Genomic DNA, 56,331 nt, shown 5'->3' with positions numbered 1-56,331 from the left:
GATGCCGGTGACCTCCTCGGTGACCGGGTGCTCGACCTGGAGACGGGTGTTGACCTCCAGGAAGGAGACCGTGCCGTCCGGACCGACCAGGAACTCCACCGTCCCCGCACCGACGTACCCGGCCTCCTTCAGGATCGCCTTCGAGGCCGCGTACAGCTCCGCGTTCTGCTCCGGGGTCAGGAAGGGGGCGGGGGCCTCCTCCACCAGCTTCTGGTGGCGGCGCTGCAGCGAGCAGTCACGGGTGGACACCACGACCACATTGCCGTGGCTGTCCGCCAGACACTGGGTCTCGACGTGGCGGGGCTCGTCCAGGTAGCGCTCCACGAAGCACTCCCCCCGACCGAACGCGGCCACCGCCTCGCGGACCGCGGATTCGTACACCTCGGGGACCTCCTCCAGGGTGCGGGCGACCTTCAGGCCACGCCCACCGCCACCGAACGCGGCCTTGATCGCGATCGGCAGACCGTGCTCCCGGGCGAACGCGACGACCTCGTCCACGCCCGCCACCGGGTCGGGGGTGCCGGCGACCAGCGCGGCACCGGCACGCTGCGCGATATGCCGGGCCGCGACCTTGTCACCCAGGTCCCGGATCGCCTGCGGCGGCGGGCCGATCCACGTAAGGCCCGCGTCGATCACCGCCTGCGCGAAGTCCGGGTTCTCGGAAAGGAACCCGTACCCCGGGTGGACCGCGTCCGCGCCCGTGTCCTCGGCCGCCCGCAGCACCTTGCCCACGTCCAGATAGCTGGCCGCCGGGGTGTCACCGCCCAGCGCGAACGCCTCGTCGGCCGCGCGGACATGCAGAGCGTCCCGGTCCGGATCCGCGTAGACGGCAACGCTCGCGATCCCCGCATCCCGGCACGCCCGAGCGACACGGACAGCGATTTCGCCACGGTTGGCTATGAGCACCTTACGCACGACGGAGCCCTTCTGCCCGGCCGGGCGACTGGGGTCAACGGTCCTTGTGACCGATGATCAGGACATCGTCCTGGGAGTTGGCGAGGCCTACGGTCTCGGGGCGGAAGCCGGCCTCCTTCAGCCAGCCGTGGCAGTCCTCGACCGAGTACTCGTGGCCGCCGGCCGACCAGACGAGCATGCTGAGGCTCGCCATCACGGCGAACAGCGGCGGGGTGTCGTCGCTCACCATGGGGTCGTAGATGATCACGGCCCCGCCGGGGCGCACCGCGTCGTAGGCGCTCCGCAGCAGCTTGAGGCGGTCTTCCGTTCCCCAGTTGTGCAGGATGTGACCGAAGATCAGCGCGTCGGCTCCGGGCAGCGGGTCGCTGAAGAAGTCGCCGCCGTGGAAGGTGATCGGTTCGACGGGCGCGAGGGCCGCCATGTGCTTGTCGAAGGCGCGGGCGAGTTGGGGCAGATCGAAGACGCCCGCCTTCAAGTGCGGGTGTGCGCAGGCGAGGTGGTGCGCCAGGTTGCCCCGGGCGCCGCCGACGTCGACGAAGGACTCGTACCGGCTCCAGTCGAGGGCCGCGACGCGGGCCGCGATCGGGGTGTTGAACATGTCCATGCTGGCGAGGAAGGAGTCGGTGGCCTCCTCGTCGGCGTAGAGCGAGTGGTAGGGATTGCTGCCTGCGACGGCCGCAGCGTTGTGCGGCTTTCCGGTACGCAGCGACTGGCCGAGGCCGTCCCACGCCGGATTCAGTTCGCGGTCGCAGAACTGGAGGTAGCCACCGATGAATTCGGGGCGGCCGCGCACCAGGAACCGTTCCGCGGCCGGGGAGTTGCGGTACCGTCCGTCCTGCGATTCGAGTAGACCCAGGCCGGCCAGGGCGAGGAAGAAGTCGCCGGCGCCGGGCATCACGTAGCCGAGGCGCTCGCTGAGCTCGGCCGCCGTGGCCGAAGTGCCCGAGAGCTGGGTGAACAGGTCGGATTCGGTCGCGGTGATGAGCATCCTGGTCTGCCAGTAGCCGGACAGAATTCCCATGACCTGGCCCGGGTCGGGCTGCTGAGAATCCTGGGGGTTCGTTGCGTTCATGGGCCCGGCTCCTCCTGGGAACAGAAATTCGGGAAGTCTTTGCCCTCTCATTCTCGACGGCTTCCGTCGGGTGACCAATAGCCCTTGCTCCAGGGCTTCTTGAAAGAACATCAGAGGTTTCCCCGGAAATGCCCGGTGAAAGTCAGGGCAATGTCAGGATTGCGTCAGAAGGCGTGGTGGGAGGGGCGGCGGGACGGACCGCACGACGTCAGCCCCGTACCGGCATCGAAACCGGTACGGGGCGGAAAACGCGTCGACCCCGCGCCAGGTACGGGGGATGAAGACCTGGCGCGGGGGCTGGGGGGAGACGAGGTCCGGCTCGCGAGTCCGGAGTCCGCCTCAGCGGGACGCGGAGGCGTCGACGGACGGTTGGCCGGGGGCGCTCTGCGGCTCGTCGTCGGGCGGCCCGACAGCAGTCGGCGTGGCCTCGATGCGCCCGGGCAGGAAGAGCGTGGCGACGAGCAGCACGGCGAGGGTGCCGATCGCGAACCAGTACACGCCGTGGATGCCCTTCATCACGTCGGTGTCGCCGATGGTCTTGAGGATGACGGTGACCAGGGCGATACCGATCGCCGCGCCCAGCTGGTTGAGCATGTAGAGCACGGAGCTGCCCTGCGGGACGAGGTGGCCGGGCAGGGTGCGGTAGAGCGCACCCATGGTCGGGGCGCCGACGAAACCAAGCCCGAGACCGACGACCAGCGCGGCGATCGAGGTCAACCACACGCTGGTGTCGGCACTGACCTGGGTGAGGCAGAACGCCCCGAGGACGGTGACGACGGCACCGCCCTGTGCCAGACCCCGGCTGCCCATCTTGTCACTGAGGCTGCCGGCCAGCGGCATGGCGAGGGCCGCGCCCAGACCGATCGGGGTGACCAGGAGTCCGGAGGCGAACGTGCCGAGGCCGTGTGCCTGCTGGTAGTAGAGGGGCAGGGCGAAGAGGCTCGCGAAGGTGGCGAGACCACTCAGCGTCATCACGGTCACGCTCGCGGTGAAGCTGGTGTTCTTGAACAGCCGCAGGTCGATCAGCGGCGGGGTGGAGCGGCGCTCCCGCAGCGCGTGGATGCCGTAGGCGAGCAGCATCACAACGCCGAGGATCAGCGGGGTCAGCACCTGCCAGGTGGCGAACGCGACGCGTTCGGCGGACTGCGTCATGGCGAGGACGAGCACCGCGAAGGCCGGGCCGAGCAGCGCGAGACCGATGACGTCGAGCCTGCTGAACGGCTCGTCGGAGCCGCGCGGCGGGTCGGCCGGCACGACCTTCACCGCGAGGAGCAGCGCGATCAGGCCCACAGGCAGGCTGAGCAGGAACATCCAGCGCCAGGACAGCCCCTCGAGGATGGCGCCGCCTGCGATCGGTCCGAGCACCGGCCCGAGGGAGAGGACGACACCCATCAGGCCCATGACGCGACCGGCCCGGGAGGGGCCCGCCGCACGGGCGAGGAGGACGAGCACGAGCGGGTCGAGGATGCCCGCGCCGACGCCCTGCACCGCCCGGAAGGCGATGAGGCTGCCGACGTCCCAGGCCAGGGCACAGGCGAGCGAGCCGCCGAGGAAGAGCAGCAGGCCGGTGATCCACATGCGCTTGCTGCCGAACCGGTCAACCGCCCACGAGGTGAACGGAATCATGGCGGTGACGGCCAGCAGGAAGCCGGTGGAGGCCCAGCCGATGGTGTTGAGAGACGTGTCGAACTCTTTGCTCAGGGGGTCGATCGCTACGGCCACCATCGTGCTGTTGAGGATGCCCAGCATCCCGCCCAGCAGGACAACGGCGATCAGCCGCACCAGCGCGGGTTCCAGACGGTCATCCCGTACTTGCGTCATCGCTTCTCCGGTTGAGTTCTCAGATCCATATTGAACCAGCGGGTTCAATCTAGTGATCCTCCTAGTCCGACGCAACCGCACTGTCCATAAATTTGAACCGGCCGGTTCAGCCAGACACACCCAGCGGTACGATGGCGGGGTGACCGGAGCGAGTACGACCACGGCGTCGAGGCCCAGGACCTCCCGAGGACGCATCGACAAGCGGCAGGCGATCCTGGACGCCGCGTTCACCGTGTTCGCCCGCGAGGGGTACTCGAACGCCTGCGTGAAGGAGATCGCGGCCGAGGCGAACGTCGCCAAGCCGACCGTCTACAACCACCTCAGCGACAAGGCGAACCTCTTCCGCAACGCGATCGAGGTGGCCGCGGAGACCGCGCAGGCCGAGAATCTCGCGGTCGTCGAGCAGCTCACCGAACCGGGCGACGACCTGCGGGCCTCGCTTCAGAACGTGGGACTGCGGCTGCTCCAGTGCTACTCGAGCGACCGCTCGTGGGCCCTCCGCCGCCTGCTCTACGCGGAGGTCGCCCGCTTCCCCGACCTGCTGGAGACCGTGCGCGGCGGCGGGACCAACCGTGTGACCGGGGCGCTTGCCGACCGGCTCGCGCGCCTCACACTCGACGGCCGGCTGCGGACGACCGACCCGACCCAGGCGGCGGAGCAGTTCATCGCGCTGCTGACCGGCCCGGTGGAGGCACGGTCGAAGTTCGGTACGGAGCAGCTCCCCGAGGAGGACCTGCGCGAGCTGGCGGAGGGCGCGGTCCGCACCTTCCTCAAGGCGTTCGGTGCCGAACCCGCGAGGGCCGTCGAAATGCAGTGATTGTCAAAGGTTTGCGAAGTCGACAAGGCGGCGTCAACTTCGTTGGCATCGGCCCGACACTCCCGGATAGCGTCACCATCCGTTCCCACCCCGCGCAACCCTGACCTGGTGCGCCGCGCCCGGCACGCGTCGTCGCGACGCGCCGGGCGCGCGGTGGGCGAACGTCCGTGAACGCCGGCAGAGTGCCGCTACATCCGGAGGTCCGCGCCGATGACTGCCACCGAGTCCGAAGCCCCCGCATTTCCCCTCGCCGCCACCGGGTGCCCGATGGACCCGCCACCGCTCCTCGGCGAGCTGCGCCGGGACAAACCCGTCACCCGCGTCACCCTCTGGGACGGCAGCCGGCCGTGGCTGGTGACCCGGCACGCCGACATCCGCGCGGCGCTGCGCGACCCCCGGCTGAGTTCCGACGTCCGCCGCCACGGCTTCCCGTTCCTCTCCGCCGCACAGGCCGAGGCGATCGGCGAGGCCCTCATCACCTTCGTACGGATGGATCCGCCCGAGCACACGGCACAACGCCGCATGCTTACCCAGGAGTTCATCGTCAAGCGCATGGAGGCCATGCGCGCCGAGATCGACGCCACTGTGGACGCTCTGCTCGACAGAATGACGGCGACCGCATCGCAGGCCGATCTGATGGAGGCCTTCGCGCTGCCGCTGCCCTCGATGGTCATCTGCCGGATGCTCGGCGTGCCGTACGAGGACCACGCCTACTTCCAAAAGCGCAGCCAGATGGTGCAGGACACCACGGCAGCGCCGCAGGACGTGAACACCGCGCTCGGCGAACTCGCCGAGTACCTCGTCCGGTTGGCCGGCGAGAAGGCGGAGAAGCCTGGCGACGACGTGATCAGCCGGCTCGTCGCCGAGCAGGAGACACCCGGTCGTCTCAGCCGCCACGAGGTCGCCGGGATGGCCCTGAACCTGCTCATCGCGGGCCACGAGACGACGGCCAACCAGATAGGCCTGGGCGTCCTCGCCCTGCAACAGCAGCCCGGGCAGTGGGAGAAGCTCGTCGCCGACCCCGAGCTGGTACCGGCCGCCGTGGAGGAGATCCTGCGACACCAGAGCATCGTCCCCACCGGACTCCAGCGGGTCGCCCGCGAGGACATGGAGATCGGCGGCACCGTCATCCGGGCCGGTGAGGGCGTACTGCTCCAGATCGGCGCCGCCAACCGGGATCCGGACGCCTTCGACGATCCCGACACTCTGGACATCGAGCGCAACGCGCACCGCCACATGGCTTTCGGCTTCGGTGTCCACCAGTGCCTGGGCCAGCCCTTGGCCCGTATCGAACTCCAGTCCGCGCTGGCCGGCCTGCTGCGTCGGCTGCCCGGCCTGAGGGTCGCCAAGCCGCTGGAGGAACTGGATTTCCGGCACGGCGGCAACATCTACGGGCTCTTCACGCTCCCGGTGGAGTGGTGAGCGGCATGGGCCTGTTGCTGAGCACCGACACCGACAAGTGCTGCAGCTCCGGACAGTGCGCCTCGGCGCTGCCGGAGATCTTCGACCAGGACGACACTGACGGCCGCGTGCTGCTGCTCGTCGAGCGTCCGTCCGCCGAGCTGACCCGCGAGGTGTACGCGGCCGTCGACTGCTGCCCGGCGGGGGCCATCACGGTACGGGAAGAGGCCTGACCCGTGACGAACCCCTCCGTCCCAGCCGTGAACGGGCGACCGGCCACCCGGCTCCCCACGCTCACCGGAATGCGCGGCATTTCGGCGCTGCTCGTCTTCTTCTTCCACATCTCGACCTCCGGCCTGTTCCACAGCACCGAGCTGAACCAGGACGTGCAGTTCGTGTTCAGCGCGGCGGGCGGGGTAGGCGTTTCCTTCTTCTTCGTCCTCAGCGGCTTCGTCCTCGCCTGGTCGGCACGGTCCGATGACACCAAGGGCCGGTTCTGGCGCAGGCGTTTCGCCAAGATCCTCCCCAACCACTTCGCGACCTGGGCCCTGGTGGTCCTGCTGATGGTCACCACCGGTATCGCGGCCTCCCCGTTCGAGACCGTGCCGCACCTCGACGACCTGGACGGCTGGCTGCCGAGCGTCGCAAGCCTCTTCCTCCTCCAGGCCTGGCTGCCGGAGGTCTCGTACTCGGTGGCGGGGAACCCAGTGAGCTGGACCCTCGCCTGCGAGATGCTCTTCTATCTGAGCTTCCCGTGGCTGATGCGCGCCCTGTCGAGGATCCGGCCGGAGCGCCTGTGGGGCTGGGCACTGGCCACCGTCGCGCTGATCGTCACGCTGCCTGCCGTGGTCCGGGCACTGCTGCCGGGGAAACCCTTGCTGCCCTGGGACCCAGCCGTCTCGTCCTGGCACCACTTCGCGATCTCGTTCTTCCCGCCGGTGCGGCTCCTCGAGTTCGCGCTCGGCATCCTGATGGCGCTGATCGTGCTCGGCGGGAAGTGGATTCGGCTCGGTGTCGCGCCCGCCTCCCTGCTGCTGCTCGCCGGCTATGTCACGGCGCTGTACGTGCCGTTGGAGTACGGCCTGGTGGCGGCGGCCGCCCTGCCGCTGGCGCTGCTGATCCCGGCGGCCGCCACGGCGGACGCCGAGGGCCGGACGGGCTTCCTCGGCGGCCGGATCATGGTGTGGACGGGCGAGGTCTCCTTCGCCTTCTACATGGTCCACATCGCGGTGATCGCGTACGGCCATCAGCTGATCGGCGGACGGGAGCGCACCTGGCCGGTGGCCGCGGGCTTCGCCCTGATGGCCGCGTTCTGTCTGTCGGCTCTGGTGCTCGCGTGGGTGCTGTACCGGACGGTGGAGGTACCTGCCATGCGCCGCTTCGGCCGGAGCCGGGTGCCCTCGCCCTCCCGGGCCGGGGCCGTGCCCGGCGCGGCGTCCGCCGCCGTCGTGCCCGCGCAGCGAGACGGGCACGGGTCCGCTCCGCCGAGGGACGAGCAGGGTACGCCTTCCTCGCCCGTGCTGCCCGGGTGACGGCCGTGCGCGACCGTCGCTTCTTCGTCCTGCTCGGACCGGACGGCGCGGGCAAGTCGAGTGCCATGACCGAGATAGCCGAACGATGGCCGCGGTGGCGGCTGCTGTCCACGGACAGCCGGTTCGTGGACGCCGAGCACGCGCTCATACCGGAACTCCGGCGCGGTGTCGTGCGGGACGTCCTGCCCGGTCTCGGCCGAACGTACTCCATGGACTTCCTGACCAGCCTGCTGCAGACGGCCGTGGTCCATCTCCGGGACCGGGTCGAGGCGCAGGACGCGCACACTCCGGTCCTGGTGGACTCCTACTACTACAAGATCCTCGCCAAGTGCCGGATCTTCGGGGCTCCTCACAACCCCATGTACACGTGGTGGCGTTCCTTCCCCCAGCCGGCCGGGGTGGTGTTCCTGGACGTCTCGCCGGAGACGGCGTGGCGGCGCAGCCGCGCCGGTGAGCTGCTCAATCCGCTGGAGTACCTGGGGGAGACCCCCGAGTGGTTCTCGTTCGAGAGCTATCAGAAGAGCCTGCGGAAACTACTCCTCGAAGAGGTGCGGCACCTGCCGGTGACCGTGATCGATCAACAGCCCGACCCCGCGCGGGCCGCGGAGGCCGTCATGGAGGTGATCTCCGCATGAGCGCGACGAGTGTGTGGACGCGTCCCGGGCACGGCGACCGCTACCGGGACCGGGTGTTCGCCGAACGCGACCGGCTCATCGGCGCCCTCGCCGACCTGCGCGGGCATCAGGACCGGGTGCTCGCGGATCTCCTCGCCTTCAACGCGGGAACGGAATTCGGACGGCGCCACGGTTTCGGCCGTATCCGTACGGTGGACGACTTCCGCGAGGCCGTTCCGGTGCAGGACTACGCGGCCCACGCGCCCCTGATCGAGCGCATGGCGGCCGGTGAGCCGAACCTGCTCTCCAGCGACACGCCGGTCGTCTTCTTCACCAGCAGTGGCAGCACCGGGGCGCACAAGAAGATCCCGGTCACCGCTCGCTTCATGCACACCACGTTCCTACCGTTCTACTACGCGGCCTGGGCTCCACTGATCGAGCAGGTTCCCGAGATACTGCGGCGGCCGGACGCGGTGCTCAACCTCAAGCACGACCCGCTCGGGGCGCCGCCGACGACTGCGAGTGGCCGGCCCCATGTCGGCGCCAGTCAGGTGGACTTCGGGTCGAGGTTCGGTGAACCGCTCGCCGCCGAGGTGGGCACCGGGGCGCCGTGGGCCACGCTGCCGGTGGAGGTCGCACCGGACGACCACCTGGAGAAGATGTATCTGCGGCTGCGGATGGCCGTGCAGAGCGATCTGCGCTCTCTCGTCGGCATCAACCCGGCGATGGTCGCAGCCGTCCCCCACCAGCTGAACCTGTGGTGGCCACGGATCGTCAAGGAACTCCGCGACGGCACCGTGGGAGGCGCCCCGCGTCTTCCGCCCGCCCCCGAGCGGGCCGCCGAGCTGGAGCGGCTCGCCGAATACTACGGAACGGTGCGGCCCGCGCAGGTGTGGCCGCGGATCGAGGCCCTGTTCGCCTGGACGACGGGGATGGCCTCGCTGTATCTGCCGGGCCTGCGGGAGGAGTTCGGAGTCGGTGTGCGAGCACTGCCCGCTCCGGTGGCCGCCTCGGAGGGTCCGGTGGGAGTGGCCCTGGACCGGCACGCCTCGGCGGGCAGCCTCGTGCCGACGGCGTCGCTGTACGAGTTCGTACCGGCCGACGAGGACCTGACGCCGGACGTGCGGACCCTGCTGCCCGAGGAGTTGGAGGCCGGACGCGACTACCACGTCGTCTTCAGCCATGTCGGCGGTTTCTACCGCTACGCGGTCGGTGACGTCGTCCGGGTGGTGGACGTCGCGGGCGGGGTGCCGCGCGTGGAGTACGCGGGCCGAGGCACCCGCTCCGACGCGGCCGGGGAACGGCTGCGCGACGCGCAGGTGATCCGGGCGCTGCGGAGCGCGCTGCGCGGCACCGGACTCGGGCTGCGCAACGCGGCCTGCCGGGTGGAGCCGGGACCCGGGGAGGTCCCACGCTACCGGTTCGCGGTCTCCCCCCGTACCCCTTGGTTCCCCGCGGAGACCGAACGCTTCGGCGAGCTGCTCGACGCCGCTCTCGGCAGGGAGTCCGCAGGATACGCGGCGGCGCGCCGGGAGGGCCGACTGGGCCCGGCCGTCCCGCAGTTGCTCGACGCATCCGCGTTCGACCGCGACTGGCACGCGTCCGTCGCCGCCGGGGTCCGGCCGACTCAGGTCAAGGACCGGCTGTTCCGGCAGGACGAAGCCCTGTGGCAGCGGCTGACCCGCACGAATGCCGTCCGAGGAGAGAGCGAAGATGACTGACCCGCTGAACCCCGTCGAGCGGACGGCGCTGCTGACGGCCGCGCTGCGTTCCGCCGAGACTCTGCGCGGGGACCGGCTGTACGAAGACCCCTACGCGGCACGACTGGTGGGTGACGTCGGTCCACGGCTGCTGGCCGAGCTACGGGCGGCGACGTTCCCCGCCGACCGGCCGCGCACGCTGCCGAGCACTCCCGACTACAACGCGATCCGCACACGGTTCTTCGACGAGTACCTCCAGCGGGCGGTGGCGGAGCGGGAGATGACGCAGATCGTGCTCGCCCCGGCGGGGATGGACTCGCGCGCCTACCGGCTGCCCTGGCCGGCGCACATCCGCTACTTCGAGGTCGACCGCCCCTCCGTCCTCACCTTCAAGGCCGACCGGCTGGGCGGCGTGGAGCCCCGGGCCGACCACCGCACGGTCGCGGTGGATCTGACTGCGGACGACTGGGAGAAGGAACTGATAGACGCCGGTTACAACCCGTCGCTGCCGTCGACCTGGCTGCTCGAAGGACTGCTCTACTACATTCCCGAGCCCGACGTGCACCGGATGCTGGAGCGGGTTGCGGCCATCTCCGCACCGGGCAGCCGGATCAGCGCCGACATCGTCAACAGGGCGGCTCTGACTTTGCCTCACATGCGAGCCCTGCTCGACATGTTCGCCAGGTGGGGCTGCCCGTGGGTGTTCGGCGAGGACGAGCCGGAGCAGCTGTTCGCGCGGCACGGCTTCGAAGTCCGGGCGGTGCAGCCGGGTGAGCCGGGAGCCGACTTCGGGCGGTGGCCCGACCCGGTGCCGCCCCGGGAGATCAGGGAGGTGCGCCGGGTCTTCTTCGTCGAGGGGCGGCGCACGGGAGGTCTCGGCCGGGCATGACGAGAACCGTCATCGTGGGAGGAAGCCTGACCGGCCTGGCCACGGCCCTGGCCCTCGGCGAGCGCGGTCACCGGGTGACCGTACTCGAACGGTCCGCGCCGCCGCCCGAGGGGCCGCCCGGCAAGGCCGCCGACGGCTGGGAGCGCCCGCTCGTCCCGCAGAGCCAGCAGTCGCACACTCTCACCTCGCTGGGGGTGAAGGTGCTGGCGGAGCGGGCGCCCGCGATCCTCGCCGACGCTCTGGCCGAGGGCGCGCGCATGCACGCGGTCGGGGACGCGGCACCGCCCTCGCTGTCGCGTTCCCCCGAGGCCGCGAACGATCCCGAGCTGCGCGCGCTGGCGGTCCGCCGGGCCACCCTCGAACTCTTGCTCCACGCGGCCGTACGGACCATGCCCGGGGTATCGCTGCGCCACGGCACCACGGTCCGGGGCCTGGTCGTTGCCCCGGCCGGACGCGCGGTCGCCGGGGTCCTCACGGACCGGGGTGAGCGGATTCCCGCCGAGACCGTCGTGGACGCGACCGGGCGGCGGGCCGAGCACCGACGCTGGCTGGAGGCCGCCGGGCTGCCCTCGGCGACCGACCTGACCGGGCCCACCGCGCTGCGCGTCTTCAGCCGCTTCTACCGGCTGCGCGACGCCACCGCGCCCGCGCCCGGCCCGCTGAACCGAGGCAATGCCGCGGGCGGGATCTGGGACCACTACGCGGCGGTGCTGCACCCCGCCGAAGACGGTGTCTTCGCCCTTTCCTTCGGCGTGCTCCCCGGCGACCCGGCCACCACGGCCCTGCGCGATGCCGGAGCCTTCACGGCCGCCGCTCGCCTCTCACCGTATGTGGCGCCCTGGCTGGAGCCGGGCGCCTCCGAGCCCCTCGCCCCGGTGCGGGTCATGACCGTGCCGCCGAATCTGCTGCGCGGGACGGTCACCGCCCGGCAGCGTCCGGTGCACGGGCTCTTCCCCGTGGGCGATGCCGCCTGCGTCACCGATCCGATCTTCGGGCGCGGAATGTCGCTGGCCTTCGCCCATGCCTTCCGGCTCGCGGACCTGCTCGACGCGGAGCCGCGGCCGGGCGATGCGCAGAGCGCCGGGGCGGTCGGCCTCGTCGACGAGCTGCTGCGTCCCTGGTTCGTCCACGACTCGGGCGAAGGAGTGGTGCGCCGCGTGCGCTGGCGTGCGGCCACGCGCGGCGCGGAGGCTCCCGCGCCCACTCCCGTTCCCCTTGCGGCGCCGGCCGGACGGGGCCGCCCGGCGCTGTCCGAGGTGGCGGCCGCGGCGACAACCGACGGCCTGGTGTGGCGGGGGCTGCACCGGGTCCTGATGAGTCTCGACCCGCCGGGCACGGTCTTCGACGACCCGGTGTTCCGCGAGCGGGTGCGGACCGCTCCCCCGGCGCGGCCCACGCCGGGGGTACGACCACCGAGCCGGGCGGAGCTCCTGGAGGCGCTGAACGCAGGGAAAGGAGCTTGAGCGTGCCGATCCCCCCGAAGGTGCTGATCGCACCCGTCACGGTGACCCCTTCCAAGCCTCTGACCCCGAGTCACCTCAAGGGCCTGCTGTGGGCGGACACCATGCACCGAGCGACGGCGCAGCTGGCCGAGGTGACCTTCCGCTACAGCCCGACGACCTACCACAGCACCGAACAGACCCTGGGTTTCTGGGAGTTCGTGGACCGAGTCGAGGGTGACACCGACTACTCGACGCACTCCGAGGAGCAGATCGGGGAGCTCTACGTCCGCTACCGGGCGGCGGACACCCGACCGGGCGCCGAGGCCCTGCGGCCCTACGCCGAGGCCGTCGAGCACGGCTGGGTCCACCCGGCCGGTGCCCGGGTCCTCCGGTTGTGGGCGGAGCACTACGCACGCCTCGGCATGCACGACCCCGGTCTCGAACGGCACCAGCCGCCGGGGCTCGGCCTGGAGGAGATGATCGAGCGGCTGCGCGGGGCGGGGCTCGGCATCGACCAGCGCCCGACGGGCGGTCCGGTGTACCTCGACGCCACCCGGTACGGGCTGCCGCTGCGCCGCATCGTGTCGTACGACGGCCGCCCCAACTATCTGGCCTGCGCACTGCGCGAACTGCTGCCGGTGGTCGCGGAGTTCGACGAGGTGGTGTTGCTGTACGACCGGGAGCTCGACCCCGACTACCAGCTCCTGGAGCGGGTACTGGCCGCGCACGGCCCGACGGTCCGACGGGTGCCGTTGGGCCGGGTACCCATCGACGGCAGGATCACCTCCGCCCGGCACGGCGGCTGGCAGGACCACTCGGCCGGGGCGCTGCTGGGTGCCGCGCTGCCGGATCACTCCCCCGAGGCGCTGCGGCTCGGCATGCGGCTGTACTTCATCGCCACGCTCGGTCCCGGGGACAAGCAGTCGTTCCGGCACGATCTGCTCCACCAGTCCCTCCGTCGCGCGGAGCGGATCCTGGCCCGGTCATGGGACGCGGCGGGGCCGCCGGCCCCGCCGCCGTCCGAGGCGGTGGGACGGCACCGACGCGACCACCTCCATGTCGACCCCTACCGGCTGACCACGTCCCTGCTCGGGCGGGGACGATCCGCACCCGATGTCACGCTGTTGAAGGAGGTGTATCTGTGACCGTCCGGTTCCTCTCCCCCGAGCTGCTGCTCGATCTCGCGGTGGAACGCGTCCGCTCCGCCCGGCCCGATCTGCCGGCGGGACTGGATCTGTCCACCCCGCGGGCGCTCCAGGAGGCGAAGGCCGCGCTCGCCGGGTCCGCGTCCGACGGGCTCGCGGAAGTCGCGGCCGTCTGTGTGGTGGACCGGTTCGACCTGCCTCGCTGGGTGAGCGACACCTGCGCGTTCGTCCTGTCGCTGCCGGAGGAGAGCCACGGCCCGTGGCGCCGTTCCTTCACCCGTACGATCCATCTCGCCGGACGGCCCGCGAACCTGGCGGGGCGGTTCGTCTTCGCTCATGTCGCCGCCGACGGCTCGGCCGCCTGGGCGGCCCCCGCGCCGGAACCCGCGACGTCGGGACTGCGGAGACTTCTGAAGACCTTCGAGGGCCGCCGCCCCTTGGCCGCCTGGGAGCCGACGACGCTCACGGTCCCGGACGGCCCCCGCGACAGGGCTCCTGGCCGGGCGCGGCGGCCGGTCCGGCGCGATCTCTACATCGCCACCAGCGGGGTGACGGTCGCCGACGCGCTCGTCCAGGTGAAGCACCTGGTCGCCGAGGCCGTGCTCGACCGGCTCATAGGGCCTGGCGACCGGCTCACCCTCCGTTCCCTGCCCCGGCTGACCGGCCTGCGGGTTCCCTTCGCTGCGCTCCGCGTCGACACCGACATTCACCGGCCGTACGAGCTCCAGGCGTTCGCCGGGCTCACCGAGGAGTTGTGACCGTGTCCCGAACATCCGCCACCGAGGCCCGACGGCTGCGCTTCGGCGTCCACGGTTCGTACCAGCTCGCCACGAATCTGCTCGCAGCGGTCCGGCACGATCCCGAACAGGTCACCTTCGTCCCGTACGACGTACGGGAGCCGTTCGCCGGTCTGCGGGCAGGCGACATCGACGTCATGATCGTGAAGTACGCCCTCCAGGAGCCGGACGTCGCCTTCAGCGCGACCGTCGCCTTCGACGGCAGGGCCGTGATCGTGGCCGAGGACCACCCGCTGGCGGCACGTGAGGCGGTGTCGGTCGAAGAGGTCGCCGACTACGACGCGTTCGACCGTCCCGGCACGTTCCCTCCGTACGTCTGGGACCAGGTCGTGCCGCCGACGACACCGCTGGGGCGGCCGATCCGCCGAGTACCCCGCATGACCACGATGGAGGAGACGGCGGCGATCCTGCGGCGGACCCGGGCCGTTCATCTGTCCTTCCGCTCCCTCGCGGCGGCCGCCCTGCCGGGGATCACCGTCGTCCCGGTGCACGACCTGCCGCCCGCCCCCGTGTCGCTCGCCTGGTTGCGGAACCGCAAACTTCCCGCGTTCGTACGGGAGTTCATTACCGAGGCGGAGAGGAGCGCGCAGCGATGAGTACCGAGCCCCCGCCCGTGGTCCTGTTGCACGCGCTGCCCTTCGACGCTTCCATGTGGCGGGAGCAGACCGCGGCACTCACCGCCCGGGGCCACCGCGTCCTCGCCCACGACCAGCGTGGTTTCGGGGGCACGAACCTCGGGGACGAGCCCCCGTCCCTGGACCTGGTCGCGGACGACGTCGCCCGAGCCATGGACGAGCGGGGCATGGACCGGGTGCTGCTCGCCGGCTGCTCGATGGGCGGGTACGTGGCGCTGGCCCTTCTCCGTCGCCACCCGGACCGGGTGCGAGCCCTCGCCCTGCTCAACACCAGGGGGACGGCGGACTCCGACGAGACCGCGGCCGGGCGTAAGGCGTTCGCCGAGCGGATCATGGACGGGGCCGTCCGCGGGGAGGTGGTCGCGGCGACCACTCCGCTGCTCCTCGGCGCCACCACCCGGGCCGAGCGGCCCGACATCCTGAACCGGGTCATGGCCGCCGCGCAGGCCGCGCCGCCCTCGGCGGTGGCCTGGGCGCAGCGCGCGATCGCCGCCCGGCCGGACGCGCTGGACGTGCTGCGGGCGACCGGGGTGCCTGCGGTCGTCGTCGCGGGTGAGGAGGACACTCTCGTCCCGTTGGACGAGGCGGCCGAGCTGGAACGGGCCCTGCCCCGGGGGCGTCTGGTTCCCGTTCCCCGGGCCGGGCACCTCCTGCCGCTGGAACGGCCGGACGTCGTCACGGAAATTTTGGTCGGCCTGGTGGAGGACCGCACGACGGACGAGAGGCGGACGGCATGGTGACGCAGGATCACAGCGCTTGGGGGTACACGAGCTCCACCGGGCTCGGATTCACCCACGAGGAGATCGTCGACGCCCACTTCGCGGCCTGCGCTCCCTCCTATCGCGCCGCCCTCGACGAGGTCGGCATCCGGCCGGGGTGGCACGTCCTGGACGCGGGGTGCGGCACCGGCGCCTTCCTGCCGTGGCTCGCCGAACTCGTCGGGCCAGGCGGAAAGGTGTCGGCGATCGATATCGCCGTGGAGAACGCGGCACTCGCGCGGGAGCGCGTGGAGCGGGCCGCCGCCCCGGGACCCGCGATCGAGGTCCGCCGGGGCGACCTGCTGGAACTTCCTTTTGCGGACGACACGTTCGACGCCGTCTGGTGTGCCAACACCACGCAGTACCTGAGCGACGAGGAACTGCACCGCGCCTTGCGGGAGCTGCGCCGGGTGGTCCGGCCGGGCGGCCTGGTCGCGGTCAAGGATCTGGACGCGAGCCTGATCACCGTACGCCCGGCGGACCCCTTCCTCTTCACGGACTTCTTCCGGCAGGCCTCGGCTTCCCCCGGTTACGCGCGGCAGCTGTTGCGCGGCCGCGACCTGTACCGGTGGCTGGTCGAGGTGGGCCTGGAGTCGGTTCGCGGGCGGACTCTACTCCTGGAGCATCGCGCTCCGCTGAAGCCGGCGGCGCGGCACTTCTACGGTCTCGCCTGTGCCCGGATCGCCCGGCAGGCGGTGGACCTGGGGTTCGAGGGCGATTGGCAGCCGTTCCTCGACCCCGCGGACCCGGACCATCCGCTGCTCCACCGACACGGGTACATCAGCGAGGGCAACACGGTCGCCGTGGGCGTCGTACCGGGAGAACTACCAGGTGACCGGTAGTTCACGGGGGCCGCGCACCGCGCGGTTCTCCGTCCAGACCACGTCGTCCGCCGGTACGGCGAGCCGCAGGCCGGGCAGACGACGGATCAGCGTCTCCAGGACGACCTGGAGCTCCAGCCGGGCCAGTGGGGCGCCGAGGCAGTGGTGCGGGCCGTGACCGAAGGTCACATGGGAGGCGTCCGCCCGGGAGAAGTCGAGCTCGTCGGGGTGGTCGAAGACGCTCTCGTCCCGGTTGGCGGAGGCGTTCTGCGCGACCACGGCGTCGCCGGCGCGGATCGTCCGCCCGCCGAGCTCGACGTCCTCGGTGGCGATACGGGTGAAGCCGAGACCGCCGACGCTCGCTTCGAGGGGTGTGAGCCTGAGCAGTTCCTCGACCGCTGCCGGGACGAGGGCCGGGTCGGCGACGAGAGCCTCCCAGCGCTCCCGGCGGCTGAGCAGGGTATAGACGAAGTTCCCGATCTCGCCGGCGGTCGTCTCCTGACCTGCGATCAGGAGATTGACGCCGAAGGTGACGAGCTCCTCCTCGCTCAGCCGGTCCCCCTCGTCACGGGCCAGCACCAGCTCGCCGAGCAGGTCGTCCCGCCCCTCCCGTCGACGTTCGGCGATCATCCGGGTCAGATAGGCGTCCAGGGCGTCGTCCGCCGCCTTGATGATCTCCGGGTCGTGGGCGGAGAGGGCGACCGACTGCTCGATCCACTCGCGGAACTTGTCCTGGTCGTCCAGCGGGATGCCCAGCACGTCGCAGATCACGGTCAGCGGCAGCGGCCAGGCGAGGGCGGAGACGAGGTCACCGGTCGACCCGTTCTCGGCCATGCGGTCGAGGAGTTCGTCGACCACCCGCTGGATGCTCTCGCGCCGGGACCTGACCCGGCGGACGGTGAAGGCACCCGCCACCAGGCGCCGGAGCCGGCTGTGCTCCGGGGGGTCCAGGCTGAGCAGGGAGGCATTCTGCTGGTCGGGCAACGGCAGGCTGCGCGCTATGTCGCGTCCGGCGGCCGCCGCCCGACTGAAGCGGGGGTCGGCCAGGACGGTCTTCACGTCCTCGTAGCGGGTGACGAGCCAGGCGTCGCCGCCGTAGGGCATGGTCACGCGGGTGACGGGGGTGTTCTTGCGGAGTTCGGCGTAGCGCGGGTCGAGATCGAGCCGCTCGGCGGTGAAGTCGGTGTGGGGAACCGGGCACGTGCTGCGGTCGGGCATCGAGGGCCTCCTCACAGGGGTCGGAAGCGTCGGCGCGCATCGTTCGCGGGACGCGCGGGCCCCGGACGGGCACCCTTGAGTGGTGCCCGTCCGGACCGCCTCGCGTCAGGAGGCGAGCAGCTCCTGGGTGACCTGGGCGAGGCGGACCGCACCCTTCTTGTCGAAGAGGGCCGGGTGGTCCACGGCGATGCGCTGGCCCTCGACGTACGCGCTCAGCGGTTCGGCCGGCGGTGCGTCGATGACCGCGGTGATCGGGGCGACGGCCTGGGCGACCGGCTTGCCCATCCGCTTCATGGCGTCGACCTGCTGCTGGGTCACCGGGTCGTAGGCGCCGGCGAAGCTGGTCGCCGTCGAGCCCGGGTTGACCAGTACGTAGCTGGTGCGGCGGTCGCCCCGCTTGGCGGCGTAGTCGACACCGAGCAGGTCGTTCGCCGTGCCGGCCTGCATCTGGGCGGCGATGCCGCTGTAGCTCTGCCGGGACTGGAGGTCGTTCCAGCGGATGCCGGGCTTCTGGATGCCGGGGCCGGCCACATTGACGATGACCGGCGCCTCCGACTTCTCCAGGGCCTCGGTCAGCCCGTGGCTCAGGAGATAGCGGCTCAGGTACTCGAGGGCGAAGGTGTTCTCGTACCCCTCGGGCGTCTCGTAGCGGGCCGAGCGGAAGAAGCGGGCGCAGAGCACGAGGACGTCCACGACCGGGAACGAGGCCGTGATCTCCTCGACGACACGCTTGTTCTCAGCCACCAGGCTCAGGTCCGCGGCGATGAAGAAGGCACGGTCGGCCGCGTCGCGCGCGGCGGCGGCCTCCAGGAAAGCCTTCCCCTTCACCTCGCTCCGACCGAGGACGACCACCTGGTCGCCGCGCTCGAGACGAGTCAGGGCGAGACCCCTGCCAATCCCGTCGTTACCGCCAGAAATCACAACAGTCTTCACCCAGAGTCTCCTAGAGCGCTTCGTGCACAGCAGGGATCGCACCTAAGTCATCAACTGATGACATAGCTCAACGTAGGCGGGCCTCCACTACGATGTCAACAAGCGATGACCACAGGGAGACACGGTGACTCAGCACCCCAAGCGCAAGCGCGACCGCACGGCCACCAGAGCCGCGCTGCTCGCCGCCGCCCGGGCCCGCTTCGCCCTGGTGGGCTACGACGCGACGAGCGTGCGGGACATCGCCCGGGACGCCGGAGTCGACGCGACGCTGATCTTCCGGTACTTCGGATCGAAGGAACGGCTCTTCGAGGAGGCCTCCCGCCCGGACGAGGACCAGGCCGGGATCGCGGCCGAGGACGGCGCCGAGGATCTGCCGACGCGGCTTCTGCACGCCACCATGCGGCAGGACTGGCCGGGAACGGCCGGCGGCCATCCGCTCACCGCCCTGCTGCTCTCCTCGGGACGCCGGGAATGCCGGGAGCGGCTCAATTCCCAGCTCAGCGATGTCTACGTGCGCAATCTCGAGCAATTGGTCGACCTGCCCGACCGTGAATTGCGCGCCGAGCTGCTCACGGCCCTGCTGCTCGGTATCAACGTGGCCCGTTCCATCGCCCACACCCCGGCGCTCTCGGAAGCCTGCGTCAACGACATCGCGCCCTACTTCGACCAGGTCGCGGCCATGCTCCTGGGCACCTCCACGCAGCCGCCCGCACCCGCGGCCACAGACTGAGCCGGCTTCTGTGGCTCTCGCCGGCCTTGCCGGGCCGTGCTCACGATCTAACCGCCGCACGACCGCGCGCCTACCTCGGCGCCGGCTCTGAGCCACCGCCATCCGCCGCCCGCCCAACGGCGAACCGTCACCGACCGAACGGACGCTGAACCGGGCACTCGGGCCTTCCGCCGGAGCCGCTGCAGCCCGAGCCGCATGACGGACATCGCCGCCGCGCGTCACCCCTGCGTGGTGATCGACGCGGAAGGCCATCGGCTTCTGTCGCGCGCTGACGTCCTCCGCCTCAGCAGCGACCGCGGCGAAGGCAAGACGGACGCCCGCGACGCGGCGGTCATCGCCGGCCAGGCGGCCCCGGGACGAAAGCACGGTGGAGCTGAAACCGCTCACCGCCCATCGCTCCGACCTCGTGGCTGACCGTACCCGGACGGTCAACAGGATCCGGGACCTGCTGACGGGCTACCAGACGCCGGCATGGACACGCTCCTCGGAGCCGAGTTCCTGGCCGGCGGTGGGAATCACTGACTTCACCGGGAATTGTGATTCCTCTGACGGCACGACAAAGTTCTGAAGCTCCTTGTCGGTCTTCTGGACGACGGACGATCCGGGAATTTCCGTGGTTCGGCCGAGACTGGAGATCCGCATGGCCCTGCCGCGGGCCCCTGCCGTGAGGAGTTGTGGATGCCCAGCACGTCCGAGACCCGTCCCGTCGTCAGCCGTCCCGAGGTGGACTCCGTCGTCGTCCGGGTGGTGAACGCGGGCAGCCTCGAGCGTAGAAGCGCGGTGGCGGACGCCGTCGTCGCGCACTGGCGGTCCGCCGACTGGCCCGAGGGGCTCGTCGCGCTCAACTGCTTCACCAGCACCAAGGACGACGCCGTCCTCACCTTCGAGCAGTGGACCTCACAGGAGGCGCTGCGGAAGTCGCTGGACGACGCCTCGGGCCTCTCGCGGGCCAACCCTGGCCTCGCCCTCGCGGAGCGGGCCGAGGAGCCCGTCGCGTACCGCCTGCACAAGGTCGTCCGCGGCACCGCCGTCGGGAACCCTCCTCCGCCCGCGCGGAGCTTCCCCATCGCCGCCTTCCCGATGGAGAACGAGGCGACGGCGCGACAGTGGATCGAGGATCTCCTCAAGGCCGAGGAGGCCGTCGCCGGCGCGGACCGGGCGTACCCCGGAGCGATCGCGGCGAACATCCACATCAGCCTGGACGGCACCAGCGTCCTGATCTTCTCCGAGTGGCTCTCGGAGGAGCAGGCGATCACCCATATGCAGATCCTGACCAAGGCGATGCTGACCGACGTCGGCAACAGCGAGGACGAACTGGGCGGCCTCTACCGCCACCACGCGACCCTGACGCGCTCCTCCGGCTGAGGCCCTCAGGGCGCCGCTTCGGGCCCTGAGGACACGGCTCTGGCGCCCACACGTCCCGCGTGGGCGCCAGAGCCGTTTGCCGGGTGGAGCCGGTTCAGACGCCGAGGGCGTGATGGAGGTGGTACCGCTTGAAGCCGATGGGCCGTACCCCCGGGGTGGCATCGCTGACACGCCGGGTCGCGCCGTGCGTCGCCCCCTCCAGGAAGGCGATGTGCGCCGCGTCCGAGGTCCACTCGGCGTAGTTGAGCACCCGCGTGCCGTCCTCGCTGACATGGAAGTTGGCCGAGAGCATGCCCGGGTGGCGGTCGGCCGCCTCCGCCACCGTCGCGGCGATGGAGTCGATGATCAGCTGCTGCCGGCCGGGGCCGTCCACGTCGAACATGGCGACGATCACGCACCCGGGTTCGCCGGGGTTGAGGACCAGCGAGCGGTGCGGCCGGTACGCGACGGGCTCGGCCGCGGCCGGGCCGCCGACGGAGTCGAGCAGCGCCCGGTAGGCGTCCGGCTCCGCGCACTGCGCGTACGTCAGCACGGTGTCCTCGTCCGTGTTGAGGAAGCAGCTCAGGGAGAGGACGCCGGCCGGCCAGGGGACCTCGCGCCACTGATCCACCATGCCCTGGAGCGCGGTGAGCCCGGCCGCACGGCCTGGTACGTGGCGCGCGGCCACGAAGACGGCGGAGGCGTCCGGACGGCGCACGTCGGGCAGGCCGCGGGACTCGGGCCGGACGGCAGGGGACGAGGCGGGGCGGATGGAGGTCATGGGGCGCCTCCCTCAGCGCTCGTAGGGGTGCTCGGCCCGTGCCCGGCGGAGCGAGCGGCCCCACCACACGAGCCGGTCGATCATGACCTTGGCGGCTCCGGACGCTTCCTGCGCGTCGCGCGGGCGGCCGACCTCGTCGAACACCTCCCACGCGTTGTGGAAGCTGACCGACTCGCGCACGGAGACTCCGTGCAGCTCGGCGAAGACCTGGCGCAGGTGCTCCACCGCGCGCAGGCCGCCGCCCATGCCACCGTACGAGACGAAGCCCACGGGCTTGGCGGCCCACTCGTCGAAGAACCAGTCGATGGTGTTCTTGAGGGCGGCGGGGCAGGTGTGGTTGTACTCGGGCGTCACCACGACGAAGGCGTCCGCGGCGGCCAGTCGCGCGGCCACTTCGTCCCGTATCACCGCCACGTCGGGCGCCGGACGCCGGCCGGGTTCGGGCATCGTCAGAGGGAGCGGGTGGTCGAGCACGTCGAGCACGCTCACCTCCACGTCGGTGTGGGCGCGTGCCTCCTGGACGAACCACTCGGCCACGGTGGGGCCGAACCGGCCGTCCCGGACACTGCCGACGACGACGAGCAGTGAGAGGGGGCGTTCGGCCGCGGCGGCGCCTGTGGTCATGGCGGTCATGACTGAACCTTTCTTGAGGTGGGCGCCCCGGGTCCGCGGAGCGCGGTGAGGGCGACGAACAGGCCGAGGCCGGAGGCCGCGAGGACGAGCAGCAGCGCGGGGCGGTCGCCGTCGTACCGGGTCAGCAGCACGGCCGTCAGCGGCAGCAGCACGATGGCGCCGAGCTGAACGGCGGTCTGGTACAGCGGCACGGCCATCGGGCGTTCCTGGGGGGCGATCGTCGAAGTGGCCTGCATGTTGAGGGCGGCGAAGGCGAAGACGAGACCCGTGCCCAGGAGCAGCAGCGCGGGCAGAGTGCCCACGGCGTACGGTGCATCGGCCGGCCGCCAGGTGTACAGCGCGCAGCCGGCGCATGTGCTGAGGGCGCCGAGCGCGATCGGCCGAGCCGTCCCGAAGCGGGTGACGAACCGTCCCGCGAACGGCACCGTCACCGCAAGGGGCACACAGGCGGGCAGCAGCGCCAGCGCGGTCTGCCAGGGGGTGAGGCCCAGTCTCGACTGGGCGGCGAAGGTGACGGCCACGAGCAGGCAGTGGTAAGTGCCGTTCAGCGCGGCCGCACCCAGCGAGGCGCGCAGCAGAGGGCCGTTGCGCAGCAGCGCGAGGCCGGCCGGCGGCGTCGTGGCTCGACCGGTGTCGCCGGGGATCAGCCGCAGCCCGAAGACAAGCAGGACCAGGGCGACCGGGGCCGGGAAGAGAAAGGTCCAGCGCCAGCTCGCCTCCAGGAGGATCCCCGAGAGCAGCAGCCCCAGCGTGAACCCCGCGGCGCCGAACAGGGAGTAGACGGAGACCGCACGCCGTTGCTGCGCCCCTTCCTTGAAGGTGGTGCTGATGATCGCGAGGCCGGTGGGGGCGGTCAGAGCCGCGCACGCCCCCTTGACGACACGTGTGGCGATCAGCAGGGCGGCACTGTCGGTGAGCCCCCCGGCGACCGACGCGGCGGCGAAGACCACCATCGCGGCGAGATAGGCCCGGCGCCGTCCCCAACGGGCGTTGATCCGGGCGCCGAGGACGAGCACGGTGGCGAAGCCGAGCGCGAAGCCGCTCATCACCCACTGGACGTGGAACAGAGAGAGGCCGAGCTCGGCGCCGATGGTGGGAAGGGCGACGAGCACCACCGACACCTCGAGGGCGTCGAGAATCATGTTCCCGGAGAGGACGAACAGAATGCCCCATCGTCGCGCGGCCCGGCGGTCCGCGCCGCCGGACTGCGCGGCCGGCGGTTGGGAGGGGAGCGCCGTCATGAGCGCAGCAGCGGCGGCAGCTTCTCGCTGACCAACTCGATGTTCCGGGCGACCAGGTCGTCGGGCATGCCGGCGATGCTCGCCCAGAAGATCAGATGCCGGACCGGGAGGTCCTTGGTCATCTCCTTGATCTGGGCGGCAGCGTCCTCGGGGGTCAGGATCTTCAGCGCTCCCCAGGGCGCGTTGGAGGTCCGGTTGCGGAACTCCTCGGGGTGGATGATCGGGGGCCTGGGCTTGTCGGTGCCCTCTACGGAGGCCTGCTGATAGCTGTTCACCTGGTGGGCGAGGTAGGGGGCGACACGTACCCATGCCTCCTCCGGGTCGTCGGCCAGGATGATCGGCAGCAGGTCGGAGACACGGGCGGACTCGGGGTCGTGACCGCCCTCGATCAGGCCCTCGCGGTAGAACGCGAACTTCTCGTGCGAGATGTGCAGCAGTCCGATGCCCAGCCGTCCCGCCATCCGGGCTCCGCGCGGGCCGTAGAAGCCGCCCCACAGAGGGACGGGGTCCTGGATCGGCCCGGGGGTGATCCCGCCTTCCTCCCAGAGCCTGCGGACTTCACGGATGTGCTCCTCGGTCCGCCGGAAGCGGTTCTTGAAGTCCCCGTCCATGAGGGCGTATTCGGGGACCCGGTAGCCGGCGCCCATACCGAGTTCGAGGCGGCCGCCGCTGATCAGGTCGACGATCGCCGCCTCCTCCGCCAGTTGGGCGGGCTTGCGCAGCGCGGGCAGCAGGACCGAGGTTCCGATCCTGATCCGGCGGGTGCGGGCCGCCGCGGCGGCGGCCAAGGTCAGCGGCTGCGGCAGATAGCCGTCCTCGAAGAGGTGGTGCTCGGTGAACCAGAGACCGCCGGCGCCTCGCTGGTCCGCCTCTTCGCAGAATTCCAGGGTCCGCGCGTAGTGATCCGCCCAGGGGCGCTTCCATCCCTCGGGGTTGCGCAGATCGAAGAGAAGTCCGACTTCCATGGCTGGGTCCCCATTCATAGGCAGTATTTCTGTGGTGGGTGCGGGGCCGCAGGCGGCTCAGCGGACGCCGTTACGCCAGGCCCTCGGGCTCTCGAAGGCCGTCTGCCGTTCCAGCCGGCGCCAGCCTGCCGTGGCCCGGGCGTGGGCGGACGTCGCCGCGTGGTCTGCGGGCCGGGCGGCCGCGCGGGCGAGCAGTACGGCCGTGATCGCCGCGAGCTCCTCGGGGCCGGCGTGGCCCTTCTCGACGCGGAGCAGGGTCGCGGAGGTGGTCATGTCGCAGCTCCTCTCAAGGCGCTGGTTCCGGGTTCACTGGGGCGGGTTGCCGTGCTTGCGACGGGGCAGCTCGGCATCCTTCGCCCGCAGCATCGAGAGCGAACGGATCAGGACCGATCGGGTGTCGCGCGGATCGATGACGTCGTCGACCAGTCCGCGCTCGGCGGCGTAGTACGGGTGGACGAGCTCGGTCCGGTACTCCTCGATCTTCCGGGCGCGCATCGCCTCGGGGTCGTCGGCGGCGGTGATCTCCCGGCGGAAGACCACGTTGGCGGCTCCCTCGGCGCCCATCACGGCGATCTCGTTGGTGGGCCACGCGAGGGCGATGTCGGCGCCGATGGACCGGGAGTCCATGACGATGTACGCGCCGCCGTAGGCCTTGCGCAGCACCACCGAGATCCGGGGCACGGTCGCGTTGCAGTACGCGTACAGCAGCTTCGCGCCGCGCCGGATGATGCCGTCGTGCTCCTGGTCGACACCGGGCAGGAAGCCGGGCACGTCGATGAGGGTGACCAGCGGGATGTTGAAGGAGTCGCAGAACTGGACGAACCGCGCTCCCTTCTCGCTGGCCTTGATGTCCAGGACTCCGGCGAGAGTGCCGGGCTGGTTGGCCACCACGCCGACGACATGGCCGTCGAGGCGGGCCAGGGCGCAGATGATGTTGGGGGCCCAGGCGGCGTGGATCTCCATGTACTCGCCGTCGTCGACGAGCTCCTCGATCACGGCCCGCATGTCATAGGAGCGGTTGCCGTCGGCCGGCACTAGGTCGAGCAGCGCGTCGCCCCTGCGGTCGACGGGGTCCTCGCAATGGTGCGCGGGGGGCAGTTCGCGGTTGTTCTGGGGGAGCATGGACAGGAGGTAGCGCACCTCGGCGATGCAGGTCTCCTCGTCGTCGTACGCGAAGTGCGCGACACCGCTCGTCTCGGCGTGCACGTCCGCGCCGCCCAGGCCGTTCTGGCTGATCTCCTCCCCCGTGACCGCCTTGACGACGTCCGGCCCCGTGATGAACATCTGCGAGGTCTCGCGGACCATGAAGACGAAGTCCGTCAGCGCCGGCGAGTACGCCGCGCCGCCCGCGCACGGGCCGAGCATCACCGAAATCTGCGGGATGACGCCGGAGGCGCGGGTGTTGCGCTGGAAGATGCCGCCGTACCCGGCGAGGGCCGAGACGCCCTCCTGGATACGGGCGCCCGCGCCGTCGTTCAGGGACACCAGAGGCGCCCCCGCCGCGGTCGCCATGTCCATGATTTTGTGGATCTTGGTGGCGTGGGCCTCGCCCAGCGCGCCGCCGAAGATCCGGAAGTCGTGCGCGTAGACGAAGACCGTCCGGCCCTCGACCGTGCCCCAGCCCGTCACCACGCCGTCGGTGTACGGCTTCTTGGCCTCGAGGCCGAAGCCCTGGGCCCGGTGCCGCCGCAGCTGCTCGACCTCATTGAAACTCCCCTTGTCCATGAGGAGTTCGATGCGCTCACGTGCGGTCAGCTTGCCCTTGGCGTGCTGGGCGTCGGTCGCCCGCTCGCTCGGCCCGCGCCGGGCCAGTTCCTTGATCTCACTCAGTTCCGTCAGCCGGTCGGGCCCGGCGGCGGTCGCGGGTACGCTCATTCCTTGTCTCCCCCAGTCGCGATGGTGCGTGTGTGCGGTCGCCGGGCGCCGCGGCCCCGTTCACCAGGACAGACGCTGCCCATCCGGCGTGGAGTCCTCGCCCACGAACGTGGCTGTGGGGCCGTCCTCGCCCAGCGTGGCCAGAAGTACGGGGATCCGCGCGCCCTCCTCGGGGGTGAGCACGCCCTGGTGACCGTTGATGTCCGTGGCGACGAAGCCGGGAGAGACCGCGTTGACCAGGATGTCGGTGTCGCGGAGCTCGTTGGCGTAGGTGATCGTCACGGCGTTGAGCGCCGCCTTCGAGGTGTTGTAGTCGAGCAGCGCGGGGAACACGCCCGGCGGAAAGACGCCGGTGGGGTCCTGGCGCTCGGCGGCGTGGGTGAGGGAGCCGAGCACACTGCTGACGTTCACGATGCGGCCGGCCGGGGACTTTCTGAGCAGGGGCAGCATCGCGTTGGTGACGGCGATGACTCCGAAGACGTTGGTCTCGTACGTACGGCGCACCTCGCTCAGCGGGGTGAGGCTCGGCGGCACGGGCGGGCCGCCGACCCCCGCGTTGTTGACCAGGGCGTCGAGGTGCCCGGTCTCCTCCTCGACCCGCTTCGCCGCCCGTTCCACGGACGACTCGTCGGTGACGTCGAGCCGCAGGAAGCGGACGTCCAGACCGTCGGCGCGCAGCTCTCGCTCGGCCGCCAGGCCACGGCTCTCGTCGCGGGCGCCCAGGTACACGCGGAAGCCGAGCACGGCGAGCCGGTGCGCGACCGCGCGTCCGATGCCCTTGTTGGCGCCGGTGACGACCGCCGTTCGGAGCTGGGGGGCCTGGGCGCTCATCCGAGGAGGGTCCCGCCGGTCGCGTCGACGAAGGACCCGGTGATCCAGCGGGCCTCGTCGGTGGCGAGGAAGGTGACGACGTCCGCCACGTCGGCGGCCTCGCCGACCCGTTTGAAGGCGGAGAGCTGTGACATCTGCTCGACCGCCTCCGGGATGTCGAAGACGGCGCTGCCGTTGTTCGTGATGCCGGGTGCCACGGAGTTGACGGTGATGTTCCGCGGGGCGACATGGCGGGCGAGGTGCAGGGTGAGTTGTTCGACGGCACCCTTGGTCATCGAGTAGGCGATCTGCTCCGGGTTGGCGAACCGGGTGAGTCCGGAGGAGATGTTGATGATCCGGCCGCCGTCCGGCATCACGTCCAGGGCGCGGAGCACTGTGTAGTACGGCGCCTTGGCGTTGACGGCGAAGTACTTGTCGAACTGCTCCGGGGTGACGGCCTCGGGGGCCACTCCGTTGGTGGTCTCACCCGCGTTGTTCACCAGGATGTCCAGCCGGACCTCGCCGATGCGCTCCTTCAGGCCCTGCTCCAGGCCGAGGAAGAGCTCGTGCACGTCGCCGGGCACGCCGAGCTCGGCGCGGATCGCGAAGGCGCTGCCGCCGTCCTTCTCGATCCGGGTGACGGTCTCCTGCGCGGCCTTCTCGTTGTGCGCGTAGTGCACGGCGACGAGGGCGCCCTCGCGGGCCATCGCCAGGGCGGTGGCCCGTCCTATGCCGCGGCCGGAGCCGGTGACGAGGGCGGTCTTGCCGGTGAGCCTGTTCATCAGGGAACTCCCGTGGTTCGGTGGGGTCTTGTACGTGTGGCGCGCCCGGGCCGGACCCGGACCGCCGGAGGGCGCACCCGGTGCGGTCTCGAGGCCGCTGATCATGCGGGCGAGGTGGCGGCGCACGGACGCGCTCTCCATGAGTTCGCCGAGGACCTCGCGCAGCCCGTCGACCTCCGGTCCGCCGAGCAGCAGGCGTGCCTGCGCCTGGATGTTGTCGAGCGTCCGGGCGCCTACGGGCCTGCGCTCCTCGTCGTACCGGTCGAGCAGGCCCTCCGGTGCCCGTCCCACGATCTCGTCCGCCAGCTTCCCTCCGAGGTTCGCGGCGTCCTGGAGGCCGAGGTTGAGTGCCTGACCGCCGACCGGCATCTGGACGTGGGCGGCGTCGCCCGCCAGCAGGACGCGGCCGCACCGGTAGGAGGTGACCTGCAGGCGGGTGTTGTCGAAGGCGTTGAGCCACACGGGTGTGCCGCCGCCGATGTCCTCTCCGGTGACCTCCGCCCAGGCGGCGGCGACCTCCGCGAAGTCCGGCTCCTTCGTGCGCGCCCTCGGCCCGCCCCGGTGCAGGTGGACCATGACGCGGGTGGTGCCGTCGGGCCAGCGGAAGGCGGTGGCCAGGCCGTTCGGCAGCCGCTCGAAGCGACGGTCCGGGATGTCGATGCCGGCCACGTCGGCGCGGAGCATCTCCCGGGTCGCCTCGTCCCGGTCGGCCTGGAAGCCGGCGAGCTGACGCACCGTACTGGTCTCGCCGTCGCAGCCGACGACGTAGGAGGCGGTCAGCCGGTACGGCTTCCCTCCCAGCGGCGTCACCGCGAGCTCCACCATGGCCTCGCGCTGGGCCAGGCCGGTCACCACGTGGCCGCGCCGTACCGTCGCACCCGCTTCGACGGCCCACTCGTGGAGGACGGCCTCCAGACGGGTCTGCGGACACTTCCACTGCCCCGCGTACGGATGGTCCGGGTCCGCGGCGGTCAGGTCGAGCGGCAGCCCCCCGAAGTGGCCGGGGCCGCCGCTCGGGAGGGGGCCGAGGCGGTCGAGCAACCCGCGCCCGGCGAGGATCTCCATCGTCCGTGCGTGCAGCGTGGAGGCCCGGGACTCGGTGGTCGGCTCCATGAGCTGTTCCAGGACGGTCACCCGTGCGCCGCCGGCGCGCAGCTCACCGGCGAGCAGCAGCCCGACGGGGCCTCCTCCCACGACGAGGACGTCCGTGTCGGGTGCGTCCGTGCCCGGTGCCTCCACACCCTGCTGCGCCCGGTCCCGTGCGTCGTCCATGGTTCAGCGCCGCGCTTCCGCGTGGTCCTTGGCGTGGCCGAGGGTGGCCCGGCTGTTGGTGCCCAGGGCGTTGCGGATGTACGCGCGGGCCTCGGCCAGGCCTGCCTCCGGACCGAGGATCCTGGTGATGTTCTCGGTTCTGATGACCACGGTGTGCTGGGAGGTGGCGGTGGTGACGCCGTCGGCGTCCTCGTCCAGCTGCCAGTAGCCGGTGTGCAGGTCCATCAGGGCGGGCAAGGTGGTCTGCTTGTACGCGATCCGGTGGTGCGGGAAGCAGACCCGGACCGACTCGGTGGTGTGGGAGGAGCCGTCCTTGGTGAGCGTGTCCATGCGCAGCACCTGCAGCCCTGGGGTGTCCTCGGTGAGCCGGACCTCGGCGACGTGCGGCAGCCGCTCGGACCAGAGCTGGGCGTCGTTGAGGAACTCGTAGACGTCCTTGGCCGATCCGTCGATCCGGACGCTGTCCTCGAAGGAGAGGGTCCGCTCGTCCGCCTGGGCCGCGAGCTCCACATTGGCCTTCAGGGAGGGGAGCTCGGCGCGGCTGTTGGTGTCCACGGCCTTGTCGATCCAGGCCAGGCCCTCCGGGTCGTCGTCGACGGACCGGAAGGAGTGCAGCAGCCGGACCCGGGTCTCGGTCGCGGAGAGCGGCTCGAGGATCCAGGTGCCGTTCATCTCGGCGACCGGCGGGGTGAAGACCTCCTGCCGGAAGGTGATGCGCAGCGCCTCGGCGTCCAGCTCACGGCGCGACGTCCAGCTCTTCACCTCACCGTTGGCGGTGGCGAAGATCCGGATGCGCTCGGTGTCGTCGTCGTTCTTCTCCAGGTACTCCACGAAGACCGAGGGCGGGAAGAGCCGGGGCCAGTTCTCGACCTCGGCCAGCAGGCGGTAGACGTCCTGCGCGGCCGCCCGCACGGTGATCTCGTGCTCCACCTCACGCGGTTGCTGCTGGGTCATGCTCATCTCCTTGGTCGTCGCGCCGCGTCAGAAGTTGCCAAGTCCGCCACAGACGTTCAGCGCCTGGGAGGTGATGGAGGCGGCCGTGTCGGAGGCGAGGTATCCGACGAGTCCGGCGACCTCCTCGGGGGTGGAATACCGCCCGAGCGGGATCTTGGCCTGGAACTTCTCCAGGATCGCTGCCTCGGACGTGTCGTACGCGTCGGCGTACCCCTGGCGGACGCGTTGTGCCATGGGAGTCTCGACATAGCCGGGGCAGACGGCGTTGACGGTGATTCCGGTGGGCGCGAGCTCATTGCCGAGCGCCTTGGTGAAGCCGACCACGCCGTGCTTGGAGGCCGAGTAGGGGGCGCCGAGCACGACGCCCTGCTTGCCGGCCGTCGAGGCGATGTTGATGATCCGGCCACGCGCCTTGTCGCGCATGCCGCCGGTGGTCAGCACCTCACGCGTCATCAGGAAGACGCTGTTGAGGTTGGTGTTGATGACGTCCAACCACAGCTCGTCCGTGATGTCCGCGGTGACGCCGCCGCCGCTGCGGCCGGCGTTGTTGACCAGGACGTCGATGGTGCCGAAGCGATCGACGGCGGCCCGGACGACCCGCTTGACGTCGTCCGTGGAGCCGACGTCGGCGGCGGCACCGTCCACGTCGTGGCCCTCGCCCTGGAGTTCCTTGACCGTACGGGCCACGGTGTCGGCGTTGCGGGCGCAGAGGAAGACCCGGTGGCCCTGCTCCGCGAGGAGCCGGGCGGCGGCCAGGCCGATTCCACTGGTGCCGCCGGTGACCAGGGCCACCTTGCGTCCGTCGTGCGTCATGTCTTGCCTCTCCTGGAAGTCGGGTGCCGGGTGGTCAGTTGGCGCTGACGGCCGTGAGGTGCGCGGTGACGACCTCGATGAGCTGGCCGGGCGTACGGACGGTGCCAAGGGCGTCCTCGTCGAGGGTGATGCCGTACTCGCGCTCGATCCGGGTGTACGTCTCGAGGAGCGCGAGGGAGTCGTAGCCGAGGAGTTCGAACTCCCGGTCGGCGGTGATCTCACCGGCGTCGCCGGCGCCCTCGCGGAGGATGCGGGCGAGGTCGTCGAGAGTGAAGGGGGAAGAGGTGCTCACGGTGTCTCCTCGTGGCGAGGTCGGATGTCGTAGTGCGCGGGAGGGAAGGTGCGGCGCCGGCTCACCGCTCGACGGAGCGGACGACCATCGCCGCGTTGAAGCCGCCGTAGCCTCGGGCGACGACGAGCGCGGTGCCCGGCCGGGCCTCCCGGGCCGCGCCGGTGACCAGATCGATGTCGTAACGGGAGGAGAGCGAGGTGTGGACCGTCGGCGGGATGACGCCGTCCCGCAGGGAGAGCAGCGCGGTGGTCACGTCCAGCGGGGCGGCGCCCGAGTAGAGCCGGCCGGTCATCGTCTTGGGGGCGGTGACCGGCACACCGCGCGGCCCGAACACCTTGGTCAGCGCCTCCGCCTCGATCCGGTCGAGCTCGGGCACGGCGGCCGCGTCGGCGAAGACGACGTCGACGTCTCCGGGGAGCACGTCCGCGTCCGCGAGGGCCAGTTCGATCGCCTTGCGCAGGGCCGGTTCGCGCCCGCTGTCCGGTGCCGGGTCGATGGTGGAGGCGTGTCCGGCGATCTCTCCGTAGACCTGGCGGACACCCCGGTCACGGGCGTGCTCGGCGTCCTCCAGGACCAGCAGCGCACCCCCCTCGCCGGGGACGTGGCCGCAGGCGGTGGCGTCGAACGGTACGTACGCGCGCCGCGGGTCCTCCTCCCTCGACAGCCGGTCGCTGGCGAGCTGTGCCACCCAGCCCCAGGGGCAGATGGACGCGTCGACGGCGCCGGAGAGGATCAGCGGGGTGCCCTTGCGGATCTGGCGGCGGGCCTGGGCGAGCGCGTCGAGGCCGCCCGCCTGGTCGCTGACGACGACGCTGCTCGGGCCGCGCATCCCGTTGCGGATCGAGATCTGACCGCTGTTGACGGCGTAGAACCAGGCGAAGGACTGGTAAGCGCTGACGTACTGGCCGCCCTTCGACCACAGCGCCCGCAGTTCGTTCTGGCCGAACTCGAAGCCGCCGGAGGAGCTGGCGGTGATGACGCCCATGTCGAACTCGGGCAGCTCACCCGGTACCACTCCGGCGTTCTCCAGCGCCCAGTCGGCGGCCACCAGCGCGATCCGCGTCATACGGTCGGTCTGCGGCAGCAGCCGTGCGGGCAGGTGGTCCTCCGCGACGAAGCCGTCGATCTCGCCGGCGAGTCGCGCCGGGTAGGAGGCCGGATCGAAGCGGGACACCGTGCCGATGCCGCTCTCGCCGGCCTTGGTGGCCTCCCAGTACGCCTTCAGGCCGAGCCCGTTGGGCGCCGCGACGCCGAGACCGGTCACCCAGGTCGCCGTGGTCACCGAACGCTCCTCTCGGGCTTGGCGAGTACGACCGCGCTCTGGAAGCCGCCGAAGCCGCTGCCGACCGACAGAACGGCGTCGGTGCGCCATTCCCGTGCGGTGAGGGGGACGTAGTCCAGATCGCACTCGGGGTCGGGGGTGTGCAGATTGGCGGTGGGCGGCACCACGTCGTGCTCCATGGCCAGGAGGGAGGCGGCGATCTCGATCGATCCGATCGCGCCGAGCGAGTGGCCCACCATCGACTTGATGGAACTGACCGGAGCCCGGTAGGCGTGGTCGCCGAGGCTCCGCTTGAAGGCCGCGGTCTCGTGGCGGTCGTTCTGCTTGGTGCCGGAGCCGTGTGCGTTGATGTAGTCGATGTCCTCGGGGTTGAGCCGGGCCTCGTCGAGAGCGACCCTGACCGCCTCGGCCATCTCCCGGCCGTCGGGACGCAGTCCGGTCATGTGGAAGGCGTTGGAGCGGGTGGCGTACCCGGCGACCTCGCCGTATATGCGGGCGCCGCGACGGCGGGCGCTCTCCAGCTCCTCCAGGACGAAGACCGCGGAGCCCTCGCCGAGGACGAAGCCGTTGCGGCTGGCGTCGAAGGGACGGGAGGCGGTCTCGGCCTCGTCGTTGCGCGGGGTGGTCGCCTTGATGGCGTCGAAGCAGGCCACGGTGATCGGCGAGATCGGGGCGTCGGTGGCGCCGGCGATCATGACGTCCGCAGAGTCCTCACGGATGACCTCGGCGGCGTAGCCGATGGCGTCGAGACCCGAGGTGCAGCCGGTGGAGACGACCGTGCTCGGCCCCTCGGCGCCGGCCGCCCAGGCGACCTCGGCGGCGAAGGAGCTGGGGACCAGGTAGTTGTACAGGTGCGGGACAGCGTAGCTGTGGTCGACCAGTTCGAGCCGGCCGCCGTCGCTGACCGTGCGGTACTCCTGGTCCAGGCCCATGGTCGCGCCGACAGCGCTGCCGATGGTGACGCCGGTCCGGTGCGGATCGACCGCGCCGAACTCCAGGCCGCTGTCGGCGATGGCCTCGCGCGCGGTCACGACGGCGAACTGGGCGGCACGGTCCATGCGCCGGATCTGCTGGGGCCCCAGCCCGAGCAGCTCGGCGTCGAAGTCGGCCTCAGCGGCGATCTGGGAGCGGAAGGAGGACGCGTCGAAGAAGGTGATCCGGCGGGTGGCGGTCCGGCCGTCGGTGAGCAACTGCCAGAAGTTCTTCACACCGATGCCGCCGGGAGCGGTGACTCCGATGCCGGTGACGACGACTCGGCGCCCAGCGCTCACTTGGCGCTCCAGTGGTAGAACCGCTGCGCCATCGCGTCGGCCGGGGACCGCCAGGTGGCGGGATCGTACGCCTCGATGAAGGGCTTGAGGTCCTCGCTGACAGCGATGAACCGCGAGTCCGTCTTGGCGTTCTCGATCCGCTCGCCGCCGTCCTCGGAGTCGAAGTCCTGGAGGTGGAAGTAGAGCCCCTTGTACGAGAAGAGCTGGCGCCGCCGCGTGCCCATCAGGTGCGGCATCTCGGTCTGGTCGAACTCGTTGAACAGGCGGGCGACCTCGGCCGCGGATCCGGGTTCCATTCGGGCCACGATCAGCGTGCTGTGCATGTTTCCCTCTCTCCGGTGCGAATCGGTCGTGCGGTGCCTGGTGGCGTGATCGTCATCGCGCAGGCCCGAACCATCGGGTCAGTGCCGTGTGCAGGTCGTGGTGGCTGCCGGGTGCGGCCCAGGCCACATGGCCGTCGGGGCGTAGCAGCACACCGCCGGTGTCCGCCAGGGGCCCGTCCTCCGGAACGGTGGCGGGGCGGGCGGTGACGATGTCGATCCGGTCGGACCAGGCGGCGGCCCTGCGCCGCAGGTGCGCGTTGTCCTCCAGGTCGAGCAGGACACCGCGGCCGGCACGCAGCAGCGCGGTGCTGCTGGTGGGGCGGACGGGGCCGTCCAGCTCCAGTCGGGGCATGCGCAGACCCAGCAGGGGGTGGCCGCCGCCGCCGACGTCGTAACGGATGTCGAGGCCGCCGGCCTTGGCGGCGAGGTGCCGGGCCACGTCCTCGTAGGCGGTCAGCTCGGCCAGGATCCCGCGCAGCGGCTGGACCTCGTCGCCGCCCAGGATGAGCAGGCTCTGCGCCCGGGTGTTGAGCAGCAGCCGCCTGCCCACCTCGTGGCGCTCGGCGTGGTAGGTGTCGAGGAGTTCGGCCGGTGCGGTGCCGCGCAGAACGGCGGCCAGCTTCCAGCCCAGGTTCACCGAGTCCTGGATGCTGGTGTTCATGCCCTGGCCGCCGGCCGGCAGATGGACATGGGCCGAGTCCCCGGCGAGGATCACGCGGCCGCGCCGGTACTCGGTGACCTGACGGGCCGCATCGCCGAAGGCGCTGACCCAGACCGGCTCCGCGTGGGAGATGTCACCGCCGGTCAGTCGCTTCCATGCGTCGGCGACCTCGGTGAACGCGGGCGGTTCGGTCCGGCGCCGCGGTGGCGCACCGTGCTCGCTGATGATGATCCGGTGAACCCCGTTGCCGAGATCGGCGGTCATGACCATTCCACCGGATACCCGGTCGGAAATCATTCGCTGTTCGATATCGGCACCGCGGATGTCGGCGAGAAGGAGTTCGGTGGTGGCGGCGGTTCCGGGAAAGTCGAATCCGGCCGCCCTCCGTACACCGCTGCGACCGCCGTCACAGCCCACGAGATAACGGGAACGCAGCACCCTTTCACCGGACGCGCCGCGCACGCGCACCTCGACGCTGTCGCCGAGATCCTTCAGCGAGAGAAATTCCCGGCCACGCCGGATGTCCGCTCCCAGATCCCGCGCCCAGGCCTCCAGAACGGTCTCCGTGGTGGACTGCGGAATGTTGCGGGCCGCCAGGTGGCCGGGCCCGAGCACGCCCAGATCCAGCGGAACGCCGCCGAAATGGGCGAACGTCCCGGTCTCCAGGTCGCCGAAGCGCGGCAGCAGACCGCGCTGGTCGAACACCTCCATGGTGCGGGCGGTGAATCCGATGCCGCGCGATTCCCCGGTACGTCCCGGAAGGCGCTCGAGAACGATGACGTCGATTCCCGCGAGACGCAGTTCTCCCGCCAGCATCAGGCCCGACGGGCCGGCACCCACGACAATGACCGAAGCATCCATTCAACTCTCCCGACCGTTCCCCGGAAAGACATGAATATCCTCATCGCTGGGACACGGGCTTCTCAAGCAAAGATCTCAAGGACCTCCGCAAGGAAGTGTCAGGAGATTGTCAACTCGACAAGGGAACGCCAACCGCCGTCCATCAGTGGCAAAACAGCGCGGGCGGACGGACGTCGGAGGGCCGGGCGACGGGACGGGCCGGTGCGTGACCGACAGATCCGGGGGCGACTCAGTGATCTGCTGCGGCGTAGAGGCGCTTGAGCAGGCCGGCCGCGTCACTGCCCGGCGCGGCGGTGTGGGTGACGATGCGCAGATCGCTCTCGGGGACCATCAGGACGTGGCAGTCGAGTTCCAGCGGCCCGACGACCGGGTGGTGCAGCGTTTTGCGGTTCTTGGTGTGCACGGCGACCACATAGGCGTCCCAGAGCTCCGAGAAGCGGGCGCTGCGGCTGCGCAAGTCGTCGACGAGCTGCGCGAGTTCAGAGTCCTCCGGGTAGCGGACGGTGGCGGCTCGCAGATCGGAGACGAGGGCGGTCTCCAGGGCCTCCTCCTGGTCCTTGCTGTGGGTGACGATGCTCGACGAGTCGGTGAACTGACGCCACACCACATTGCGTTCACGGTCCCGCGTCCCGGAGGGGTCCCCGCTGAGCGCCACCCAGCGGTGGTTCCAGGCGATCAGCGTCCAGGCGGCGTCGTACGCGCTGGCCGCCACTCCCTCGAGCTGCTCGACCAGGCCCTGCGCGCTCGATGTGAGGGCCTCGCTGCGGCGGTCGCGGGGCGGGTGGTGACCCGCGAGCAGATACAGGTGTCCGCGCTCGGCGTCCGAGAGTCTCAGGGCGCGGGCCAGGCCGGCCAGGACCGGCGGGGACGGGGAGACGGACCTGCCCTGTTCGAGTCGGGTGACGTAGTCCACCGACACCCCGGCCAAGAGGGCCAGTTCCTCGCGCCGCAGTCCGACCGCGCGACGCCGCTCGTCGCCGCCCGGGGCCGCGGTCAACCCCGCGTTCTGTGGCGTGAGCCGGTCTCGCCACCGGCGTAATGCGACACCCAACTCCCCCGAACCCTTCATCTCACCAGTATGCAGAGGGATCTGTCACGGCGCATCCTGGTACTGCCGTTCCCAGGAAGCAGGGGGCACTACCTGACATGTGCCGCAGGGGTGAGGCTGGCCGCATGCCCATCACACTGATCACCGGAGCGAACAAGGGACTTGGCAGGGAAACCGCCAGGCGGCTGGTGGAGGCCGGCCACACCGTGTACATCGGGTCCCGGGTCGAACGGAGTGGCCAGAAAGAGGCGGCGAGGCTGGGCGCTCGCTGTGTGCCGATCGACATCACGGACGACGAGTCGGTGCGCGCGGCGGCGGAGTCGGTCGGCCGGGAGGCGGGCCGGCTCGACGTGCTCGTCAACAACGCCGGGGTCATCGGCTGGGGCAACGACGCCCTGGCGGCGACGGCGGAGGCGGTGCGGCGCACGTACGACACCAATGTCTTCGGTGCGGTACGGGTCACCAAGGCGTTCCTGCCTCTCCTGGAGGCGAGCGAGGCGCCAGTGATCGTCAACGTGAGCAGCGGCCTCGGGTCGTTGAGCATCGCGGGTGACCCCGAGAGTTACAGGGGCCAGCTTCCGGCCTACTACCCGGCGCTGGCCTACAACTCGTCGAAGGCGGCGCTGAACATGCTGACCGCCCAGTACGCGCGGATGTTGCCCGGATTCAGGATCAACGCCGTCGACCCCGGGCACACCGCCACCGATCTCAACGGCCACACCGGACCGCAGACCGTCGCCGAAGGCGCCGACGTCATCGTCCGGATGGCCACGGTCGGCCCCGACGGGCCGACCGGAGGGTTCTTCGGCAACGGGGGTCCCGTCCCCTGGTGAACGCCGGACGACTGCGCATTCATCACATCACCCTTGTATGCAGGTCCGTTCCATGAAAACGGACCCGTGATTTCTGGCCATTCATCTGCCCTCCGCAGGATGTGACGCTGCCAACATAGCTGTTGCCCGTGACATGTCCCGCAGGAGAAGATGTCCTGCGTTTGCGGCGCTCCGGCGCCGCCACCAAGCTCAACACAGTGCGCGAAACGGGGGAATCGTGGACACATGGGTATTGGGTACGGCTGCCGTGCCCGTCGACCGGACTCGCAGGCGTGGACACCCCTGCCGTCAGACGCCCCGCAGGAGATAGTGAGCGCGCGACTCCCGCGACAGAATCGACATAAATCTACCGGCGATTTCGCGGATGTCACCGCGACGTCATGTGCTGGGAACGTAGCCATTCAACATTGAATGGCAGACCACGTACACAGCTTCAGTCGACTCGCCGTATCACCCCCACACTTACAGGCGTGGCCTGATCACGGGAATGTCCGCGTTATGCGTGCCCATTCGCATCCCTGTGACACCTGGACCACGTGCCCAAGCTTGGAAGGTGTTATGCAACTCCTCGTCGTGACAGGTCAAGAATTTTCCAGCCAACCGCTCGCGCCACGCCTCGAGCGGCATGGATACGACGTCGTCACCGTCACCACCGGAGCTGCCGCCCTCGACGCGTGCGGCAGCGCGGAGCTGGTCCTGCTCGACCTCGAACTCCCCGACATCGACGGCCTCGAGGTCTGCCGGCGCATCCGGAACACCATGGACACCCCGATCATCGCGTTCACCGACAGCGGCGCCGATCTCGACCGCGTGCTCGGGCTCCAGGCCGGCTCCGACGACTGCCTGGAGAAGCCGTACGAGTTCCGGGAGCTGATGGCCCGGATCGATGCGGTCATGCGCCGCGCCTGGCGGCCGAGAAGCACCCCCCGTACGGTCACGGGCTCGCTCACGGTCGGCGACATGTGCATCGACGGCGCCTCCCGCGAGGTCCGGCTGCGCGGCACCCCGATTCAGCTGACACGCAAGGAGTTCGATCTGCTCTACTACCTCGCCCGGCACTCGGACACCGTGGTGACCCGGCGCCGACTGATGACCGAGATCTGGGACGACTCCTCGGCCCACGCCCTCAGCCCGCGCGCCAGCCGAACCATAGACACCCACGTCAGTTCGTTACGGAGCAAGCTGGGGAGCAGCGGCTGGATCGTCACCGTACGCGGGGTGGGCTTCCGGCTGGGGCAGGGCCGGAGTCAGGGGCGGCCGGCGCTCCGCTGAGCCGGCCGCCCGTGCCCGGCGCGGCCGGCTCAGCGGAACAGGTGCACCGGAGCGGTGACGGAACGTTTCTTCACCGCACCGCGCTCCTCAGGCCGCCGCGGGCCCCAGTTCGAGGCCGTCGTCCGCGGCGAGCACGGCCCGGTGCAGCTCGCGCAGCGCCCGGCCGGGCCGCACCCCCAGTTCCCGGTCGAGAACCTCCTGTGCGCGTCGGTAGGCGAGGAGCGCGTCGCTCTGCCGCTCAGAGCGGTAGAGCGCCAGCATCAGCTGGCGGTGGAACGCCTCGCGCAGCGGATGCTCGGCGACGAGGCGGTACAGACCCCCGACCAGTTCCCGGTGCCGCCCGAGGGCGAGGTCCGCGTCGTTCTTCCGTTCAACCGCCTCCAGACGGGCCTCCTCCGCCCAGGAGGCGAATTCGTCGACAATGGGACCACCCCGCAGGTTCTGGAGAACCGGGCCGCGGAACAATTCCAGGGCGCCGCCGAACTCCGCCGAGGCCGATTCGTACCGTTGCAGCCGCAGGGCACGCCGTCCACGGGTAAGGAACCGCTGCAGGACGATGGAGTCGACCTCGTCCTCAGGACCGGGCAGCAGCACATACCCCGGAGAACGGGTCACCAGCGGTTCACGGCCGTCGGTCACTTCCCTCAGGAACTTACGGAGCTGCGAAACATGGACGTGCAGAGCGGCCGTACGGCGACGCGGCGGTCTGGCCCCCCAGATCTCGTCGCCCAGTTCGTCCACGGACACCGTCTGCCGAAAGCGAATCAGCAGACTCGCCAGCACAACTTCCATTTTACGCGCGCTGATGAACGAACTCCGCGTGTAGTCCCTCACCTCAAGGCTACCCAGCAGTACGTACTTCATCAAAGCCTCTCCTCAGAAATCCGGCACGAGCCAGCATGCCCGCACGTTCGAGACCGCACATCGGTGAATGTACGTAACTCCTCGCAGGCTCCGACGTTTTCGGGCAGGGAACAGAAGGGAACGCACGGTGAGCCTTGGCGGCGGAATCCGCACGGGTGACCAGGGAAGTGTCAGGGAGGCGGAGGAACACCTCCTCGTCCGGGCACTGGACGGCCTGGAACACGGAGTCGGACGGGTCATCGAGGTGGCCGGTGAGCCGGGCACGGGCAAGACCCACCTCCTGTCCCTGCTCGCGGAGCGGGCAGGCTCCCGCGCACTGTCCGTGGCGCACACCCGCTGCGTCGCTTCCGAGCTCAGGCCGCCGCCCGGCCAGATCTTCGCGGACGTCCTGCGGGAGGCCGCGCAGCAGGCGCAACCGCGGGCGGTGCCGACCGCTGAGCGCTGGGCCCCGCAGGGTTGGGGCGGGAGCGACCGGACGTCGGCGCGTGGGGCCGTACGGAGTCTGCTGCGCGACCACGCCCGTACGCACGACGGTTTCGTTCTGCTCCTGGACGACTTCCACTGGGCCGACGAGGAATCCGTCGGGATCGTCGAGGAGTTGCTGCGCGTCCCGCTGGACGCTCCCCTGCTCCTCGTCCTCGCCCACCGCGTGCACCAGGCTTCGCCCCGGCTGCGTGGCGCGCTGGCGCACGCGGTGGCCTTTGGGCACGCCGAACGGGTCGCACTCGGCCCGCTGACCGTCGGCCAGGCGGCGCGGCTCGTCGGCCTGCCCCACGACAGCGATGAGTTACGGGACCTCCACCGACAGAGCGGCGGCAACCCGTTCCGGCTGCGCCTCGCCCAGGCGGAGCGCCGGCGCGAGCCCGACGGCAGGGCCTTCGAGAACCTGCCGCTGCCCGAACCGTTCGCCGCGGCCCTCGCCGGCGAGATCGACACGCTGCCGCCCGGCCCGCTGTCGGTCGCACGGGCGGCCGCCGTCATCGGCACGCCCTTCGGCATCGGTGCCGTCGCCCGGCTGACCGGCCTGGACCGGCAATCCGTCTGCCGGGCCGTCGCCGAGCTCTGCGCCCGTGACGTCCTGCGCCCGGTGGAGCGCACACCCGACTTCGCCTTGCGCGGCCAGGAGTTGCTCCGCCAGATCCGCAGCACCCTCCCCCCGGTCGCGCGGGCGTCGCTGCATCTCAGCGCGCTGGAGCTGCTGGCCGACCGCGACGCGCCCGCCACCGAACAGGCTCCGCACATCGAACAGGCCCTCGCCGAACCGTCCCCCCGGGAGCTGACCACCCTCCTGCGCGCCGCCCGCGACGACCTGGGAGCCGTACCCGGGCGCGCCGCACGCTGGTTACGCGCGGCTCTGCGCGTCCCGGTGCCGTACCTCTCCGCACCCACGCGCCACGAACTCCGCAGGCTGCTCGTTCTCGCGCTCGGCGCGGCGGACAGGGCGGGCGGGACCGCCGCGCACTCGGACCTCCTGGACGGCGTGCTGCACCTGGCCCCTGCGGAACCGGGCCCCGACCGCACGCACGCTGTCGTCCTCTGTTCACTCCTGAGAGCATGTCAAGGCCATGAGGAGGAGGCCCGGTCGCTCGTCGAGGCCGAACTCGCCGTCCTGTCCCGTTCCGTACCGCTCCTGGTCCAGCGTGAGATACTGCGGCTCCTCGGCCAACGACTCCCCGATCCCGTACAGGTGGAGCTCGTGGTGCGGATCGCACGAGACCACGGCGACCGTACGGAGCAGGCGGGAGCGCTCGCGCTTCTCGCCCTCGTCCGGGCCCTCATGGCGCCCCCGGAGCAGGCCCGGCTCGCCGCCGACGAGTGCGCGGCCGTGCTGGACGCCCTCTCCGAGGCCGAGACAGGCAGCTTCCCCGAGTATCCGGCCCTGCTCGGCTGGGCGGAAGCCCTTCTTGGGCTCGGCGCCCGGGCGACCGGCCACCTGGAGCGAGCCGCCGCGGCCCTGGCCTACGCCGGCCGGACAGCCCTGGCTCCCCTGGTCCTCCAGGGCCTGGCCCTCGCCCATCTGTGGTCGGACGTCACGGCGACGCGCAGGAGGGCGGCAGAGGCGGCGCGGGCCGTCCGGGACGGGGGCGGCGCGGAACTTCCGGTGCTGACCGCGCTCCTGAACACCTGCACGGCGTTCCTCGCCGGCACAGGGCGGCCGACAACTGACGCGGAAGACCGGTCCGCCCACCTCGAACATGGCGATCGCCCCCGTCGCGCCACGCTCCCCGGCCTGCTGGCTCTCGCGTGCGACGCACGGCACCGAGGAGATGCGACGACCGCCGTGTCCGCGGTGCTCACGGCGGGCGGCGGGCCGGAGCTGCGGAAGATCCCGCCCGTTCTGCGACCCGTGGTCTACGAGACACTCGCCGCTCTGTCCTCGCCCACCGTCACGCCGTCCCCGGCCCAGTGGGCCGCACTCGCCGAGCGCTCGTGCGAGGGCACCGGACTGCCACTGGCCCGCGCGTTCGGCACCATGGCCCGGGCGCACGGACTGCGCGGACGCCCCGCCGACGCGGCGCGGCTCCACCAGCGGGCGTCCTGCCTGTTCGCCTCCCTCGGCGCCACGTGGGCCCAGGCGTGGGCGATGACACACGCCGCCGCCTGCGTCGCGGCGGACGGCCGCACCCCCGAGGCCCTGTCCCTTCTCTCGTATGCCATGGAGCTGGCCGACAGTGCCGGCGCCGCCCGGCTCCACGCCGGGGCCTTCGCGCTGCGCGCCGAACTCGTGGGAGACGGCGGGGGGCCCGGTCCGCTGTCCATGCTCACCGTGCGCGAGCGTGAGGTCGCCGACATCGCGGGGGTCGGGAAGAAGACGCGGGAGATCGCGCGGGAACTCAGCGTCAGCCCCCGCACGGTCGACGCCCATCTCTCCCGTATCTACCGCAAACTCAACATCCATTCACGCGCCGCGCTGGCCCGGCTGATGGCGGAGACCGGCTGAGCACGCCATGTCCCGGGCGGCGAGCCACCTCCTGCGCCGGCGCCGTTCAGCTCATCGCGAGCGCCGCGTCCCAGCCGGCGGTCCGGGGCCCGTCGGCGTCGGCGGCTTCTTCCCGTCGCGTGTCCGCGTAGGAGGCCAGGACCAACGCGACGCCGGCCGCGCCGTCGAGGAGTGAGGGGCTGTCCAGCTCGACCGCCCCGTCCGGTGTCCACAGGTGCTGCCGGTAGCCGAAGGCCGAGTCCTCGGTGAACGCGGCCACCAGGGCCGTGACGCCCTCGTCCACGTCCGCCCACAGGGCGTCGTCGCCTGTCGCGGCTGCCAGTCGCGCACCGGCGTGGACCATCCCGGCCCTCCCGTGACACACCCCCGCATCGGCCGCCGTCGCGCGCGGCAGCGGCCGCCGCAGGGCCCCACGCATCGCGGCCAGGGCACGCGAGGTCACGGCCTCGTCGCCGAGGGCGGTACCGGCGAGGTGGAGTGACCAGGCGATGCCGGTCACGCCGTAGCACCAGCCGGCCCGGGCAGTCCGCGCGCTCCCATCGGCCCGGGCGGTCCGGCTCTCCTCCGTGCCGGGAGCGACGAGGCCCTCTGCCGTCTCCTCCTCGAACGCCACCCGCCCGGGCCAGTACGGTCCCCACGCATCGGTACGCTCCTTGGCCAGTACCCACTCGGTCATACGTCGGACGGCCTCCCGACCGCCCGGCACCCGGTACCCGGCCCGGTCCGCGAGTGCCAGCAGCGCCAGCGGGCCGCTGATGCCGTGGGCCACCCCCACGTTGAAGTCGCCCTCGGGGAACTCCGCCCGGTCCCGGGGGACGGTATAGCGGGCCGGATCACACCACCATCCAGGCACCTCGCTGCCCCGGACCCGCACCGGACGGGCCAGGCCGGCCAGGAACCGCAGCACCGCTTCCAGCGCTGCGGCGCTTCTCCCGTCGCCCGGCCCCGCCACATCAGGCAGGAGGGAGCGGCCCTGTCGGGTCAGCCCGGCGATCACGTCGTAGTCGAGGTAGGAGAGACCCGGGCCGTTCTGGTCGAGGCGTGCCCGGAGCCGTTGCACGCTCCCCTGCGCCCGGGCCGCGTGCACCTCGGTGCCCCGCGTCAGTAGCCGCTTGTAGCCTCCGAAACGGGCCGCCTGCAGGCGGGCCGGCAAGAGCAGATCACCCGCGGCGGCGGCCCCCGCCTCCGGGACGGCTGCGGCCGCGGCGGACAGATGGGCGTGGGCGACAGGTGCCCACGCGCCGTCGTGCCGGGCCAGCAGGGTGTGGAGCAGGGCGATGCCCGCGTGCCCGAGGAGCAGCGAGGCCGGCTGCCAGCCCGGCAGCATCAGCTCGTCGGGCGCGGCGCGGAAGGTCTCGCTCGTGACGCGGGCGACGCGCTCCGGGTCCCGGAGGAGACGCGCCACCCGGTACGCCGTCTCCCGCGCCGCGTCGCGCGGCGGGGGCGCCTCTTCCTCCCGCGACCGGACCGGCATCATCGGCCGTGCCGCTTTCGTCCGAGGTGCAGGGAGAGCGCCTCGCGGGCGGTCGCATGGGCGAGTACCTCGTCGTCCTGCCGGATGCCGAGACAGCGGTTGCAGTGCATGTGGGCGAGGCTCAAGGCCACTTCGGCCCGCCGGGGCCCGCCCTCACCCCCGGTGACGGTCAGCGCCTCGCGCAGGGCGTCGAGCGCCCGGGCGCGCTCCGCCCACAGTTCGGTGAGTGTCGCCGGCCCGCGTCGCCGTGCGAACAGGTCGGCCACCGCCTTCTTCTCGGCACGCGGCACCTCTCCCCGCCGTGCCAGGACTCGTTCACCGCCCAGCCACTCCAGGGCCTCCTCCTCCGAACCCAGTCCGGCGAGGACTCCGAGGATGCCCAGGGCGGCCAGTCCGCCGTCCGTCAGCCCGTCCAGTTCTCCGCCAGGCAGGGCCAGTTGGGCCACGGCGGCCTCGCTGTCGGTCCGGAAGACCCGTTCGACGTACCTTTGGACCTCCGCGCCGCCGTACCGCTCGATCTCCGGGTCGTAGGTGTCGAGGACCATCCGTTGGGCGAGACCCCCGTCCCGCAGTTCCTCCGCCCACCGGTTCAGGGCGGGGAGCAGGACCGGCCAGAGCTGTCCCGGTTTGCCGTGGAAACGAAGCCGCAGATGCGGGTCGGGATCCGCGTACCGGAGGAAGAACCACGTGTCGACGCCCGCGGCTTCCAGCAGGGCGGGGGCGGCAGGTCCGGCCGGGAGCCCGGCGAGGACGGCCGCCTGGTGCGCGGCCGGTACGTACATCTTGGCGTACAGCCACTCGCCGCCAGGGAGATGGGTGGCCGAGCCACGCCCCTCCAGAGGTACGGAGGGCGGCGCCGACCGCCCTGACGGAGCGGGCCGTTCGGCGACCGCCGGTCCACCCCGCCGGGCGACCAGCGGGAGGACGAGTTCCGCGGCGTGCGCGCCGTCCGGTCCCGTCAGCCAGCCGTCGCCCTCCTCCGCACCGTACCGCTCCACGACGGTGAGGCCCTGCGGCCGCTTCAACTCCTCCCGCAGGACGAGGAGGTGCAGCGCATCGTCCAGGTCGACGGCGATCCGGTTGTCCGCGCGGGTCAGCAGCACGTGCCGGGGAACCCCCCAGCGCTCGCGCCACCGGGCGGCCGCCGTACGGAAGCTCCGGTCGCCGTCGTCGCCGGAGGCGGCCCGCCGTACGGCATCGTCCGGCAGCCACCGGGCGGGGGACAGCACGGTCCGGCGGTGGCGGACGCGTGGCTGGGCCGGGGCCGCGGACCAGGCACCCCAGTTCCAGGGGATGCACCAGTCCTGGCCCTCCTGACCCAGTTCCAGGAGGAAGCGGGCGACCTGGGGCAGGTGCCCCGTGGCGGGGTTGAGCATCGAGTACGACACCGGTCGCACCCGCCGCCCGGTGGTGAGGTCGATCAGCCGCAGGCAGTCGAGATCGGCGTGGACGGCCAGGTTCTCCACACGGAGGTCGGTCACGGTGGGGCTCTCCGCGGGCCCGTCCGCCGCCGGCCCGACCCCCAGCGGAATGCGGTGCGGCAGCCACTGGGGGACGGTGGCCACGTTGGCGGAGCGGACGACCCGGGGGCGGTAGAAGACCGCCGCGGCCAGTTCCTCCGGCGGCCTGCCGGCCTCGCCGCGCCGGACCAGTTCCGCAATCCGGTCGGCCTGCGGCCCGAGGACGGAAGCGAAGCGGCTGAAGGTGGCGCCCGCCAGGGGAGAGCCCGGGTTGGCGCCGAGGACGAGGTGGAAGTCGCCCGCGCAGAGCTGCTGCCAGTCGCGCGCCACGAGTTCGGCGCCGAGTTCCAGGGAGGCTGGAGGCATGCGGGGGGCGTCGGTGCTGAGGGCGCTGAGGACGGAAGCGTCGAGGACCACTTCGGCCGGCTCCGCGCCGCCCCCCGGGCCGTCGCCCGTGGGGCGGCCGGGCCTGGGCCGGCGGTGCACGGCGTCGAGGAAGAGTTCACCGAGGATTCGGTCGCGACGTTCGACGTCTGGGTGCGGCTCGGGCCTGACGGTGCCACGGGTGCGGTAGGGCTCGGGCACGCCGAGACCCCGTCCCTCGTCCAGCAGTTCGAGGACGGGTACGGCGCGGTCGGTGCCGTACCGCTCCAGGAAGGCGAGGTGGTACGCGCGCAGATGCGGGCTGCCTGGGCGGATCAGGGAGGTCCGCCAGAGGGTGTGCACGGCGTGCTCTGCCTCGCGGGCCACCTCCTCGGGCAGCACGAGCTCGACGTCGAGGGCGAGGTCGGACTGGACGACGTCCACCGCGCAGTGCAGTGCTCGCATCCGTTCCGTGGCCGTCGCGAGCGCGGGCGCCCGGTCGTCCGGCGGCGCCGCGTCCAGTGCGGTCAAGGCGAGTTGGACGTCGCGGAGCATGTCGGCCACCGGGTGTTCCCACCCCTGGAGGCGGGTCAGGACATGGGCGAGCGGGGTGGCGCAGTCGGGCGGCGGGGTGAGGTCGCTGAGCAGGAAGTGGTGCTGTGCCAGCCGGTCGACACACTGCTCGACGGCGTCTTCCGGGGCCTGCGGGAACCGCTCGGCGAGTCGGGCTACCAGCTCGGGCCGGGCAACGGGCTCGGCCGCGTACTCCAGCGCGTGCCGGACGACGGCTGTCAGCCGTACGGAGTGGGCCAGTTGGCGCTTGCCGTCGGCGTCGTACCGGTCGGTGAGGACAACCCGGCCGTCCCGCTCGGTACGCAGCGTGTTGGCGACCAGACGGGTGCGGTCCAGCACTCCGGGGAGCGGGAGGAGCGTGTCCAGGACGGCGTCGAGCCAGGCCGCGTCGGGCCGGCTGACGCTGCGGTGGCCGGTGCCGAGGCCCTGTGCCGGTTCCGGACCGAACGCGGCGAGCGCGACGCCCGCGAAGAATCCGAAGGGCGTGGCCCGGTAGGTCATCCTCAGCCGGTATTTGACGAGCGACACCACGAGCCTGCGCAGTCGCCTGTCCTTGACGGGTTCGCCCGCAGCCACCCGGCGGGCCTCCCCCGCCAGGCTCGGGCTGGCCAGCTCGACGGCGGCCATGAACACCGGGTCACCGACCATCCGGGCCACCTCGGCGCGCTGCGCGCCGGGCTCACCGGGGTCCGCGTCCGGGGCCCGCCCGGAATCCGCTCCGGGGCCCCGCCCCCCGTTCGTGCCGGGCAGCGGAAGGACTGCTGCCCGCAGCAGGACCGGCCCCACGGCGTCGAATGCGCTGTCGTCCCTCATCCGCACCTCCTCCACCCCACCTGTTCAGGTCGCTCGCCTGCGTGTACGGACGCCGGTGCCTGGCGGCGGGCACAGGGCCCCGCCGCCAGGCACCGGCGGTCTGATCAGCAGTGCCAGGAGGTCACCGGGCAGGAGAGGCAGGTGCCCGTGCCCGTGAAGGACTTGGCCTCCATGGCGGGGGCTTCCTCGACGACGATGCTCAGGTCGAGGTCCAGGTCGAACTCGGTTTCGGGGGCGATGTTCACGGTGCGTCCCTTCGTCGGAATTCCAGCCGGCCCGGCAGCCGCGGAGCGACCGCCGGCCGGGGCAAACAAGACGCTCCGATCCTGTCCCGGCCCGCTAAGGCAGTTCTTAAGGCTTCCTCAAGCGCGGCTCGACTTGCTGTCGGCGGGCACTCCCCCGGTGGGGCTCACAGGCACTTCGCCCGGCATCGTCGTGTGCTCAGGCAGGCCCCCGGCGAGGACGGCGGCGCAGGGGCCGATGCCCACGCCTGCCCCTGACCCCGCTCCGGGGCCCGGTCCGCCGAGGCGCGGGTGGTGAGCTGCGGGCCGCGCGGCCTTGGAGGCCACCCGGCAGCCCGGCCGTGCACCGGGGTGGACAACTTCATGCCGACGGCGCCCTGGATCGTGGGTGCGTCGTCGGGTCGCACTGGACTCCCGTACCCACTTGGGTGTCCGAACACCGCCCGGGTCAGGATCGTGCCGGTTCCTCCCCCGCGACATTCTCGACGGCGCGGCGGAGGGCGTCCTCGTCGGTGCGGGCGTCATAGGCGACGAGCCGGGGCAGGGCGGCGGTGAGCAGACCCACCGCGGCGACGCAGGCGAGTCCGCCGGTCCAGATCGCCGGGCGGGCGCCGGTCCAGCCGGCCATGGCTCCGGCGCGGACCTGGCCGAGCTGCGGACCGACGCTGTAGGAGAGGACCTCGATGCCGGCGAGCCGGCCGCGCAGCCGGTCGGGGATGGTCTGGTTCCAGATGGTGGAGCGGCCCAGTCCGCTGAGCATGTCCCCCGCTCCCGCGAGGCCGAGGCACGCCAGCACCAGCCACACGTTCGACGTCCAGCCGGCCGCCGCCATGGCCACGCCCCAGCCGGCGGCGCCGAACACCACGAGCAGGCCGTGCCGCCGGGTGCGGGAGACCCAGCCGCTGGTCAGGCTGACCAGCAGGGAGCCGACGGACCCCGCCGCGTACATCAGGCCCAGCGACCAGTCGGCGTCCAGTTCGTCGGCGAGGAAGGGGAAGACGGTGTTGGGGAAGGCGAAGAACATCGCGGCGAGGTCGATGGCGTACGTGCCCAGCAGCACCGGCCTGGAGCAGGCGTAGCGGGCGCCTTCGACGATGCCGCGCAGGGAGGGCCGGGCCGCCTTCTCCCGCGGCGGCACGGGTGAGAGGCGGCGGCACATCAGGACCGACGCGGCGAAGCAGACCACGGTGGTGGCGTACGCGGGGCCGTTGCCCGCGTACGCCACGACCAGCCCGGCCAGCGCGGGTCCGGCGATGGCGCCGGCCTGCCAGCGCAGGGCGTTCAGCGCGGCGGCCGCGGCGAGCTGGTCGTGCGGGACAATGCGGGCCAACAGCGAGTCCATGGCGGGCCGTTGGAGTCCGGCGAGTGCGGCGACGCCGGCGGCGACCACGTACAGCGGCCACAGCATGGGGTTCGGCAGCAGGGTGTTCAGCAGCAGGATCAGGGCGAGCAGACCGAGTCCCGCCTCGGTCAGCACGATGACCTTGCGGCGGTCCACCGCGTCGGCGAGCGCGCCGCCGTACAGGCCGAAGATCACGAGCGGGACGAGTTCGACGGCTCCCATGGCTCCGACGGCGAGCGGGGAACCGGTCAGGTCCTTGATCTGGAGCGGCAGCGCGATCAGCGCCATCACGCTGCCGAGGTAGGTGACCAGGCCCTGTATCCACAGGAGGCGGAAGTCGCGGGAGGAGCGCCAGGGCGCCAGGTCGGGCAGCACCGCGGCGAGCTTGGCGGTCATGACCGGTGGCTCCCGGCGGCCGGGGCCTCGGGTGCGCGGCCGTGCGGCTCCACCGGGGCGGGCGCGCCGAGGCGTGGGGTTCTCATCGACCCGGTACCACTTTCGATTCGGGGTGCCGGGGGCTCGCGCGTCCGGGGTCGCCGGACTGTGCGAAGGGGAGCAGGGCACCGGACTCTCTACGGCAAGTTAGGTGAGACTTACTTGCCTGCACAGCGTAGGGAGCCGGGGCGACCGGATCAATCGAGATTTCCTGACAGTCCCTGTAGCGATCGGGACACCCTGCACGGCTCCCGCCACTCCTGTTCAGAGCGCCCGGAACCGGCCGGGCGTCATGCCGGTCGTCCGCCGGAAGGCCGCGCCGAAGGCACTCGCCGAGCGGTAACCGACCGCCTCGGCCACCACGTCGACCTCGAAACCCTGGGCCAGGAGCCGGACGGCGTGCTGGGCGCGTACCGAGGCGACCCAGCGGACGAACGTCGTGCCCGTCTCCGCCCGGAACGCACGGGTCAGCGTGCGCGTGCTGCACCCGAGGGCGGTCGCCCAGGCGGTCAGCGTCCGCTGGTCGGCGGGGTCGGCGCGCACCACGTCCACGACGGGCCGCAGCAACGACGAGGTGGGCAGCTGCACCAGCAGCGCCCGGGGCGACGGCCGCAGCACGTCGAGGACCATCGCCTCGGTCACGGCCCGGGACGCCGTCGACAGGTCCGGCTCCTCGAGGCGCTCCATGAGGAGCCGGAGCAGCGGAGTGATCTCCACGGCCACCGGTACGTCGGGCAGGGCCGAGACCGTGCCGTGGCGGAAGAAGTGGGCGCGGTAGGCGGTGCCGGCGACCGCGGAGGCGGAGTGCGGAAGCACGACATCGACGCCGTTCCGGACCTCCACTGGGAGGTCAAGGAGCTGCTGTTCGACCGGGACCGGATCGCCGTGCGCGCGGTCAACACCGGCACCCCGGTGAAGGAGTGGCTCGGCGTTCCTCCCTCCGGCGCCTCCTTCGAGATCACCGAGCACGCCATCTACAAGGTCCGCGACGGTCGCTTCGTACAGATGACGGCGCTGCACGACTCCTCCGACCTGCTGCGGCAGCTGACCGCCTGACCTCCGTCGGCGTGACGTCCTGCGTGAAGAGGGCGAGGCCTACGCGAGCAAGCTCCGCGCCGCCGGCGTCCCCGTCACCCGTTACCAGGGCATCATCCACGACTTCGTCATGCTCAACGCTCTCCGCTCCACCCAGGCCGCGGAAGCCGCCATCACCCAGGCCGGCACCACACTCCGCTCGGCCTCGGAGCGGGCCAACCCCGTCCCAGTGCCCCTCACGGACGAGCCGCGAGGCAATGGCCACGCCAACATACCCGGTACCACCGGTAAGAAAGACGACATGGTGAGTCTCCGGCAGGGTGTGATCTGGGGCTTCCACAGCGCGGCGCTGGGTGTGGAGGGAGGCCAGGGATACGGCCAGGGTGGCACGACGATGCCGAAATGCCATTCTCGGGACGAGGGCCGGTCTGCCCGTCGAGTGCGTCGACGAGTGGGGCGGACCCAGGCGCGGAGCTCTGGGCCGCACGGCCAGCCTGTAAGGCTGGGGGTCCGAGCCACGGGCCCGTCGCCCTGAGAACTGCTCCGGCCTATCGGTCCGGTGCACCGCGTGCCGGTAGTGGCTGGCCTCCAGGGAATGGAGAAGGCCGGGGCACCGTTGGTCAGTTGGAACTCGACGAGAAGTCGAGTATCGGCTAGTCGGTGAGCCGGGCACGGGTCCGCCATCGCGATAGCCGTCACCAGGACATGCAGGTCTGCTGTTGGAGGACGAGCTGTGTCGACCATTGTGATTGTGGGGGCCGGGCCGCAACTGGGGTTCGCCATCGGGGCGAAGTTCGCTGAGAAGGGCGGCTTCAATGTCGCGCTCGTTGCGCGACGTGAGGCGCAACTCGCAGCCATGGTCGACAGATTCCGGAACGCAGGAGTGTCTGCTGCCGCTTTCGCGGCCGATGTCACTGACCGCCCGAGCCTCGAGAAGGCACTGGCTGCCGCAGAAGAACACTTCGGATCCATTGACGTCCTGGAGTACTCACCTGCCCCGACACCGTCGGACTTGGCGGACCGGCCGCTCGTCTCCGCGGTCGATCTCACTGTCGAAGCGGCATTGGCCGAGCTCGAGACCAACTTCTTCGGCGCGGTCGCCGCTGTTCGCCAGGTGCTCCCCGGCATGATCGACCGCGGTGCCGGCACCATCATCGGTACGAGCGGTGCCGGGTCGGGCCCGATGGTCGTCCCGCAGGTGGCCAACGCGAACGTCGCGAATGCTGCCATGCGCAACTGGTTCCTCGCACTGAACGAGTCACTCGCCGACCGCGGAGTGCACGTCGCGCACGTCGCCCTGGGCGCGAGAATCGGGAGTGGCCGGCCGAACTCGGAGCCGGACGTGATCGCCGACCTCTACTGGAAGGCCCACGTCGAGCGCGACGTCCCCGAGGTCTTTCACCACGACCTGCCCGAGGAGTTCGAGTTCCAGCTCGCCGATAAGTTCAGGGTCGACTGAGTTCGGCTTGGAGTCTCGTGGACCACGTGGCGATGCTCGCTCCGGTGGCGGATGGCGTGCTGGGCAGCGCCGGCTCGTCGTACGGCAGTTCAACGTACCCGCGGCTCCGATGGCGCCCCCGCTCCTGGCGCCGGCGGCTGAGCTGGGCTGAGGTGCGAGCTGAGGAGGGTACTGGCGTTGGTGGTCGGCCGCGTCGTGCCGTTGGTCGTGAGGGTGCTGAGCAGGGCGGGGTGTCCCGCCCGGAGGGGCGGGACACCCCGCTTGTGCTGCGGCTCTGCGTCGGTCGAGCCTGACCGGGTCAGCCTGCGAGCTGCTTCTGCATGGTTTCGGCGTCGTGGACGGCTGACATGTGAAGGAACTTTCCGTCGTGGACCCGGTAGATGGCGTACTCGACGATCTCGATCGCCTTGCCGGTGGGAGCTGCGCCGAGCCACTCCTTGGCGGGGGTGCCGGTGTTGATCGCACGGACGGCGATGCTGTCGCCGTTGATGGCGAGCTCCTGGACCTCCCAGTGGAAGTCGGGAACCGCGTCGACGATGCTGTTCAACTGCGCGACGAGGGCCGTGCGGGAGCTCGGCTCGCTGTGCATGACGATGGATTCGTGGACGAACTCGTCCATGCGGTCGAACTCGCGGGCGTTGAGCGCGTCGACGTAGCGCTGGTAGAAGTCGCGCAGGTCGGTGTCGGACATGAGTCTTTCCCTTTCTGTGGTGCCCCGGGCCCGGGGCCTGGGCGGGGGTGAGCGGCGTCTCGTCGTGAGACTCACCCGTGGAGAGCCTGGCCGGGCAGCGCCGGCGTGGTGTGGGTTCAGGCGGTGTGGAGGGCCGAGCGGAGTGTGGTGCCGGCCTGGGTGATGGCGGCTTCCGCGGCCTGGGTGGAGCGGAGAGCGTTGAGCATGACGAAGTCGTGGATGATGCCCTGGTAACGGGTGGCGGTGACGGGGACGCCGGCGGCGCGGAGCTTGCTCGCGTAGGCCTCGCCCTCGTCACGCAGAACATCCGCCTCAGCGGTGATGATCAGCGCTGGCGGCAGTCCGGTGAGTTCCTCGGTGGTGGCACGCAACGGGGATGCGGTGATCTCGGCGCGCTGTGCGGGGTCGGTGGTGTACTGGTCCCAGAACCACTGCATGCCGTCGCGGCGCAGGAAGTAGCCCTCGGCGAACTGGTGGTAGGAGCCGGTGTCGAAGCTCGCATCGGTAACCGGGTAGAACAGCACCTGCTGCACCAGCTGGACGTCGCCGCGTTTCTTGGCCATCAGAGTCAGGGCGGCGCTCATGTTGCCGCCCACGGAGTCACCCGCGACCGCGATGCGCGAGGCGTCCAGGTCATTGTCCGCGCCTTCGCGGACGACCCACTGGGCGACGGCGTAGTTCTGCTCGATGGCCACGGGGTAGCGGGCCTCGGGAGAGAGGTCGTATTCGGTGAAGACGACGGCGGCTTCCACGTCGGTGGCCAGTTCACGGACCAGGCGGTCGTGGGTGTGTGCGTTGCCGAACACCCAGCCGGCGCCGTGGATGTAGAGGATGACGGGCAGGGGCCCGATGGAACCGGCCGGGCGGACGATACGGGCCCGGACACTCCCGGTCGGGCCGCCGGAGACGGTGACCCACTCCTCGTCGATCTGCGGCTTGGCGATCTCGCCGGACTGCACCTCGTCGACCGTCTTGCGCCCCTCGGCGGGGCCCAGATCGGACAGGTAGGGCGGGGTGGCGGTGGCCGCGGCGAACTGAGCGGCGGCGGTCTCCAGAACGGGGGCCGGTGGGTGATCCGACATGACAGGACTCCTTGGAAAGGGGCAAGTGTGATAGAGCGACATCAGCTGGATGCCGCTTCCCGCGTCAGTGACGTTGCTTCGCTGGCAAGTCCGCCCACCGTGGGTCGGTCGGCGCCTGCTCAGGAACCTGGCTCCAAAGCTGAGAAGTTGCGTCTGGTCCGCGGTCTTCGGGACTGTCGCGGCGGCGCGTCACCAAGGGAGCACACCGGCACGGTCGGTCACCGTGCCAGTGGGTGTGTTCGGTCCGAGGGTGGCGATACGCACCGCTGCCTCGGCGCCCTCCTCGACACTGTGCCCGATGCGGCCGGTGAATTCGGTCGCGGTCTGGCCGGGGTCGACCGCGTTGAAGCGGACGTCAGGGATCGCCTTGGCGTATTGCACGGTCAGCATGGTGACCGCGCTCTTCGACGAGCCGTAGGCGGCGAGCGGATACTGCGACTCGACACGCTTCGGGTCCTGGACGAGTGTGAACGACCCCAGCCCGCTGGTGACGTTGATGACGGAGGGAACGGCCGCTGCTCGCAGCAGAGGCAGGAACGCGTGCGTGACGCGTACCAGCCCGAAGACGTTGGTTTCGTAGACGTGGCGGACCTGGTCGGCCGTCATCTTCTCGGGCGCGGCCACTTCACCGAGTATCCCGGCGTTGTTGATGAGGACGTCCAGATGGCCGGCTGCGCGCGCAGCGTCTCGACCGCCGCGTCGACCGACGCGTCGTCGGTGACGTCCAACTGGACGAAGTCGGCACCGAGCCGCTCGGCGGCCTTGCGGCCGTTCTCGGCGTCCCGTGCTGCGACCCACACTTTCTGGCCCGCCTCGATGAGCTGGCGCGCCATCTCGTAACCGAGCCCTCTGTTGGCACCGCTGATCAATGTTGTCGTCATGTCTTGCTCTCCTGTGCGCGTTCTCGGTGCGGGTGCTCCCAGGCAGCGGTTGCCGGGAGCACTCACGAGGTCGGTTCGTGGGGTGCGGCTGGTCGGCACCGGTGCTGACCAGCCGCGGGACGAGTTCCCGCATCCAGAGCGCGGCGAGGTGGGCGGGGGGCCTGCGGGTCGTGGATTACGGGCGAGCCGGTCTACCGGTACCGGACCGGTGTCAGCTCTCGATGAAATCGAGGAGGTCGGCGTTGACGGTCTCGGCGTTCACGGTGGCCATTCCGTGCGACAGCCCCGGGTAGAGCTTCAGGCTCGCGTTCTTGACCAACGTGACCGCCTTCTCGGCGGAGCCGGCGATCGGAACGATCTGGTCGTCGTCGCCGTGCATGATGAGGGTGGGCACGTCGATCGCCCGGAGGTCGTCGGTGAAGTCGGTCTCCGAGAACGCTTTGATTCCCTCGTAGTGCGCCTGCGCGCCACCTGCCATCCCCTGGCGCCACCAGTTCCAGATGACACCCTGGGACGCATCCACGCCCGGGCGGTTGTACCCGTAGAAGGGCCCGGAGGCGAGGTCGAGGTAGAACTGGGAGCGGTTGCTGGCCACAGCCTCGCGGAAGCCGTCGAAGACCTCGACCGGCAGCCCTCCCGGGTTGGCTTCGCTCTGGACCATGAGCGGCGGGACCGCTCCGATGAGGACGGCCTTGGCGACTCGTCCGGCACCGTGCCTGGCAACGTACCGGGCGACCTCTCCACCACCGGTGGAGTGGCCGACGTGGACGACGTCGCGCAGGCCGAGGTGCCCCACCACGGCAGCGGCGTCCGCCGCGTAGTGGTCCATGTCGTGCCCGTGGCCGACCTGGGCGGAGCGCCCGTGCCCCCGGCGGTCGTGGGCGATGACGCGGTAGCCCCGCTGGATGAGAAACAGCAGTTGGGGGTCCCAGTCGTCCGAGCTCAGCGGCCAGCCGTGGTGGAACATGACGGGCCGGCCCGAACCCCAGTCCTTGAAAAAGATCTCGGCTCCGTCGCCGGTGGTGACGTACGGCATGAGCTACTCCTCGTGGGTCCCCGCCCGCGTGCCGGGCGGATTCGATGTCTCCACGAGAATCGCTCAGCCACCGTGCCGACAGCCTCCGTCAGCTGACTGACATCCGGCCGACGGACTGCTTAGGTCAGGGCCGGGGCAGTACTACGGCTCGGCCGGCGGCTCGGCGGGCAACGCGTCCAGAGCATCGCGGAGCTCGGCGCGTGAGGTGATGCCCAGCTTCGGGAACACGCGGTAGAGATGAGACGACACCGTCCGCGGTGACAGGAACAGACGCGAGGCGATCTGCGGGTTCGACAGCCCCGTCGCTGCCAGCCCGGCGACCTCCAGCTCCTGTGGAGTCAGGGCATCGCCCGCCTTGCCCCGTGCCGTGCGGGTCAGTCCGGTGGCCCTCAGTTCCGCCGCGGCCCGTGCCTCCCACGGGAGGGCCCCGAGCTCCTCGAAGCGCCTGCGGGCGGCGGTCAGCTGCGTCCGGGACTGACGGTTGAGTCCTTGACGGCGCAGTTCCTCACCGTATGCCAGATGAACGCGGCCTACCTCGAAGGGCCACTGTTCGGATCCCGGCAGCGCCAGAGCCTCCTCGAAGCACCGGGCCATGTCCTCGGGAGGCGATGTCATCGCCATGACCGTGGCCACCGTCAGCGCGAATCGCGACGACAGACGGCCGACGCCGGCGTCGCGAATCGCTTCCGCGTGCCGTCGCGCTTCCGCGTGCCGCCCGGACCGCAGGGCGGCTTCGACGAGGTCGGGCGCGGACAACACCGCATCGGGGTTGAAGGGCGGCAGCACACCGGGGGCGCAGATCACCGTGGCGTGCCGGTAGGCCGTCTCGAAGTCGGCGGTGCCGACGGCTGCCCGGGCCGCCGCCTGGTGGGCGTGGTTCACCAGCCGCCGCAGCCGCCTGGGCCCCGACCAGTCCCAGATGCTCCGGCAGTGCTCCTGGCACACGTCGAAGTCGCCGCGCTGGGCTGCGGCCATCGCGGCAAAGTAGTGTCCCACTTGAGCAAACAAGTGGTATCCCGTCTCCTCGCACAGCGCGATGAGTTCGGCCGCGGCGTCGGCCGACGCCTGCCAACGGCTGGCGTACATG

Annotated in this window: 50 protein-coding genes and 5 pseudogenes (2 of these 55 only partly in view); 23 read left to right on the top strand and 32 right to left on the bottom strand. The window is 71.1% G+C overall.

Annotated elements, in window-relative coordinates; all coding sequences use genetic code 11:
- From AMK11_RS26250 to AMK11_RS26240, 3 genes are all read right to left on the bottom strand, one after another.
- Window positions 1-915, bottom strand: the 5' portion of a protein-coding gene (locus AMK11_RS26250) for an acetyl/propionyl/methylcrotonyl-CoA carboxylase subunit alpha (protein ID WP_073730528.1). It extends 843 nt beyond the left edge of the window; 915 of the gene's 1,758 nt are visible here — the first part of the coding sequence; its start codon is at window positions 913-915; its stop codon lies off the left edge, out of view.
- A 34-nt stretch (window positions 916-949) separates the two neighbouring features.
- Window positions 950-1,987 (bottom strand): methyltransferase, encoded by a 1,038-nt coding sequence (locus AMK11_RS26245; RefSeq protein ID WP_073730527.1) that lies wholly within the window; start codon window positions 1,985-1,987, stop codon window positions 950-952.
- A gap of 339 nt (window positions 1,988-2,326) precedes the next feature.
- Window positions 2,327-3,808, bottom strand: a complete 1,482-nt coding sequence (locus AMK11_RS26240; protein WP_073730526.1) for a DHA2 family efflux MFS transporter permease subunit — start codon at window positions 3,806-3,808, stop codon at window positions 2,327-2,329.
- Window positions 3,809-3,947: 139 nt separating this feature from the next.
- Here AMK11_RS26240 and AMK11_RS26235 point away from each other — a divergent pair, with 139 nt between their 5' ends.
- From AMK11_RS26235 to AMK11_RS26175, 13 genes are all read left to right on the top strand, one after another.
- Window positions 3,948-4,625, top strand: a complete 678-nt coding sequence (locus AMK11_RS26235) for a TetR/AcrR family transcriptional regulator (RefSeq protein WP_073730525.1) — start codon at window positions 3,948-3,950, stop codon at window positions 4,623-4,625.
- 210 nt (window positions 4,626-4,835) lie between these two features.
- On the top strand, window positions 4,836-6,047 hold the full coding sequence (locus AMK11_RS26230; RefSeq protein ID WP_073730524.1) for a cytochrome P450: 1,212 nt from the start codon (window positions 4,836-4,838) through the stop codon (window positions 6,045-6,047).
- Between the two features lie 5 nt (window positions 6,048-6,052).
- The gene (locus tag AMK11_RS26225; RefSeq protein WP_073730523.1) at window positions 6,053-6,259 is read left to right on the top strand and encodes a ferredoxin; all 207 of its coding nucleotides are present in this window, start codon (window positions 6,053-6,055) and stop codon (window positions 6,257-6,259) included.
- 69 nt (window positions 6,260-6,328) lie between these two features.
- Window positions 6,329-7,558, top strand: coding sequence for an acyltransferase family protein (locus tag AMK11_RS26220; protein ID WP_143194599.1), 1,230 nt, complete (start codon window positions 6,329-6,331; stop codon window positions 7,556-7,558).
- 5 nt (window positions 7,559-7,563) lie between these two features.
- Window positions 7,564-8,193: a hypothetical protein gene (locus AMK11_RS26215; protein WP_073730701.1), complete on the top strand. Its 630-nt coding sequence runs from the start codon at window positions 7,564-7,566 to the stop codon at window positions 8,191-8,193.
- A complete protein-coding gene (locus AMK11_RS26210; protein ID WP_073730521.1) occupies window positions 8,190-9,893 on the top strand; it encodes a GH3 family domain-containing protein in 1,704 nt (567 codons plus the stop codon). Before AMK11_RS26215 ends, AMK11_RS26210 begins: the two co-directional genes overlap by 4 nt.
- The gene (locus AMK11_RS26205; RefSeq protein WP_073730520.1) at window positions 9,886-10,761 is read left to right on the top strand and encodes an SAM-dependent methyltransferase; all 876 of its coding nucleotides are present in this window, start codon (window positions 9,886-9,888) and stop codon (window positions 10,759-10,761) included. The genes AMK11_RS26210 and AMK11_RS26205 overlap by 8 nt, the downstream gene beginning before the upstream one ends.
- Window positions 10,758-12,224: an FAD-dependent oxidoreductase gene (locus AMK11_RS38775; protein ID WP_073730519.1), complete on the top strand. Its 1,467-nt coding sequence runs from the start codon at window positions 10,758-10,760 to the stop codon at window positions 12,222-12,224. Before AMK11_RS26205 ends, AMK11_RS38775 begins: the two co-directional genes overlap by 4 nt.
- A 2-nt stretch (window positions 12,225-12,226) precedes the next feature.
- On the top strand, window positions 12,227-13,348 hold the full coding sequence (locus tag AMK11_RS26195; protein ID WP_073730518.1) for a hypothetical protein: 1,122 nt from the start codon (window positions 12,227-12,229) through the stop codon (window positions 13,346-13,348).
- Entirely contained in the window at window positions 13,345-14,106 is a 762-nt protein-coding gene (locus AMK11_RS26190) for a DUF6182 family protein (RefSeq protein WP_073730517.1), read from the top strand. Before AMK11_RS26195 ends, AMK11_RS26190 begins: the two co-directional genes overlap by 4 nt.
- 2 nt (window positions 14,107-14,108) lie before the next feature.
- Window positions 14,109-14,741, top strand: a complete 633-nt coding sequence (locus tag AMK11_RS26185) for a LysR substrate-binding domain-containing protein (RefSeq protein WP_198941464.1) — start codon at window positions 14,109-14,111, stop codon at window positions 14,739-14,741.
- Window positions 14,738-15,520 (top strand): alpha/beta fold hydrolase, encoded by a 783-nt coding sequence (locus tag AMK11_RS26180; protein WP_073730515.1) that lies wholly within the window; start codon window positions 14,738-14,740, stop codon window positions 15,518-15,520. Before AMK11_RS26185 ends, AMK11_RS26180 begins: the two co-directional genes overlap by 4 nt.
- Window positions 15,514-16,380 (top strand): class I SAM-dependent methyltransferase, encoded by an 867-nt coding sequence (locus AMK11_RS26175; protein ID WP_073730514.1) that lies wholly within the window; start codon window positions 15,514-15,516, stop codon window positions 16,378-16,380. Before AMK11_RS26180 ends, AMK11_RS26175 begins: the two co-directional genes overlap by 7 nt.
- Here the strand turns inward: AMK11_RS26175 and AMK11_RS26170 are convergent.
- A complete protein-coding gene (locus AMK11_RS26170; protein ID WP_073730513.1) occupies window positions 16,363-17,577 on the bottom strand; it encodes a cytochrome P450 in 1,215 nt (404 codons plus the stop codon). The two genes, AMK11_RS26175 and AMK11_RS26170, sit on opposite strands and share 18 nt — an antisense overlap.
- A 105-nt stretch (window positions 17,578-17,682) precedes the next feature.
- Complete coding sequence (locus AMK11_RS26165) at window positions 17,683-18,498, bottom strand: SDR family NAD(P)-dependent oxidoreductase (protein WP_241847090.1); 816 nt, start codon at window positions 18,496-18,498, stop codon at window positions 17,683-17,685.
- 136 nt (window positions 18,499-18,634) lie between these two features.
- Between AMK11_RS26165 and AMK11_RS26160 the strand changes: the two genes are divergently transcribed.
- The 4 genes and pseudogenes from AMK11_RS26160 (at window position 18,635) to AMK11_RS26150 (ending at window position 20,605) form a co-directional block, all read left to right on the top strand.
- Window positions 18,635-19,240 (top strand): TetR/AcrR family transcriptional regulator, encoded by a 606-nt coding sequence (locus tag AMK11_RS26160; RefSeq protein WP_073730511.1) that lies wholly within the window; start codon window positions 18,635-18,637, stop codon window positions 19,238-19,240.
- A 2-nt stretch (window positions 19,241-19,242) separates the two neighbouring features.
- A pseudogene (locus AMK11_RS38225) lies at window positions 19,243-19,456 on the top strand (IS5/IS1182 family transposase); the annotation flags it as partial.
- Window positions 19,436-19,694 (top strand): annotated as a pseudogene (locus tag AMK11_RS38770) (IS110 family transposase); the annotation flags it as partial. The pseudogenes AMK11_RS38225 and AMK11_RS38770, both read left to right, overlap by 21 nt.
- Window positions 19,695-19,918: 224 nt before the next feature.
- Window positions 19,919-20,605, top strand: a complete 687-nt coding sequence (locus AMK11_RS26150; protein ID WP_073730509.1) for a hypothetical protein — start codon at window positions 19,919-19,921, stop codon at window positions 20,603-20,605.
- Window positions 20,606-20,699: 94 nt separating this feature from the next.
- On the opposite strand, the gene AMK11_RS26145 is transcribed toward AMK11_RS26150, so the two are convergent.
- From AMK11_RS26145 to AMK11_RS26070, 16 genes are all read right to left on the bottom strand, one after another.
- Window positions 20,700-21,365 (bottom strand): antibiotic biosynthesis monooxygenase family protein, encoded by a 666-nt coding sequence (locus tag AMK11_RS26145; protein WP_073730508.1) that lies wholly within the window; start codon window positions 21,363-21,365, stop codon window positions 20,700-20,702.
- Between the two features lie 12 nt (window positions 21,366-21,377).
- Window positions 21,378-21,998, bottom strand: coding sequence for an NADPH-dependent FMN reductase (locus AMK11_RS26140; protein WP_198941463.1), 621 nt, complete (start codon window positions 21,996-21,998; stop codon window positions 21,378-21,380).
- Window positions 21,995-23,239, bottom strand: a complete 1,245-nt coding sequence (locus AMK11_RS26135; RefSeq protein WP_073730507.1) for an MFS transporter — start codon at window positions 23,237-23,239, stop codon at window positions 21,995-21,997. The genes AMK11_RS26140 and AMK11_RS26135 overlap by 4 nt, the downstream gene beginning before the upstream one ends.
- Complete coding sequence (locus AMK11_RS26130; protein WP_073730506.1) at window positions 23,236-24,204, bottom strand: LLM class flavin-dependent oxidoreductase; 969 nt, start codon at window positions 24,202-24,204, stop codon at window positions 23,236-23,238. The genes AMK11_RS26135 and AMK11_RS26130 overlap by 4 nt, the downstream gene beginning before the upstream one ends.
- 57 nt (window positions 24,205-24,261) lie before the next feature.
- Window positions 24,262-24,477, bottom strand: a complete 216-nt coding sequence (locus AMK11_RS26125; protein ID WP_073730505.1) for an acyl-CoA carboxylase epsilon subunit — start codon at window positions 24,475-24,477, stop codon at window positions 24,262-24,264.
- A gap of 33 nt (window positions 24,478-24,510) precedes the next feature.
- A complete protein-coding gene (locus tag AMK11_RS26120; RefSeq protein ID WP_073730504.1) occupies window positions 24,511-26,079 on the bottom strand; it encodes an acyl-CoA carboxylase subunit beta in 1,569 nt (522 codons plus the stop codon).
- 60 nt (window positions 26,080-26,139) lie between these two features.
- Window positions 26,140-26,910, bottom strand: a complete 771-nt coding sequence (locus tag AMK11_RS26115) for an SDR family oxidoreductase (RefSeq protein WP_073730503.1) — start codon at window positions 26,908-26,910, stop codon at window positions 26,140-26,142.
- Window positions 26,907-28,943 (bottom strand): SDR family oxidoreductase, encoded by a 2,037-nt coding sequence (locus AMK11_RS26110; protein WP_073730502.1) that lies wholly within the window; start codon window positions 28,941-28,943, stop codon window positions 26,907-26,909. Before AMK11_RS26110 ends, AMK11_RS26115 begins: the two co-directional genes overlap by 4 nt.
- A 3-nt stretch (window positions 28,944-28,946) precedes the next feature.
- Window positions 28,947-29,897, bottom strand: a complete 951-nt coding sequence (locus tag AMK11_RS26105) for an aromatase/cyclase (protein ID WP_073730501.1) — start codon at window positions 29,895-29,897, stop codon at window positions 28,947-28,949.
- A gap of 27 nt (window positions 29,898-29,924) precedes the next feature.
- The gene (gene fabG / locus AMK11_RS26100; protein ID WP_073730500.1) at window positions 29,925-30,710 is read right to left on the bottom strand and encodes a 3-oxoacyl-ACP reductase FabG; all 786 of its coding nucleotides are present in this window, start codon (window positions 30,708-30,710) and stop codon (window positions 29,925-29,927) included.
- A gap of 34 nt (window positions 30,711-30,744) precedes the next feature.
- The gene (locus AMK11_RS26095; RefSeq protein WP_073730499.1) at window positions 30,745-31,002 is read right to left on the bottom strand and encodes an acyl carrier protein; all 258 of its coding nucleotides are present in this window, start codon (window positions 31,000-31,002) and stop codon (window positions 30,745-30,747) included.
- A 61-nt stretch (window positions 31,003-31,063) separates the two neighbouring features.
- Entirely contained in the window at window positions 31,064-32,284 is a 1,221-nt protein-coding gene (locus AMK11_RS26090) for a ketosynthase chain-length factor (protein ID WP_073730498.1), read from the bottom strand.
- On the bottom strand, window positions 32,281-33,555 hold the full coding sequence (locus tag AMK11_RS26085) for a beta-ketoacyl-[acyl-carrier-protein] synthase family protein (RefSeq protein WP_073730497.1): 1,275 nt from the start codon (window positions 33,553-33,555) through the stop codon (window positions 32,281-32,283). Before AMK11_RS26085 ends, AMK11_RS26090 begins: the two co-directional genes overlap by 4 nt.
- Window positions 33,552-33,878 (bottom strand): TcmI family type II polyketide cyclase, encoded by a 327-nt coding sequence (locus AMK11_RS26080; protein ID WP_073730496.1) that lies wholly within the window; start codon window positions 33,876-33,878, stop codon window positions 33,552-33,554. The genes AMK11_RS26085 and AMK11_RS26080 overlap by 4 nt, the downstream gene beginning before the upstream one ends.
- A gap of 52 nt (window positions 33,879-33,930) precedes the next feature.
- Window positions 33,931-35,400 carry an FAD-dependent monooxygenase gene (locus tag AMK11_RS26075; RefSeq protein WP_073730495.1) on the bottom strand — a complete coding sequence of 490 codons (1,470 nt, stop codon included), beginning with the start codon at window positions 35,398-35,400 and terminating at the stop codon, window positions 33,931-33,933.
- Between the two features lie 229 nt (window positions 35,401-35,629).
- Window positions 35,630-36,469 (bottom strand): helix-turn-helix transcriptional regulator, encoded by an 840-nt coding sequence (locus AMK11_RS26070; RefSeq protein ID WP_073730494.1) that lies wholly within the window; start codon window positions 36,467-36,469, stop codon window positions 35,630-35,632.
- A 104-nt stretch (window positions 36,470-36,573) separates the two neighbouring features.
- On the opposite strand from AMK11_RS26070, the gene AMK11_RS26065 reads away from it, so the two are divergent.
- Together AMK11_RS26065 and AMK11_RS26060 are read left to right on the top strand one after the other, a co-directional pair.
- The gene (locus tag AMK11_RS26065) at window positions 36,574-37,281 is read left to right on the top strand and encodes an SDR family oxidoreductase (RefSeq protein WP_073730493.1); all 708 of its coding nucleotides are present in this window, start codon (window positions 36,574-36,576) and stop codon (window positions 37,279-37,281) included.
- 558 nt (window positions 37,282-37,839) lie between these two features.
- A complete protein-coding gene (locus tag AMK11_RS26060) occupies window positions 37,840-38,553 on the top strand; it encodes a response regulator transcription factor (RefSeq protein ID WP_073730492.1) in 714 nt (237 codons plus the stop codon).
- Between the two features lie 87 nt (window positions 38,554-38,640).
- On the opposite strand, the gene AMK11_RS26055 is transcribed toward AMK11_RS26060, so the two are convergent.
- Window positions 38,641-39,417, bottom strand: coding sequence for an AfsR/SARP family transcriptional regulator (locus AMK11_RS26055; RefSeq protein WP_073730491.1), 777 nt, complete (start codon window positions 39,415-39,417; stop codon window positions 38,641-38,643).
- A gap of 127 nt (window positions 39,418-39,544) precedes the next feature.
- Here AMK11_RS26055 and AMK11_RS39010 point away from each other — a divergent pair, with 127 nt between their 5' ends.
- A complete protein-coding gene (locus AMK11_RS39010) occupies window positions 39,545-42,358 on the top strand; it encodes a helix-turn-helix transcriptional regulator (RefSeq protein ID WP_073730490.1) in 2,814 nt (937 codons plus the stop codon).
- Window positions 42,359-42,404: 46 nt separating this feature from the next.
- Here the strand turns inward: AMK11_RS39010 and AMK11_RS26045 are convergent, their stop codons facing one another.
- The 5 genes and pseudogenes from AMK11_RS26045 to AMK11_RS26030 all read right to left on the bottom strand — a co-directional run.
- Window positions 42,405-43,835 carry a lanthionine synthetase C family protein gene (locus AMK11_RS26045; protein ID WP_073730489.1) on the bottom strand — a complete coding sequence of 477 codons (1,431 nt, stop codon included), beginning with the start codon at window positions 43,833-43,835 and terminating at the stop codon, window positions 42,405-42,407.
- Window positions 43,832-47,041 (bottom strand): lantibiotic dehydratase, encoded by a 3,210-nt coding sequence (locus tag AMK11_RS26040; RefSeq protein ID WP_073730488.1) that lies wholly within the window; start codon window positions 47,039-47,041, stop codon window positions 43,832-43,834. The genes AMK11_RS26045 and AMK11_RS26040 overlap by 4 nt, the downstream gene beginning before the upstream one ends.
- 104 nt (window positions 47,042-47,145) lie before the next feature.
- Window positions 47,146-47,286, bottom strand: a complete 141-nt coding sequence (locus AMK11_RS38025; protein WP_158071000.1) for a hypothetical protein — start codon at window positions 47,284-47,286, stop codon at window positions 47,146-47,148.
- 445 nt (window positions 47,287-47,731) lie between these two features.
- Window positions 47,732-49,021 (bottom strand): MFS transporter, encoded by a 1,290-nt coding sequence (locus AMK11_RS26035; protein ID WP_073730487.1) that lies wholly within the window; start codon window positions 49,019-49,021, stop codon window positions 47,732-47,734.
- A 303-nt stretch (window positions 49,022-49,324) separates the two neighbouring features.
- Window positions 49,325-49,867: pseudogene (locus AMK11_RS26030) on the bottom strand (helix-turn-helix transcriptional regulator); the annotation flags it as partial.
- Here AMK11_RS26030 and AMK11_RS26025 point away from each other — a divergent pair.
- The 3 genes and pseudogenes from AMK11_RS26025 (at window position 49,814) to AMK11_RS26015 (ending at window position 51,554) form a co-directional block, all read left to right on the top strand.
- Entirely contained in the window at window positions 49,814-50,116 is a 303-nt protein-coding gene (locus tag AMK11_RS26025; protein WP_079187726.1) for an ester cyclase, read from the top strand. The pseudogene AMK11_RS26030 and the gene AMK11_RS26025 overlap by 54 nt on opposite strands.
- A 13-nt stretch (window positions 50,117-50,129) precedes the next feature.
- Window positions 50,130-50,300, top strand: a pseudogene (locus AMK11_RS26020) (alpha/beta hydrolase); the annotation flags it as partial.
- A gap of 528 nt (window positions 50,301-50,828) precedes the next feature.
- On the top strand, window positions 50,829-51,554 hold the full coding sequence (locus AMK11_RS26015) for an SDR family NAD(P)-dependent oxidoreductase (protein WP_073730486.1): 726 nt from the start codon (window positions 50,829-50,831) through the stop codon (window positions 51,552-51,554).
- Window positions 51,555-51,852: 298 nt separating this feature from the next.
- On the opposite strand, the gene AMK11_RS26010 is transcribed toward AMK11_RS26015, so the two are convergent.
- The 5 genes and pseudogenes from AMK11_RS26010 to AMK11_RS25990 form a co-directional block, all read right to left on the bottom strand.
- Entirely contained in the window at window positions 51,853-52,245 is a 393-nt protein-coding gene (locus AMK11_RS26010; RefSeq protein ID WP_073730485.1) for an ester cyclase, read from the bottom strand.
- A 116-nt stretch (window positions 52,246-52,361) separates the two neighbouring features.
- Complete coding sequence (locus AMK11_RS26005; protein WP_073730484.1) at window positions 52,362-53,327, bottom strand: alpha/beta hydrolase; 966 nt, start codon at window positions 53,325-53,327, stop codon at window positions 52,362-52,364.
- A 189-nt stretch (window positions 53,328-53,516) separates the two neighbouring features.
- Window positions 53,517-54,208 (bottom strand): annotated as a pseudogene (locus AMK11_RS26000) (SDR family NAD(P)-dependent oxidoreductase).
- A 211-nt stretch (window positions 54,209-54,419) separates the two neighbouring features.
- A complete protein-coding gene (locus tag AMK11_RS25995; RefSeq protein WP_073730483.1) occupies window positions 54,420-55,244 on the bottom strand; it encodes an alpha/beta fold hydrolase in 825 nt (274 codons plus the stop codon).
- 141 nt (window positions 55,245-55,385) lie between these two features.
- On the bottom strand, window positions 55,386-56,331 hold the end of the coding sequence (locus AMK11_RS25990) for a helix-turn-helix transcriptional regulator (protein WP_241847087.1). The gene runs 1,967 nt beyond the window's last position; 946 of the gene's 2,913 nt are visible here — the last part of the coding sequence; its start codon lies off the right edge, out of view; its stop codon occupies window positions 55,386-55,388.

It is taken from the genome of Streptomyces sp. CB02414 (assembly GCF_001905385.1).
In the GTDB taxonomy this organism is placed as follows: Bacteria; Actinomycetota; Actinomycetes; order Streptomycetales; family Streptomycetaceae; genus Streptomyces.
This window is presented reverse-complemented; position numbering and strand designations above follow the sequence as displayed.

What these genes read in the sequence shown, in the direction of transcription:
- AMK11_RS26245 (WP_073730527.1), bottom strand. Translation starts at nt 1,987, where the DNA reads ATGAACGCAACGAACCCCCAGGATTCTCAGCAGCCCGACCCGGGCCAG.
- AMK11_RS26240 (WP_073730526.1), bottom strand. Translation starts at nt 3,808, where the DNA reads ATGACGCAAGTACGGGATGACCGTCTGGAACCCGCGCTGGTGCGGCTG.
- AMK11_RS26230 (WP_073730524.1), top strand. Translation starts at nt 4,836, where the DNA reads ATGACTGCCACCGAGTCCGAAGCCCCCGCATTTCCCCTCGCCGCCACC.
- AMK11_RS26225 (WP_073730523.1), top strand. Translation starts at nt 6,053, where the DNA reads ATGGGCCTGTTGCTGAGCACCGACACCGACAAGTGCTGCAGCTCCGGA.
- AMK11_RS26220 (WP_143194599.1), top strand. Translation starts at nt 6,329, where the DNA reads ATGCGCGGCATTTCGGCGCTGCTCGTCTTCTTCTTCCACATCTCGACC.
- AMK11_RS26210 (WP_073730521.1), top strand. Translation starts at nt 8,190, where the DNA reads ATGAGCGCGACGAGTGTGTGGACGCGTCCCGGGCACGGCGACCGCTAC.
- AMK11_RS26205 (WP_073730520.1), top strand. Translation starts at nt 9,886, where the DNA reads ATGACTGACCCGCTGAACCCCGTCGAGCGGACGGCGCTGCTGACGGCC.
- AMK11_RS38775 (WP_073730519.1), top strand. Translation starts at nt 10,758, where the DNA reads ATGACGAGAACCGTCATCGTGGGAGGAAGCCTGACCGGCCTGGCCACG.
- AMK11_RS26180 (WP_073730515.1), top strand. Translation starts at nt 14,738, where the DNA reads ATGAGTACCGAGCCCCCGCCCGTGGTCCTGTTGCACGCGCTGCCCTTC.
- AMK11_RS26175 (WP_073730514.1), top strand. Translation starts at nt 15,514, where the DNA reads ATGGTGACGCAGGATCACAGCGCTTGGGGGTACACGAGCTCCACCGGG.
- AMK11_RS26170 (WP_073730513.1), bottom strand. Translation starts at nt 17,577, where the DNA reads ATGCCCGACCGCAGCACGTGCCCGGTTCCCCACACCGACTTCACCGCC.
- AMK11_RS26150 (WP_073730509.1), top strand. Translation starts at nt 19,919, where the DNA reads ATGCCCAGCACGTCCGAGACCCGTCCCGTCGTCAGCCGTCCCGAGGTG.
- AMK11_RS26145 (WP_073730508.1), bottom strand. Translation starts at nt 21,365, where the DNA reads ATGACCTCCATCCGCCCCGCCTCGTCCCCTGCCGTCCGGCCCGAGTCC.
- AMK11_RS26140 (WP_198941463.1), bottom strand. Translation starts at nt 21,998, where the DNA reads ATGACCGCCATGACCACAGGCGCCGCCGCGGCCGAACGCCCCCTCTCA.
- AMK11_RS26135 (WP_073730507.1), bottom strand. Translation starts at nt 23,239, where the DNA reads ATGACGGCGCTCCCCTCCCAACCGCCGGCCGCGCAGTCCGGCGGCGCG.
- AMK11_RS26130 (WP_073730506.1), bottom strand. Translation starts at nt 24,204, where the DNA reads ATGGAAGTCGGACTTCTCTTCGATCTGCGCAACCCCGAGGGATGGAAG.
- AMK11_RS26125 (WP_073730505.1), bottom strand. Translation starts at nt 24,477, where the DNA reads ATGACCACCTCCGCGACCCTGCTCCGCGTCGAGAAGGGCCACGCCGGC.
- AMK11_RS26120 (WP_073730504.1), bottom strand. Translation starts at nt 26,079, where the DNA reads ATGAGCGTACCCGCGACCGCCGCCGGGCCCGACCGGCTGACGGAACTG.
- AMK11_RS26115 (WP_073730503.1), bottom strand. Translation starts at nt 26,910, where the DNA reads ATGAGCGCCCAGGCCCCCCAGCTCCGAACGGCGGTCGTCACCGGCGCC.
- AMK11_RS26110 (WP_073730502.1), bottom strand. Translation starts at nt 28,943, where the DNA reads ATGGACGACGCACGGGACCGGGCGCAGCAGGGTGTGGAGGCACCGGGC.
- AMK11_RS26105 (WP_073730501.1), bottom strand. Translation starts at nt 29,897, where the DNA reads ATGACCCAGCAGCAACCGCGTGAGGTGGAGCACGAGATCACCGTGCGG.
- fabG (WP_073730500.1), bottom strand. Translation starts at nt 30,710, where the DNA reads ATGACGCACGACGGACGCAAGGTGGCCCTGGTCACCGGCGGCACCAGT.
- AMK11_RS26080 (WP_073730496.1), bottom strand. Translation starts at nt 33,878, where the DNA reads ATGCACAGCACGCTGATCGTGGCCCGAATGGAACCCGGATCCGCGGCC.
- AMK11_RS26075 (WP_073730495.1), bottom strand. Translation starts at nt 35,400, where the DNA reads ATGGATGCTTCGGTCATTGTCGTGGGTGCCGGCCCGTCGGGCCTGATG.
- AMK11_RS26070 (WP_073730494.1), bottom strand. Translation starts at nt 36,469, where the DNA reads ATGAAGGGTTCGGGGGAGTTGGGTGTCGCATTACGCCGGTGGCGAGAC.
- AMK11_RS26065 (WP_073730493.1), top strand. Translation starts at nt 36,574, where the DNA reads ATGCCCATCACACTGATCACCGGAGCGAACAAGGGACTTGGCAGGGAA.
- AMK11_RS26060 (WP_073730492.1), top strand. Translation starts at nt 37,840, where the DNA reads ATGCAACTCCTCGTCGTGACAGGTCAAGAATTTTCCAGCCAACCGCTC.
- AMK11_RS26055 (WP_073730491.1), bottom strand. Translation starts at nt 39,417, where the DNA reads ATGAAGTACGTACTGCTGGGTAGCCTTGAGGTGAGGGACTACACGCGG.
- AMK11_RS26045 (WP_073730489.1), bottom strand. Translation starts at nt 43,835, where the DNA reads ATGATGCCGGTCCGGTCGCGGGAGGAAGAGGCGCCCCCGCCGCGCGAC.
- AMK11_RS26040 (WP_073730488.1), bottom strand. Translation starts at nt 47,041, where the DNA reads ATGAGGGACGACAGCGCATTCGACGCCGTGGGGCCGGTCCTGCTGCGG.
- AMK11_RS26035 (WP_073730487.1), bottom strand. Translation starts at nt 49,021, where the DNA reads ATGACCGCCAAGCTCGCCGCGGTGCTGCCCGACCTGGCGCCCTGGCGC.
- AMK11_RS26010 (WP_073730485.1), bottom strand. Translation starts at nt 52,245, where the DNA reads ATGTCCGACACCGACCTGCGCGACTTCTACCAGCGCTACGTCGACGCG.
- AMK11_RS26005 (WP_073730484.1), bottom strand. Translation starts at nt 53,327, where the DNA reads ATGTCGGATCACCCACCGGCCCCCGTTCTGGAGACCGCCGCCGCTCAG.
- AMK11_RS25995 (WP_073730483.1), bottom strand. Translation starts at nt 55,244, where the DNA reads ATGCCGTACGTCACCACCGGCGACGGAGCCGAGATCTTTTTCAAGGAC.